Genomic DNA, 56639 nt, shown 5'->3' on the forward strand with positions numbered 1-56639 from the left:
GAACCCAGATAAGCCAATCGATCCAACATCACCTTACCCAGATGGTGAAGTTCCGTCAATTCCACATGTACCAGGTTATGTGCCAGTTGATCCTAAGACTAACGAGCCATTGAAACCGGTTGACCCAACGGATCCTAAGAAAGGGTATGTTCCACCAGTTCCAACAACGCCAGGTGAGAACACACCAATCCCTTACGTGCCTGTAACGCCTACAGAACCAGGTAAGCCAGTTACACCACCAGTAACTCCGGTTGTACCAGGTAAACCTGTAACCCCAGCTGTACCTGCCGAACCTGTAACCCCAGTTACACCGGCAACACCAGCAACACCAGGTGCAGCTCAATTGCCAAACACTGGTGAAGCATCATCTGCGGCAGCAATTCTTGGTGCAGGTATGCTAGTTGCAGCACTTGCGCTTGCAGGTAAACGTCGTCGTAATGAAGACTAATCTGTTTTCATTCGTACATGTCCTCCCACTATACAAGTAATGAATGAAAATAGAAAACGGAAAGCCTAGCTTTCCCAATAGGCTGTCCCTACGCTAGTTGTGGGCAGATAAAAAGGAAGAGAGAACATGTGTTCTCTCAGACTGAAGACAAAGTCCTTAGGATTGATTTTCTAAGGGCTTTTCTTCGTGTTTAGGAGTATAATATAATAAAAAGGACTTGTGAGGTTCTCCTATGCTACACAAAGAAAAACCTGACTATAACCGCAATCAGTACGGTTTCTATACCCTTGACTAGCTAGTGCCTGAGGATTATTTCCTGCGCCAAGTTGATAAAGTTATCGATTTTGATTTAATCTACGGATTAGTCGAAGAAACCTATTCGTCTGACAATGGTCGTCCTAGTCTTGACCCTGTTATACTGGTCAAAATCCCTCTGATTCAGTGTTTTTATGGCATTCGTTCCAAAGGAGGTATTTGTTTATTCTGTCCAAGTTGCCTGTGATAAGTATGGCTGGGCACCCGCTACCGGTGAACCCAATAGCAACTCCCAAGCCTGACTATCGTGAGGTAGTGGATTAAAACGGTCTGGAGAGGGACCGTTTTAAGTCTGACGCTAGAAACCAAGACCGTCAGAGGAAGGGATAGTGAAATCGTAGCACTACGAACAGAAACGTGATATAAAGGCGTATATAGCGGATAATGTGGCAAAGAACACCAAAGTCCAAGAAGGTAGTCGTATCAAATAGTGGCTCAGAGGTTGGTACTGAAACGTGCCATATCAAAACCAGTCCTCGCTAAACGTGGACTGGTTTCTTGCCTAGATTATTATCTAAAACGACATGCGTTAAAAGTTAGTTGAACCGCTGTTTGCCGAACGGCACGCACGGTGGTGTGAGAGGGAGTGGGAAAGAACTCGACTAGTTAAAAAAGAGTTCGTCTTCCCACCCCCGCATAGTTGATTAGGTCAGATTTGGAGTGTAGAACACGAACAAATCTGCCAATCAACCACTGCGCTGAGATGTTGACACGAACTCTGAAAAGTGGTGCTAGGCTTTTTTGCCCAGTCCCTACTCGATTACCATCCACCGCGACCTCCAGGTGCGCCCCCCATTGCGCCGGGGCCGGTTTGGACAATTTCAGTTTGTTTCTGGCCATTGACCGTGACATCTCCACCTGTAAAGGAGACGGAACCGTCAAAGTCAAAGGCTGAAGTAGGTGCAGTTATGTCAATGGTGCCACCAGAAATGATCAAATCACCATTGGAATCAAAGGCATCCGTATCGCCATTTCCGACAGCAACGGTCAAATCACCCCCGGTGACCTTGATGAAGATATCGCTGGCTGTATCGCTTGCAGCATTGATGGCATCATCAGAACCATAAACATCCAAAGTTCCACCATTGATAGTGATATTGGTTCCTTCCAAGGCCTCGGTTGACTCAGTTACTTTAATCGAACCATCTTCAATGGTCAAGGCAGATTCAGCTTTGATACCGTCGTCACCTGCTGTGACAGTGATGGTTCCGCCCGTGATAGTGGTATTTCCTTTCGTAGTATCCTCATCATTTGTCGCTTTGACACCATCGCCACCTGCCGTCACATCAATAGTACCACCTGTGATGGTCAATGAATCCTTACCGCGAATACCGTCATCCTGAGCTGTTACCGTAATATTTCCAGCCTCGATGGTCAAGTCATCGGTAGAGACAATCCCGTCTTGGAAATTCCCTTCAACGGTCAGTTTACCATTGCCAGTGATAACTAAATCCGACTCCGAATGAATAGCCCCTTCAATATCTGTATCGGAATGAGTGCTAGTGTCTGAGACAGTATTTTCGGTGCCATCTTGCAAGTTAATTTCAAGATTATCAGCAGAAAGGACATTGATAGCTGCGGTATCTGTGCTAGAAATGGTAGCTCCGGCCAAAATCAAACGCACATTTTCCTGAGTGTCAATGGTTACACCTTTTGTAGTCGAACCGCTAAGAATATAGGTTCCGCCTTCAGTGATGGTCAAGCCCTCGTCAGACAAGGTAACTTCTTGACTAGGGAGTGACGACCAATCAATGCTAGAAGTGCTTGCGGTGTTGCTCGTGCTTGAATTGGTCGTCATTACTTGGCTGCTGGTAATCGTCTTGCTGATTTGGGTCTGTCCTTGAGCAGAAGAACAAGCAGCTAACGTAGCGATAGTGAGGAGGGTAATGCCAGAGGCGAGTAGTTTTTTCGTCTTAGTTTTCATCATAATGATTTCCGTCTTTCTTTATAAATATTTCTTTTTAGGTGTCTGTTTATTGATAATAAAGTTGAGTGGTTTGGCGTTGACAATGGTTTCTGTCAAGACTTGGTCTGAAATGCTTGATTCCAAAACCAGAGAATATTCGAGGACCAGTGCCTGCTTTTTCTTTTTGTAGCTAATGGATAGGATTTCTTCCTCCTTACAAGCTGCTTTGAAGACCTTCTTGAAAAAATGTTGGTAATCAAAATCCAAGGGAACAGTTAGGAGAATGTGTCGTCTCCTGTGATCGGTTTGACCAAAATTCACAGTTTCAAAGAGGAGCATGGCGCCGCAGATGACGAGCGTCAGAAGGCTGGCCAGTCCCAGATAACCGGTTCCTGTTGCTAATCCGATGGCCATAGCCAGTAGGACTGCCAGCATTTCTTTGGAAGAGCCAGAGGCAGAGCGGAAGCGAATGAGACTAAAGGTCCCAGCGACGGCTAAGCTAGTCCCCAGACTGCCGTTGACCAAGAAGATGATAAAGGCAATCAGGGTTGGCATCAGGGTCAAAGTTATGACAAATTCCTTGCTGTAGCTGGATTTGTGCTTGTAGGTCATTGCCAGTAGATAACCCAGCACCAAGCTGATCCCCATAATTAAACTGATTTGCAGGGCGATGGAGCTGGTGGTAGATAAGATACTATCGAATAGGTGCATAGGCTATCAACTCCTTTTCTGGGCTAGTTGCGAGGCGGTAAGCCGTTCCGTATTTGGAGAAGGGTTTTCTCTCAATGGCGTGCTTTTCAAGGAGCGCGGATAGCCAATCTGGAATCGTCTCAGCTGCTTTGATTTCCATAATCATTAGGTCAGGGTCCAGCAGGACCTTTTCTTTTGCAGCTGATTTAAGAGCCGGATGTTGGTCTGAATAGGTAACGTTTTGGTCAATGGTCAAGCGGAGTTTTGGATCCTCTAGCCCCTTGAAGGACTGGCGTTCATAGCGAATGAGAATTTTCGGATAGAGATTGCCATACCGTTTCCGAAGCGATTGAATTTCTTGGCAGACAGGTTGGTCTGTCAGGCTGCTGTCGCGCAAACCTGTACGGAGGAAATATTGAATAATGCGCGGTGTTGATTCCAGTCGGTACTTGTAACCAATGCCATCGATTTTTTTCTTGATTTCCAAAAAGGCGGTGCTGTTGGCATGAGGATGAGCATCGTAGAGCCGAATCCGAACCTTTTCACGCTGATACTTTTTGGCTAAGGCATCCTGCACCATGTCAAAATCCTCATTATCAAAATAAATGCTGGTAATGGTTGAATGAGCGTAGTCATCTGCAAGGAGATGGGGCTGGGCATCGCGAAGGAAGAGTCTCCAAGTCGCTTTACTAAGGATGTATTTGGTTTCCTTGCGTTTGAATTGTTTTTGGCTGATAGTGGTTTTCATGTGAGACCTCTTTCTAATGAACTGTTGATGTTTGTCAGAAACTGTATTTACAAGTAAGGTACTTTTAGATAAGAGATAGTTTTTTTGCAAATCAAGGCTGTTTTTTGAAGGAATACTGACTGTATTTCAAAAGAAACGAACGATGAGTGGCAGAAAACTAGCCTTAGCTAAAGGTGCCGAGCTGTGAGTACAGGTTCTAATATAAAGGTCAACTATTAAATAAAACTAAAATAAATATTAAAGAAAGCTTAAAGTTCTATTTTGGGCGCAAAAAAAAATCCCCCATCACGAGGATAGGGGAAAATGGAGTAAGTAGGTTATTTTCCTGAACGGTTAATATTCCAGAAGTCTGTGACAGCACCTTTAGATGCGGATGATACGGTATGAGCGTATTTTCCGAGCACACCGCGGCTGTAGAGAGGTGGAATGACAGTTGTTTTCTTGCGTTCTTCGATTTCTTGGTCAGAAACGTGCATGGTGATTTCCTTGGTATCCTGGTCCACCGTCACCAAATCTCCTGTGCGGAGGTAGGCGATCGGGCCACCATCCTGGGCTTCAGGAGCGATGTGGCCAACAACCAGACCATAGGTACCACCAGAGAAGCGGCCATCAGTCAGAAGGGCTACCTTGTCGCCTTGGCCTTTTCCGACAATCATAGATGAAAGCGACAGCATTTCCGGCATACCAGGCCCACCTTTTGGCCCAACATAGCGGACAACGACTACATCGCCATCGACGATTTCGTCAGTCAAGACAGCTTCAATCGCCTCTTCTTCTGAATCAAAGACCTTAGCTGGACCAGTATGGTTACGGACTTTCACACCGGAAACCTTGGCAACGGCACCTTCAGGAGCAAGGTTACCTTTGAGGATGATGAGTGGGCCATCTGCACGTTTTGGATTTTCAAGTGGCATGATGACATCTTGACCTGGTGTTAAATCTGCAAAGTTTTCCAAGTTTTCAGCAACGGTTTTACCTGTACAGGTGATGCGGTCACCATGGAGGAAGCCGTTTTTGAGCAAGTATTTCATGACAGCTGGGACGCCACCGACATTGTAGAGGTCTTGGAAGACGTATTTTCCTGATGGTTTCAGGTCTGCCAAGTGAGGCACGCGTTCTTGGAAATCATTGAAATCTTCCAAGGTCAAGTCAACGTTTGCAGCGTGAGCAATGGCTAGCAAGTGAAGAGTAGCGTTGGTGGAGCCACCGAGAGCCATGGTGACTGTAATGGCGTCTTCAAAGGCTTCACGAGTCATTATGTCAGACGGCTTGATGCCCAGTTCTAGCATGCGTACAACAGCACGACCAGCTTCTTCAATGTCAGCCTTCTTCTCAGGAGATTCAGCAGGGTGAGAAGATGAGCCTGGGATAGACATACCCAAGACTTCAATGGCAGAGGCCATGGTATTGGCTGTGTACATACCACCACATCCACCAGGTCCAGGGCAGGCATTACACTCCAAGCGACGGACATCTTCTTCGGTCATATCGCCGTTGTTCCATTTTCCGATTCCTTCAAACACTGAAACCAGGTCGATGTCTTTGCCGTCCAGATTTCCTGGAGCAATGGTGCCGCCATAGGCAAAAACAGCTGGAATGTCCATGTTGGCGATGGCAATCATGGAACCAGGCATGTTCTTGTCACAGCCTCCGATTGCTACAAAGGCATCGACGTTGTGCCCTCCCATAGCTGCCTCAATTGAGTCAGCGATAATGTCGCGTGAAGTCAGTGAGAAACGCATGCCCGGAGTTCCCATGGCGATTCCGTCTGCAACGGTGATGGTACCGAATTGAACTGGCCAAGCGCCAGCATCTTTGACCCCTTCTTTGGCTAATTTTCCAAAATCATGCAAGTGAATATTACAAGGCGTATTTTCAGCCCAGGTCGAAATCACACCGACAATCGGCTTTTCAAAACTATCATCGGTCATGCCTGTGGCACGCAACATAGCACGGTTGGGCGATTTGACCATTGAATCGTAGACTGAGCTACGGTGACGAAGGGTTTTAAGTGTATCTTTATCTGTCATTTCTCTTCTCCCTATCTTTCTGGTGATTGGTTTCCTTATTATACCATAGTTATGAGGGATATGAAAAAGGATTTGACGAATAATGGGAAATTTCTGAATTTTTTGAAAACAAAAGGAAACAGCTTCCACATATTAGCGGGGAACTGCTTCACTTTATTGAAATTATACTGTTGGAGCAGCTGTTTTGATCTGCTTGATGAAGAGGCTAATCACAGCTAGAATCAGGAAGCCAGCACCGACATACCAGTAAGGTTGATCCAGGGTTGTAGACCGTCCGGACAGGTTGATGATGCCACGGAGGAGAAAACCTGCTGTAATGGTTGCAACACCTGAATTCCAGAGATTATAGGTCAGGCGAGAGAGTGTGCGATGGATGGTCATCAAGCCAAGTAGAAGACTTCCACCGATTAGGGTTACGCAGAACAGATAGTGCATATGGAAAGCTGTTTCTCCATAACTGAGGCTTTCATAGACCCGACTGAAGATGAAGAGGAAGGATGTTAGTGCTAAATAAGTGATAAATGTGCGAATAGTGCGTTTGTTTTCTGTATTAGTAGCCGATGTAGACAATGTCGCTCACCGCCCTTTCTGAGATAGTATTTCCGTTTGTTGTTGGGTTGTTAATCACTTGACCGTTGAAGTAGAGGGTTGATGAACCACCGCCGTCTAGGTTGTAGGCAGTTGTTGCTCCGTATTGTTTAATAACTTCTGCCAGTTGATAGAGGGATAGACCTTCACTTTCAGAAGTACGACCGTCTGCCACAACGATGATATAGTGGTTTTCATCAATGATACCAATGGCTGAACGAGGGTTGGAAAACATGGCCCGTCCAACTTCTGTTGATGTATCCACCACGATTTCACCATTTTCTACCAAGGTTGGCCCGAAGGCGAGCAAGTTGACAACGCCATTGTCAATTAACTCTTGAGCTGTTATTTCATTTTCATAGATAATTTCAAATGAGCCGTCAGCATAAATTGCCAAGTCACCATAAGAAGCATTGTCACGGACGGTATCACGGTAGAGGACACCATTCTTGATGACGTAACCTGTTGAGTTGGCACCGTAGTAGTCGCCGTTGACCGCCAAGATGGCATTGTTGGCTGCAGCGGTTGCAGATGTTTTGGCTGTGACGTTGGTACCATAAGTATTTTGAGCTAAGGCTGTTTTCAAGTACTCAGGTGAGCTGACTTGGATATCCGCTACATAGACAGTTGTGTTGTTGGTTGTAATGGTTTCGAGTGTGATTTGGATGTTGTCATCAGCGTAAGAGGTATCAGTTGTTGTCACATTGGTTGCGGTTGTTGCAGCGGTGCTACTTGCTGCTGTACTGGAATTTGTCGTCGCTGCAGCGGTTGTCGTTGCTGATTCTACTGTTGTAATAGCTTCAGAGAGGACAAAGGTTTTGAGCATGGAGTAGGTGAAACCACCAGTGAGTAATGTGCCGAATAGTGATGCGTATATAAAGGGTTTTTTAAGCAATTTCATGGGCAAGTGCCTTCCTTTCATTGAAAATAATATGTTTTTGAATATACCAAGAGAAGAAAAAGAGGGAAAGGCCAACTGTGATTTTCACCAAATAAAGATTCAATCCAAATAGTTGGTGGAAAATATAAATCAGAGAGGTGTCGCAGATGAAGAGGGCCAAAGCTAGGGTCAAATAACCGAGGCCAGTAGTTTGGACGCTCTGCTCGCTTTGAAAGACCAACTTTTTATTGAGGTAATAATTGGACAGAGAGCTGGTAAGACGAGCTAAGCCATTAGCAATGAGGATATGAATACCCGAGGGCAGAGCAGTCAAACTTGCGATAAGCAGGGCATAGGCACCGTAGTCTACCAGAAAGCCGCCAAGTGAGGCCAGGGCAAATTTGAAGAGGTTTTTGTAGATGAGTAAGCCATCCTTGATAGGTCGGAAATGCGAGCTAGCATTATCATCTATATAGATGGTCTGAATGGGAACCTCGGTAATGGGGAACTCTTGGCTAGCTTGAGTCAGCATATTCATTTCGTACTCATAACGTTGGCCTTCGATTTTCAGCATAAAGGGCAGGAGCTTGGAATGAAAGGCACGTAGACCAGTCTGGGTATCGCTAACCTTGACACCAGTTTGAAGGCGGAAGAGTAGACGGGTCAGCTTATTACCAAAACGACTGCGGAAAGGCACATCATTGCTAAATTGACGGACTCCCAGAACCAAGTGATTGGGCAAATTCATAGCAGCCCGGGCCACTCTATCCATATCGTTGACGGAGTGCTGGCCGTCCGCATCAGCTGTTACGATGACAGAATTGGAGTCACGTTCTTGAATATATTGAAAAGCAGTTTTCAAGGCCTGGCCTTTTCCTAAATTACGCTCGTGGTGAAGAACGGTTGCGTAGGAACTAGCTTGCTCGATGATGGCTTTCGAAGCTTCAGTGCTTCCGTCGTTAACTACAATAATCTTGCAATTGAGCCGATGCTTCAAAGCGTTCAATAGCTCCAGTAATTTCTGATCTGGCTGATAGGCGGGGATGATGACATAATACATGGGAATACCTCGTTTCGTTTTTTGCTATACACCCACTATAGAGGAGTTTTCTGAAAGAAATCTGAAAATAGCCTACATCTTGATTTGACTTAAGTTTGGTTTAAGATTTCGGCTTGAAATAAGGAAAACGAACAAATGTAGGAATTTTCAGAATATTCCTTGACATTTAAGTTCCATGTGTTATGATAGTAGATACAACATTGCAGAGAGGAGGAATACATGTGCAAGAAATCCAATTAGATCAACCGCGTTCAGGTTCCTATTTAATCTTAGATAGCTTGCATCAATTGGGTGTGGACCTGGTCTTTGGCTATCCAGGTGGGGCAGTCCTCCCCTTATATGATGCTATCTATCAATACGAGGGGATTCAGCACGTCTTGGCTCGTCACGAACAAGGAGCGGTCCACGAGGCGGAAGGTTATGCCAAATCATCAGGAAAGGTGGGCGTAGCCATCGTCACATCTGGACCAGGGGCAACTAATGCCATTACAGGGATAGCGGATGCCATGGGCGACAGCGTGCCTCTTCTGGTTTTCACAGGACAGGTTGCGACGCGCGGTATCGGTAAGGATGCCTTCCAGGAGGCCGATGTCATTGGTATGACCATGCCAATCACCAAATACAATTACCAGATTCGGGACACAGCAGATATTCCTCGAGTGATTACAGAAGCCTATCATATTGCGACCACAGGCCGTCCAGGTCCAGTAGTCATCGATGTGCCAAAGGATATCCAGGAAAGAATTGTTGAAGCCTATCACGATCCGACGGTTCATTTGCCAAGCTACCAACCAACGGTAGAGCCAAATGGCTTGCAGGTTAAGAAAATTCTCCAGCAGCTCAGTCGGGCCAAAAAGCCAGTGATTTTGGCTGGTGGTGGGGTCAACTATGCAGAAGCCCAGGAAGAATTGATTGCTTTTGCAGAGAAATACCGCTTGCCTGTTGTTTCAACCCTGCTTGGGTTAGGAGCCATGCCGATTGAACACGAATTAGCCCTAGCGATGGGTGGCATGCACGGAACTTACTCAGCCAATATGGCCATGAATGATGCAGATTATATTATCAACATCGGTGCCCGCTTTGATGATCGCCTGACGGGAAATCCGACAACCTATGCGCCTAATGCGACTATTGCGCACGTGGACATTGACCCAGCAGAGATTGGCAAGGTCATGAAGACGGCAATTCCAGTAGTCGGAGATGCCAAAGCGACCTTACAAGCCCTGTTGAAATGCGAAACCGTTGAGACAGACTATGCTGACTGGACGGAGCAGGTATTGGACAACAAGCGTCGAGCACCTTTCTGGTATGAGGAAGATGCCAACTTTATCAAGCCACAAGCAGCTATCGAGCTGATTGGTCAATTGACAAATGGCGATGCTATCATCGTGACAGATGTGGGACAACACCAGATGTGGGCGGCTCAATTCTATCCTTACAAGCACCAGCGCCAGCTGATTACTTCGGGCGGCATGGGGACTATGGGATTCGGAATTCCAGCAGCAATCGGCGCTAAACTAGCCAATCCAGACAAGGAAGTTGTAGTCTTTGTCGGTGACGGTGGTTTCCAGATGACCAACCAGGAATTGGCTATCCTCAATGGCTATGGTGTGCCCATCAAGGTTGTCTTGATTAATAACCATTCCCTGGGTATGGTTCGTCAGTGGCAAGAATCCTTCTATGAAGAACGTCGCAGTCAGTCAGTATTTGATGCAGAGCCAAACTTCCAGCTCCTAGCGGAAGCCTATGGTATCAGCCATTACAGTTTTGACAATCCGGCGACCTTGGCAGAAGATATGAAGGTCATCTTGGGAAACAAACCAATGCTGATTGAGGTCCATATCTCCAAGGCCGAACATGTGGTGCCAATGGTACCAGCCGGCAAGAGCAATGCGGAAATGTTGGGGGTGAAGTTCAATGCGTAGAATGTTAACAGCAAAATTACGAAATTCTTCAGGTGTCCTCAACCGCTTTACAGGTGTCCTATCCCGGCGCCAAATCAATATTGAATCCATTTCAGTCGGCCCGACCGAAGTTGCAGGTATTTCTCGGGTAACGGTCATCGTTGATGTTGCGACCATGGACGAAGTGGAACAAATTATCAAGCAACTCAATCGCTTGATTGATGTGGTCCGTGTCCGCGATTTGACAGACATTCCGCACTTGGAACGGGAAGTGATTCTGATTAAAATCGTTGCTCCGCCAGCTAAGCGGGCAGAAATTTTAGCCATTATCCAACCCTTCCGTGCCAGCGTTGTCGATGTGGCACCTCACTCCATTACCATTCAGATGACTGGTGACGGAGACAAGATTGACGCCCTCCTGCGTGTGATTCAGCCTTATGGCATTAAGAACATTGCTAGGACAGGGGCAACTGGTTTCAGTCGTGACTAACCTAGTCACTCACTTGTCTTTTACTTCGTCGTTAGCTCGGCTTGGCATACCTCAGTATAGCCTTCGCCTCACTGCCTAGAATTAAAAGAAAGTTGAGCAACTAGGGATGCACATGATAGACAAAATTACAGAATGTTCATTTTCTTTGAACATCCGAATTTATAAGTAAAAAAATAGAAAAGAGATTAACAAATGGCAGTAGCAATGCAATATGAAAAAGATGTAACAGTTCCAGCACTTGACGGCAAACGTATCGCCGTTATCGGTTATGGTTCACAGGGCCATGCCCATGCCCAAAACTTGCGTGACACAGGACACGATGTTATCATCGGCGTGCGTGCTGGTAAATCTTTTGATAAGGCAAAAGAAGATGGCTTTGAGACTTTTGAAGTAGCTGAAGCAGCAAAACAAGCGGATGTTATCATGATTTTGGCTCCAGACGAAATCCAAGCGGACCTTTACAATGAAGAAATTGCTCCAAACTTGGAGGCAGGAAATGCCCTTGGTTTCGCTCACGGTTTCAACGTTCATTTTGAATTTATCAAGGTTCCTGCTGATGTAGACGTCTTCATGTGTGCGCCAAAAGGTCCTGGTCACCTTGTTCGTCGTACTTTTGAAGAAGGTTTCGGTGTTCCAGCGCTTTACGCTGTCTATCAAGACGCTACTGGCAATGCCAAGCACATCGCTATGGACTGGGCTAAAGGTGTTGGTTCTGCCCGTGTTGGTCTCTTGGAAACAACCTTCAAAGAAGAAACGGAAGAAGATTTGTTCGGTGAGCAAGCCGTTCTCTGTGGTGGTTTGACTGCCCTTATGCAGGCTGGTTTTGAAGTCTTGACAGAGGCTGGCTATGCGCCAGAATTGGCTTACTTTGAAGTATTGCACGAAATGAAACTCATCGTTGACCTTGTTTACGAGGGTGGTTTCAAGAAAATGCGTCAGTCTATCTCAAATACTGCTGAATACGGTGACTACGTATCAGGTCCACGCGTGATTACTGACCAAGTTAAAGAAAACATGAAAGCTGTATTGGCAGACATCCAGTCTGGAAAATTCGCCAACGACTTTGTCAACGACTACAAGGCTGGTCGCCCACAAATGGAAGCCTTCCGTAAAGAAGCTGAAAACCTTGAAATCGAAAAAGTCGGTGCAGAACTCCGCAAAGCAATGCCATTCGTAGGCCGCAACGACGACGATGCGTTTAAGATTTATAACTAAAACAGTCCAGTGGACTGTTTTAGCCCTCGCCTAAAAACGAGAAAGCGAGGTAAGTCCAGTGGACTGTTTTAGCCCTCGCCCAAAAACGAGAAAGCGAGGTAAGTCCGGGGGAGTGAAAGAGTCTGGGGATAGACTCTTTCAGCTGGTCGCCTAGAAATGTGAGAGCGACCATACGCCCTCGCTTGACAACAAGAGAGCGAGGCAGCCTACGGATAGGCTATTCTAGCCCTTGCCCAGAAATACGAAAGCAAGGCAGTTGAGTGGACTGTTTTAGCCCTCGCCTGAAAATGAGAGCGCGAGGAAGTTGAAGGGGACTATTTTAACCCGAGCTTGACAACAAGAGAGCGAGGCAGTCTACGGATAGGCTATTCTAGCCCTTGCCCAGAAATACGAAAGCAAGGCCAGGGGAAGTTTGTCTACCGACAAACCCTATCTCCAACCTTCAACAGCTCCCCAAACTGTTGAAGTCCAATCTCGAAATCGTAGAGTTAGGTAGCTCTACTTGAATTAGAAGTCTCGGGGTTCTGGTCAAAGAATAGTAAAGAGCTGGCTTGCCAGCTCTTTTGACCATTCTGAGAAAATAAAAAATATTTGTGAATTTTGATTATAAATCCTATGTTTATTTCAGGATTTTTGGTACAATATTTATAATAGAAAGAAATAAGTGCAATATGATTTCAGCAAAGAACATTGAGCAGGCCTATTCTGTTCTCAAAAATGTGGTGGTTAAGACACCGCTAGACTATAATCGTTACCTGTCAGAGCGTTATGGAGCCGATATTTATATCAAACGGGAAAACGAGCAGCGGGTCCGTTCCTTCAAGATTCGAGGGGCTTATTACGCTATTTCCCAATTGACGGATGCGGAAAAAGAGCGAGGGGTTGTCTGTGCTTCAGCGGGCAACCATGCCCAGGGAGTAGCCTATACCTGCCAGGAAATGCAGATTCCTGCTACAATTTTCATGCCCATTACAACGCCGCAGCAGAAGATTGGTCAGGTCAAGTTCTTTGGTGGGGAATTTGTGGACATTCGCTTGGTGGGTGATACTTTTGATGAATCGGCTCAGGCTGCTCAAGACTATACCCAGGAAAGTGGAAAAACCTTCATCGATCCCTTTGATGATGATAATGTTCAGGCAGGTCAGGGGACGGTTGCCTACGAAATCTTGGACGAGGCCCAGGAACAATCGATTGATTTTGATCAGATTTTGGTTCCCGTTGGTGGTGGTGGTCTGATTGCAGGTGTTTCGGCTTATTTGAAGGAACAGGCACCAGGCATCAAGATTGTAGGTGTTGAGGCTAGCGGAGCACGTTCGATGAAGGCTGCTTTTGATAAGGGAAGACCTGTTAAGCTGGCTGAAATTGACAAGTTTGCGGACGGAATTGCTGTTCAAAAGGTCGGTGCAAGCACCTACGAAGTTGCTCGTAAACATGTAGACAAGCTGATTGGTGTTGATGAGGGTTGGATTTCAGAAACCATTTTGGACCTTTATTCTAAATTGGGAATTGTCGCTGAACCGGCTGGTGCTGCGACTATTGCTGCACTTGAGGTTGTCAAGGACCAAATCAAGGGGCAGACCATCTGTTGTATCATTTCAGGTGGTAACAACGACATCAACCGCATGCCAGAAATGGAAGAGCGAGCTCTGATTTACGAGGGAATCAAGCATTATTTCGTCGTCAATTTCCCCCAACGGCCGGGTGCCCTGCGCGAATTTGTAAACCATATTCTCGGACCGAATGATGACATTACACGGTTTGAGTATATCAAGCGGGCCAATAAGGGAACAGGTCCAGTTCTCATCGGGATTGCTTTGGGCGATAAGAATGACTATGCGGACTTTATTCAGCGCTTGGAAGATTTTGACCCACAATATATCAATTTGCACGAAAATGACTCACTCTATAAAATGTTGGTGTAAGATGTTAGCTTAGGAGGTTATTATGGCACCTATATTGTTTATGTTTACTCTCTTATTCGTCCTGCTTCTGGCCTTGATTTTGATTATTTCTGGCCTCTATGTGGTCAAGCAGCAGACGGTGGCTATTGTCGAGCGGTTTGGTAAGTACCAAAAAACGTCTACCTCAGGGATTAACTTTAAAATTCCTTTCGGTGTGGATGTCATTGCAGCTCGTATTCAGCTTCGGATGTTGCAAAGTGAAATCGTGGTTGAGACAAAGACCCAGGATAACGTATTTGTGACCATGAATGTGGCGACCCAATACCGGGTCAATGAAAATAACGTCACAGATGCCTACTACAAGCTCATGCACCCAGAGGCTCAAATCAAGTCCTATATTGAGGATGCCCTGCGCTCATCTGTGCCTAAATTGACTCTGGATGAATTGTTTGAGAAAAAAGATGAGATCGCCCTGGAAGTGCAGAAGCAGGTGGCAGAAGAGATGTCCACCTACGGCTACGTCATTGTCAAGACCCTGATTACCAAGGTTGAGCCAGATGCAGAGGTTAAGCAATCCATGAACGAAATCAACGCAGCCCAGCGGAAACGGGTTGCGGCCCAAGAATTGGCAGAGGCAGACAAGATAAAAATTGTCACTGCTGCAGAGGCAGAAGCTGAAAAAGACCGCCTGCACGGTGTGGGTATTGCCCAACAGCGTAAGGCTATTGTTGACGGTTTGGCAGATTCTATACGTGAATTGAAAGATTCCAACGTCAGCATGTCAGAAGAGCAGATTATGTCTATCTTGTTGACCAACCAATACTTGGATACCTTAAATAATTTTGCACAAGGAGGTAATAATACAATCTTCTTACCGGGCAATCCGGAGGGTGTTGAAGACATTCGCACTCAAATATTGTCAGCTCTTTCTGTCAAATAATTGGTAAAAACCGAATACTTTACTTGACAAAATGAGCATAGCTGTATTATACTTAATTGCACGAATAAAAAGGAAAGGGGTTTCTCATGACTAGTTACGAAAAAGTTGCCGCAGTTGTAAACTGGGTACGTGAAAAGAAAATCACTGGTTACCGTATCAGTAAAGAGACCAACGCTCGTGAAATGTCAGTTATCGCTCTTGCACAAGGACGTGCAAAAATCGACAACATCTCATTCGCGACAGCTTTGGGCTTGATTGATTTTTACGACAAAAACCACAAAAAATTTGAAAACTAATCTAGGTAAACTTACCTAGAAAAACAAGAAAGAGAGGTCTATGCCTCTCTTTTCTATTTGGAAAACAGTAAAAAAGTGCAAAAAATCACTACCTGTACTATACTGTAATTGAAATTTTTAAAGTTTAGGTGCTAGAACTGTTGCCTCAGTCCTAGCGCCTTTTCTTTTTGATTTTAGTTGAGTATAACACCGCAATCGGGGGAATAGAGTAGGATGGAAAAAGGGGGCCAACAAGATGTGTCCTGAAGGCAGTGACTCCCAGGCTTCATACTGTGGTAACAGGGGCCAGGTTTGCTTTGAAGTGTATTGGAGCCCAAAAAAATACCAGCTAGAGCTGGTATCAAGGCTTAACCGAGGAAACGTTTTAAGAATTCTTTGGTCCGTTCTTCCTGGGGATTTTCAAAGATTTGCTGTGGACTACCTTCTTCGGCAATGACACCCTTATCCATAAAGATGACACGGTCTGAAACATCACGGGCAAATTCCATTTCATGCGTAACGATAATCATAGTCAAGCCAGATTTTGCCAAATCCTGCATGGTTTTGAGCACCTCGCCGACCATTTCAGGGTCAAGAGCAGAGGTTGGCTCGTCAAAGAGAATGACTTCTGGGTCTACGGAAAGTGCACGAGCAATGGCTACCCGTTGCTTTTGTCCACCAGAGAGCTGGCTTGGTTTAGCGGCCCAGTATTGCTCGGTCATGCCGACCTTGTTGAGGTTGGCTTTGGCAATTTTCTCTGCTTCAGCGCGGTCACGTTTGAGAACGGTCGTTTGGGCCACGATAGCATTTTCCAAAACATTGAGGTTGTTGAAGAGATTAAAGGATTGGAAAACCATGCCTAATTTCTCACGGTAGGTGGTCAGGTCATAGCCCTTGGCCAAAACGTCTTGACCGTGGTAGAGGATGGTGCCTTCCGTCGGTGTTTCCAAAAGGTTGATAGAACGGAGGAAGGTTGATTTTCCAGAACCGGAAGAGCCGATAATGGAGATAACCTCGCCTTTTTCAACGGTTACTGAAATGTCCTTGAGGACTTGGTTTTGACCGTAGGATTTTTTCAGATTCTTGATTTCCAGGATGGTATTAGACATGTGGAACCTCCTCGATTTGCATTTGGTTGGCACCTGTCGTGTAATTGTCCATATCGAAACGTTTTTCGACAGAACGCAGGATGCGGGTTACAGTGAAGGTCAAGATGAAGTAGATAATGGCAATCACAGTGAAGGTTTGGAAATATTGGTAAGTCTGGGTCGCGACAGTATTTCCTGAGAAATAAAGCTCAACCACAGAGATAACGTTGAGGACAGATGTATCCTTGATATTGATGACAAATTCGTTACCAGTTGCTGGAAGAATGTTGCGGATAACCTGTGGCAAGACAATCTTACGCATGGTTTGATTGTGGGTAAATCCAAGCGCAGTTGCTGCTTCAAATTGCCCCTTGTCAACAGCGAAGATACCACCGCGGACAATTTCACTCATGTAGGCACCAGTGTTGATAGAAACGATGAAAATAGCTGCCAGAGTGCGGTCTAGGTTAAGCCCAAAGGCCTGGGCGGTACCGTAGTAGATAACCATAGATTGTACAATCATTGGGGTACCACGGAATACCTCGATGTAGATATTAATCAGCCAACCGAGAACTTTTTGTCCCATAGCAGCGACCTTGTTTTCAGCTTTTGGAGCAGTGCGGAAGACACCAATCAAAAGACCAATCAGCGTACCGATGATGGTACCCAAGATGGAAATCAAGAGGGTCATACCAGTTCCGCGTAGGAGTTGTTGCCAGTTGTTGACGATGATATTCCAGACCTGTGTAAAGAAGCTTGGTTGCGCGTCGGTTGCTTCTTCGACCGGCTGATTTTCAATCATATTGTCCATCAATGCAACTTGGTCGTCTTCAGAAATGGTCGCAAGGACTTGGTTGACCTGTGCAAGTCGTGCATCATCCTTACGCATACCGACTGCAATGGTCACGTCCTCGGCATTGGTTTCAAAACCTTCTGAAAGCTCGACCATCTTGAAAGCCTTATTAGCAGCCTCAGCGGTACGGCCTTCCGGACGCTCAGACACGTAGGCATCAATAATACCAGCCTCCAGGGCCTGACGAATTTGCGAGAAATCCCCCATGGCTGTCTGCTTGTTTGCGCCTTCGATCTGGTCAATCAGGTCGTAGAGGTAGACACCTTGTTGCGCAGTGATTTTTGCACCTGCAAAGTCAGCCAGTTTGCTGGCTGTTGCATATTGACTATCTGCACGAACTACCAATGTCGGAATGGAAGTGTAGTAGCTGTCAGAAAAGGCGATTTCTTTCTTGCGCTCTTCTGTTGGGCTCATCCCGGCGATGATCATGTCAATCTTACCAGAAGTCAATGCTGGAACCAGACCTTCCCACTTGGTTTTGACCACCAAGAGTTCCTTGTCCATGGATTCTGCAATTTTTTTGGCGATTTGCACGTCGTATCCGTTAGCGTATTGGTTGGTCCCTTCGATAGGGGCAGCACCATTACTGTCGTCTTCCTGGGTCCAGTTGAAAGGTGCATAGGCAGCTTCCATCCCGACACGCAGGTATTCATCTGCACGAACGCCTGTAGTGACTGAAAAAACAGCCAGTAGGGTCAGCAGGAAAATACTGAGTTTATGTTTCATAATATCTCCTTATAAAATGTATTGTACCATTGTATAAAAAATTCTGAAAAATTTCAATACGATTGCTTTTTTATTCACAATTATTGTATAAATGTTCTTTGAGCGATAGCATCAAACTATATTTGGCTCTTTATTTCTCTCATCTTTCGTGATTTGGCTCTTTATTTCTCTCATCTTTCGTGGTATAATGTCTAAAGTATCTAGAGCATGATTGGTTTTAAAGAATTAAAAGTATCTTTTATAAAAAAGTCCCTGGTGAGCAAGTTATCTCTTTCCTATGGTATCGCTCGCTGGTCAATGCAGGTTCTTAAAAGGAGTATCCTATGTTTATCGAATTATTGAAAGCCATTTTCTTAGGCATTGTTGAAGGAATTACGGAATGGTTGCCAGTTTCCTCTACTGGTCATTTGATTTTGGTCCAGGAATTTATTCAGTTCAACCAGTCGGATAGCTTTGTGGAGATGTTCAACATTGTTATCCAGTTGGGGGCGATTTTGGCCGTTATGACCATCTATTTCCATCGCCTTAATCCTTTCCAGCCTGGCAAAAGCAAGCGTGAGATTCAGTTGACCTGGCAGCTATGGGCCAAGGTTGTCATTGCTTGTATTCCATCCATCTTGGTGGCCCTGCCCTTTGATAGCTGGTTTGAGGCCCACTTCAACTTTATGGTGCCCATCGCCATTGCCTTGATTGTCTATGGTATTGCCTTTATCTGGATTGAAGAGCGCAATAAGAGAGTCCAGCCTACAGTGACGGACTTGGCGTCCATGCCTTATAAGACGGCTCTGTTTATCGGTCTCTTCCAGGTTTTGGCCATTATTCCAGGGACTAGCCGTTCTGGGGCGACAATTTTGGGGGCCATTATTCTTGGGACCAGTCGTTCGGTGGCAGCTGACTTTACCTTCTTCTTAGCCATTCCTACCATGTTTGGCTATAGCGGGCTCAAGGCGGTCAAGTATTTTATCGACGGCAATACGCTGGATTTTGAACAGGTCTTGATTCTCTTGGTCGCATCGGTAACGGCCTATCTTGTTTCTGTCGTTGTCATCCGGATGCTGACAGATTATGTGAAGAAACATGATTTTACAGTGTTTGGTTACTATCGGATTATCCTGGGGGCCATTCTATTGGTTTATTCTTTCTTGAAGTTTATTTCCTAAAAGCAGGCTGTCCTGCTTTTCTTTTGTTTTTCCGACGGCAATTTAGTATAATGGTGAGAGATTTGTATGAGAATGTGGCCTATTTGTTGGAAAATCTAGGCAGATGTATGAGGTAAGTATGAAAGTGAAACAAATTAGTGATTCGACCTTGAAAATCACTATTCTATTAGATGATTTGGAAGAAAGAGGCATGGAGATTGCGGATTTTCTTATGCCCCATGAGAAGACGGAGGAATTCTTTTATTCTGTTTTAGATGAATTGGAGTTGCCCCTGACATTTCGAGAAAGTGGCATGCTCAGTTTTCGCGTAACGCCCAAGCCTGACAAGGTCGATATTTTTGTAACCAAGTCAGAGATTGATAAGCACATCAACTTTGAGGACTTGGCTGACTTTGATAATCTCGATGAGGTCAGTCAGATGACGCCGGCGGATTTTCTTCAGTCTTTGGAGAAAACCCTGAAAGATAAGAGCGCCTATGACAAGGATGCGGTACAGCGTCTGGCAGATATAGAGGCTGAAGAAGAGGCAGAGCCCTATATCTACTACGTTCTGCACTTTGATCATTTGCACGAAGTGGTTCAATTCGCCCAGGCCATCGATGTGGATTTTGAAGAATCAGAGCTCTACAAGATGAACGATGACTACTTTATGACTGTCCTCTTGGATGTGAGTGACCGTTCCGCAGATTATCCAGATTACCTCCTGTCTAGAATGTTGGAGTACACGGACGACTCTACCGTGACCCGTCCTGTTCTGCAGGAACATGGCCAAGTCTTGTTGCCTCTAGCCGCTGTTGAGGAATTGAAGAAGGTAAGTCTTGCATGATGCCTTTTGCTTTGAAATATGTCCTCATCCTGATTGGAACCTTGATTACCTCGGTCATTCTGACGCCTCTGATCCGTTTTCTGGCTTTTAAAATTGGGGCGGTGGACCATCCAAATGCCCGCAGAATTAATAAGGTATCCATGCCAACGGCTGGTGGCCTAGCTATTTTTATCACCTTTTCGGCTGCGGTTCTCTTTTTTCTACCGCAAATCGTTACCTATGTGAGCCATAAGGGAACCTATTTTGACTACGTTCTTCCCTTGGTTCTGGCGAGTGGTATGGTGGTGGTGACAGGCTTGGTGGATGATATCAAGGAGCTCAGTCCTTTGCCCAAATTCCTTGGGATAACAGCTGCGGCCCTAGTCATTTGGTTCTTCACGGATTTCCATTTTGATGCCTTTAAACTGCCTTTTGGTGGCCCCTATATTGAGTTTCCGACCTGGTTGTCCTTTTTCCTCACCATGCTCTGGATTGTAGCCATTACCAATGCGGTTAATTTGATTGACGGCTTGGACGGGCTGGTTTCAGGGGTATCGATTATTTCGCTGACCACCATGGGCCTGGTTTCCTATTTCTTCCTGGTGGAGAGCGAGATTTATTTGACCTTGACCTTATTTGTCTTGGTTGTTGCGATTGTTGGGTTTCTGCCCTATAATTACAATCCGGCCATTATTTATCTTGGTGATACGGGAGCCCTCTTTATTGGCTTCATGATTGGTGTTTTGTCCCTCCAAGGTCTGAAAAATTCGACCGCTGTAGCTGTTGTGACGCCTATGATTATTCTTGGAGTACCGATTACAGATACGGTTGTGGCCATTATTCGTCGAACCCTGTCGGGCAAGAAAATTTATGAAGCAGACCGGATGCATCTCCACCATCGCCTCCTGTCCCTGGGTTTGACCCATCGGGGAACAGTCTTGGTTATCTATGGGATTTCCTTTTTATTCTCATTGATTTCCCTCTTGTTCAATGTGTCCAGTCGTGTCGGCGGTGTATTGTTGATCTTATCTGCAGGATTTGGCCTGGTTCTCTTTTGTGAACTCATCGGTATTTTCGGTGAAAATCGAACGCCCCTCCTCAATCTTCTGCGCTTTATTGGCAACAGTGGTTATCGACAGGAACGGGTGGCTGACTGGAAAGAAAAACGAATTATTCGGAGAAATCAGAAGAAAGATTAAGTCTAGAAACATGGAAAGAGCCGATTGGCTCTTTTTTTGATATACTATGATAGATACTGTTTATTAAAATTTCCAGACAATGAGATTTTATGTGCGTCAAGGGGGGAGCTGCCTGGGCAGTTTTTCCCAGCATGTATAAGGGACAGGACAGAAAAATAAAGGAGCATACCATGTCAGTATTAGAAATCAAAGACCTTCATGTGGAAATTGAAGGCAAGGAAATCCTCAAGGGTGTCAATTTGACCCTCAAAACAGGTGAAATTGCAGCCATCATGGGACCAAACGGTACCGGTAAATCAACCCTTTCAGCAGCCATCATGGGCAATCCAAGCTACGAAGTGACGCAAGGGGAAGTCCTCTTTGACGGTGTCAATATCTTGGAATTGGAAGTGGATGAGCGCGCTCGTATGGGTCTTTTCTTGGCCATGCAGTACCCATCTGAAATTCCGGGTATTACCAATGCAGAATTCCTCCGTGCAGCTATGAATGCTGGCAAGGAAGACGAGGACAAAATCAACGTCCGCGACTTCATCACCAAGTTGGACGAGAAAATGGAACTCCTCAATATGAAAGAGGAAATGGCTGAGCGTTACCTCAACGAAGGTTTCTCTGGTGGTGAGAAAAAACGCAACGAAATCCTGCAATTGCTCATGTTGGAGCCAACTTTTGCCCTTCTGGACGAAATTGACTCAGGTTTGGACATTGACGCCCTCAAGGTCGTATCAAAAGGCATCAACGCTATGCGTGGCGAAGGTTTTGGTGCCATGATTATCACCCACTACCAACGCCTGCTTAACTACATCACGCCTGATGTGGTCCATGTCATGATGGAAGGTCGTGTCGTCCTGTCAGGCGGCCCTGAATTGGCGCAACGCTTGGAAAAAGAAGGCTATGTTAAGGTAGCTGCTGAGCTTGGCATCGACTACAAAGAAGATGACATTTAAGTCTTTGGAGGAACCTATGACCAAAGAATTGATACAAGAATTTTCACTCCAACAGGCCGAGCCAATATGGTTGACAGACCTACGTTTGGCGGCTTTTGGGAAAATAGCAGAGCTGGACTTGCCAGTTATCGAGCGGGTAAAATTTCACCGTTGGAATTTGGGTGACGGCAGTTTAGCCATCAACGATGCAGTAGGAAACGTACCGGATTTCACAGCTCTAGGTGACAATCCTATGCTGGTGCAAGTCGGTAGCCAGACGCTTTTGGAACAATTACCAGCAGACCTTGTCGAAAAAGGAGTAGTCTTTACAGACTTCACTTCGGCTTTGGAAGTCATTCCGGATGTCATCGAGGAATACTTGGGCTCAGCAGTAGCCTACGACGAGCACAAATTGGCTGCCTACAATACAGCCTATTTCAACTCGACAGCCGTTCTTTACATTCCGGATAATGTTGAAATTGACCAGCCTGTCGAAGGTATTTTCTACCAAGACGCGACAAGTGGCGTGGCTTTTAACAAGCGCGTACTGATTATCGCAGGCAAGAACACCAAGCTCAATTATTTAGAACGATTTGAGAGCCTTGGCGACGACGCGGTGAAAACCTCTGCCAACATTGTGGTCGAAGTGATTGCCCAGGCAGGAAGCCAGATTAAGTTCTCAGCCATTGACCGCTTGGGGCAGCACCTGGATACCTATTTGACTCGCCGTGCGACCATTGGCAACGATGCCAGCGTGGACTGGGCCATTGGTCTCCTTAACAAAGGAAATGTCGTCGCTGACTTGGATGCAGACCTCAAGGGAAATGGTAGCCATGCTAATCTCAAGGTGGTCGGCCTGTCAGCTGGCCGTCAGGTTCAGGGTGTCGATACCCGCGTGACTAACTACGGCAATAATTCGGTCGGTCATATCCTGCAACACGGGGTTATTTTGGAAAGTGGTACTCTTACCTTTAACGGCATTGGACACATTATTCGTGGTGCCAAGGGAGCGGATGCCCAGCAGGAAAGCCGCGTCCTTATGCTGTCTGACAAGGCGCGTTCCGACGCTAACCCAATCCTTCTCATTGATGAGAATGAAGTCACGGCCGGTCACGCAGCTTCTATCGGTCAGGTGGACCCAGAGGATATGTATTATCTCATGAGTCGTGGTTTGGATCGCGCGACAGCCGAGCGTCTGGTCATCCGTGGGTTCTTGGGAGCTGTTATCACAGAAATCCCAGTCAAGGAAGTCCGCGACCAGATGATTGATGTGATTGAAGATAGCTTGTCAAAACGCTAAGATGAAACAAGGAAAGATTCAAGTTACATTAGAACCCCTTGCCAAGTCGGATTGGGATACGTTTATCCTGGCAAATCAAGTATCGTTTAACTTCGGAGCTTTGGAAGAATTAGGAGAACGCCATACCTTCTTCGAGGAGGAAGGCCAGGTCATAGCGCGTGAAACGGTTCTCATGTCTTTGGAACATGGACAAGCCTACTGGATAGTACTGGAAAATCAGCGAGTAGGCGGCCTTGTTCTCATCTTAGATGGTGAACAGGGAGAACTAGAAACCCTGTTTACTTCACCAGAAGTCCATGGCCGAGGCATTGGATTTGCGACCTGGCAAGTGGTGGAAGCGACCTTTCCACAGGTCAAGGTTTGGCAAACCATCACACCTTACTATGACCAACGCAATATCCATTTCTATGTCAATCGATGCGGTTTTCGCATTGTTGAATACTTCAATGCCTTCCATAAAGTAATGTTTTTGGAAGGGAAAGAGGAACAGGATATGCTGGAACAATTTCCACAGGGAGTTTTCCGCTTTGAAAAAAGGATAAAGAAGTGAGGGATAGTCATGTTAGAAGAGTGTAAATCAGATTTTCCCATCTTAGACCAAATTGTTAATGATGAGCCGCTGGTTTATCTGGATAATGCCGCAACGACGCAAAAGCCGCAGCAGGTATTGGATGTCTTGGCAGACTATTACCAGAAGGACAATGCCAATGTCCACCGTGGAGTGCATACCTTGTCTGAGCGCTCAACGGCCCGTTATGAGGCGGCACGCCAGACGGTAGCTGATTTTATCCGTGCTAAGTCTAGCAAGGAAATCCTCTTTACCCGAGGAACGACGACGGGGCTCAATTGGGTGGCTCAGTTTGCTAGAGATCTTCTCCAAGCAGACGACGAGGTCATCATTTCGGTTCAGGAGCACCATTCCAATATCATTCCTTGGCAGCAGGCCTGCCAGAAAACAGGGGCAAAGCTCCGCTATGTTACCTTGAAAAATGGCGAGCTCGACATGGACGTCCTGAAGGAAGTCCTGTCTGAAAAGACCAAGTTTGTCTCTCTAGCCCATATTTCCAATGTTTTGGGCTCAGTTGCGCCCATTAAGGAAATAGCAGAGCTGGTGCACGCGGTCGGTGCCTACTTGGTAGTGGACGGTGCCCAATCAACTCCGCATATGGCTATTGATGTGCAAGATTTGGACGTAGATTTCTTTGCCTTCTCAGGGCACAAGATGTTAGGACCAACCGGTATTGGCATCCTCTATGGCAAACAAGAACTGCTAGAACAAATGTCTCCTGTCGAATTCGGGGGTGAAATGATTGAATTTGTCTATGAACAATACGCAACTTGGAAGGAACTGCCTTGGAAATTCGAAGCGGGGACACCTAATATTGCGGGTGCTATCGGACTTGCAGCTGCCATTGATTACTTAAATGACATTGGTATGGAGCATGTCCAGCAGCACGAGGAAGAATTGATTGCTTATATCTGGCCAAAATTGCAGGCCATTCCCGGCTTGACCATTTATGGCAGTCAGGATCTATCCAAGCGGACAGGGGTTATTGCCTTTAACTTGGACAACTTGCATCCACACGATGTGGCAACCGCTCTGGACTATGAAGGAGTTGCTGTGCGGGCTGGCCACCATTGTGCCCAACCGCTTCTCAGGTATTTGCAGGTACCAGCCACCGTTCGAGCAAGTTTTTACATCTACAATACCAAGGCTGACTGCGACAAGTTGGTCGAGGCAATTATCAAGACAAAGGAGTTTTTCAATGGCCCTATCTAGATTAGACTCTCTTTATATGGCAGTTGTGTCTGAGCACTCCAAGTCGCCTCGTCACCGCGGAAGTTTGGACGGAGTGGAAAAGTTGGAACTCCACAACCCAACCTGTGGCGATGTGATTGAACTATCAGTCAAGATTGAAAAAGATGTGATTACCGATATTGCTTTTGACGGAGTTGGCTGTACCATTTCAACCGCATCAGCTTCTATGATGACTGAAGCAGTGCTTGGCAAAGAAATCAGTCAGATTCAAGAACTAGCAGAAATTTTCTCACAAATGGTCCAAGGCCAAGAAGATGAACGTCAGAAGGAACTAGGAGACGCCTCCCTCCTCGCGGGTGTTGCCAAATTCCCCCAACGTATCAAGTGTGCCACATTACCGTGGAATGCCATTAAGAAAGCACTGGAACGAAGTGAAGGTGCGGACTGAGCACCATCGAATAAACAAAAAATGAAAATCATACAGAAAGGATTGTTCAGTTTCTGATTGGAATTGAACAGGCCCAGCAAGCTTTGAGGAAAGCGTAATAGCATTCTCATACTTTTTGGGCTTAGTATCTTATATTATGTCAGAAGAAAGAATTGAACCAACCCCGATTGATCTTGGGGAATACAAATTCGGTTTCCATGATGAAAATGTGGAACTGGTGGCATCGACTGGTAAGGGCTTGAGCGAAGAAGTCATTCGTCAAATGTCCCGTATCAAAGGCGAGCCTGAATGGATGTTGGAATTCCGTTTGAAATCCTACGAAACCTTCAAGAAAATGCCTATGCAGACTTGGGGAGCCGACTTGTCTGAACTGGATTTTGATGATATTGTTTATTATCAAAAGCCGTCGGATAAGCCAGCACGTAGCTGGGATGATGTACCGGACAAAATCAAGGAAACCTTTGAACGCATCGGTATCCCAGAAGCTGAGCGTGCTTACCTGGCAGGTGCTTCTGCCCAGTACGAATCAGAAGTGGTTTATCACAACATGAAGGAAGAGTACGACAAGCACGGTATTATCTTTACAGATACTGACACGGCTCTCAAGGAACACCCAGAACTCTTCAAAAAATACTTTGGAAAACTTGTTCCGCCGTCAGACAATAAACTCGCTGCCCTCAACTCAGCGGTTTGGTCAGGTGGCACCTTCATCTATGTACCAAAAGGTGTCAAGCTGGATATTCCACTCCAAACCTACTTCCGTATCAACAATGAAGGAACAGGGCAGTTCGAACGCACTCTCATCATCGTGGACGAAGGAGCAAGTGTCCACTACGTAGAAGGCTGTACAGCTCCGACCTACTCAACAGCGAGTCTCCATGCAGCGATTGTAGAAATCATTGCCCACGAAGGTGCCTACATGCGTTACACGACCATTCAAAACTGGTCTGACAACGTTTATAACTTGGTAACCAAGCGTGCTCGTGCTGAGAAAAATGCCACAGTTGAGTGGATTGACGGAAACCTTGGTGCCAAAACGACCATGAAATACCCTGCGGTTTACCTAGAAGGTGAAGGGGCACGTGGAACCATGTTGTCCATTGCCTTTGCCAATAAAGGTCAAGTCCAGGACACCGGTGCTAAGATGATTCACAACGCCCCACGCACCTCATCTTCTATCGTGTCTAAATCCATTGCCCGTGGTGGTGGAGAAGTCAACTACCGCGGTCAAGTGACTTTTGCTAAAAACTCAGCCAAGTCAATCAGCCACATCGAGTGTGACACCATTATCATGGATGATATTTCCAAGTCAGACACCATTCCATTTAATGAAATCCACAACTCACAAGTGGCCCTCGAACACGAAGCCAAAGTCTCAAAAATCTCAGAAGAACAACTCTACTACCTCATGAGCCGAGGCCTATCCGAATCCGAAGCCACAGAGATGATTGTCATGGGCTTTGTCGAACCATTCACAAAAGAACTCCCAATGGAATACGCAGTCGAACTCAACAGACTGATTGCCTATGAGATGGAGGGGTCGGTTGGTTAGATTTTTGGCAATTTAGCAAACATGAGTTTGCTAAAAGCCAAAAAATCTCCAACCGACGTTGGAAATAGAGAGCGACGGCAGTCGCTCTTCTTTATAATCTTATAACAATTCCATTCCTTCCACGCTCGTCGTTTTCTGTAAGAAAACGATATGTAGCTAGGAGTTTCGTAGAAACTCTCTCCAACTGAAGTTGGAGATAAGGACTTGCGGTAGCGAGTCCACATTATAATAAAGTATACAACACATCCAAAGTAGCTTTAGGGCTACTTTTTGCATTGGTCCTCCCACCAAGGATTCTTAAAATAGGGAATCCTATCTAGCAACCATTAAAATTCAAAAAGCGAACAAGTTAGTATTCTGATAGTCAGAAAATCTAATCTTGATCGCTTTTTATTCTTTATATGATTGAGACAGGCTCTTTTTCAGCCGAGGTTTGCCAATAATTATAAATTTATAATCTCTTCTTCTGGAATTCCGTAGTCTTCTAGCATCTGCAACATCTTCTCGAAGCCCAGTTGAAAATGTTCCAAGACATGTCCGTCGGAGCCCAGAGAATAGCGGTGGCAACCTAGTTCTTTGACCAATTGAAGAGCGTAACGGTACAGTTCTTCGTGGTGATAGAGGTAGATGCTCTTGGCATTGAGTTCAAAGGCTAAATCATGCGCTATCATTTTCTTGAAAATGCGGATGAGCTGAGGCTCAAAAGTCTCTAGTTCTTGAACAGTCACATCAAAGAGGCGGAAACCGTAGTCAAAATGCGCCAAGACGTCAGCTGGAACCCGTCCGACGGCATATTCCAAGCGGTCCAAATAATCGGTCATGACCGCCATCTTGTCCATATCTGCCACTTCTTCGTCTAGATAATCGTTAACTCCGTTGTGATGGACGGATAATAATTTGAGGTCGAAGTCTTTGTCTGCTAAGTAGGCTAGAATATCGGTTTCCCGCGGTTGGAAATAGCCGATTTCAATGCCTTTCTTGATGCGCTTACCATAGTCTTCATTAAGCACAGCAATTTCTTGGGAATAGGCCTCATAATCAGGAATATCATCCTGCTTGCTATAGGGATTGGACAAATCAAAATGCTCCGTCGTCACGATTTCGCCGCTGTAACGCTCAAGATAATCTTGAAATCGCGCCTTGGAATCGTAGGAGTGGTGGGTATGCAGGTGGTTGTCTCTCATGGTGATTCTCCTTTCTTTCTATTGTAACAAAATCGCTTTTGAGCGACAAGTTCGGAAATCAAGGGGAATGGAATAAAAAAATCTGATAATTCTTGCAATTTATCAAAAATTTGGTAAAATAGTACAAAATATAAAGCGATGAGAGAAACAATCCCAGACCATTCTTCAGAGAGTATCTAGTTGCTGAAAGGATACATCGGTTTGGGCACACATTCTTGAGTGCAATTGCCAACGGTGTTGAACCTAGTAGTGATTGACGTCTGTCTACGTTACGGACTGAAGTCTTTGACTTCCTGAGGGATATACGGCGACGTATGTCTGAATGAAGGTGGAACCACGTGTAAGCGTCCTGAAACAAGGATCTTGCGCGTGTTTTTTTTATCGTTTGAGAGGTAATGACATGGAAATAAAAGGGCTTAGAAAGATTACGCCTTATGTGGCTGGAGCGCAACCACAGGTGGCCAATATGATTAAACTCAATACCAACGAGAATGCCTATGGACCAAGTCCAGCGGTAGTTGCGGCTTTGGCCGCTTTTGATGCGACAAACCTACGTCGCTATTCGAGTCTGGATCAGGCGGAACTACGTCAGGCCTTGGCGGAGCAACACGGTTTGGAGGCGGACCAATTTGTCATTGGCAATGGTTCGGATGACATCTTGTCTATGGCTTTTCTGTCCTTCTTTCAAACGGAGCAACCGATTTTGTTTCCAGATTTGACCTACGGCTTTTACAAGGTCTGGGCTGATTTGTATCAGGTGCCTTTTAAAGAGATACCGCTGGCGGAGGATTTTAGCTGGCGAGTGGCAGATTATCAGAGAGAATGTGGGGGAGTGATTTTGACCAATCCCAACGCTCCGACGGGATGCTTCCAGTCTCTGGGCGATATTGAGGAGGTTCTGAAGGCTAATCCGCAGGTCGTTGTTATCGTTGATGAGGCTTATGTCAATTTCGGCGGGCAGACAGCTATTCCGCTTTTGGACAAATACCCCAATCTCTTCATTACGCGGACCTTCTCCAAGGATGCATCACTAGCGGGTTTGCGTGTCGGATACGGCATAGGTTCCAAGGAGCTGATAGGTGTTATTCAAGCGGTGCGCAATGCCATCAATCCTTACAATGTGGATGCCATTTCGGAAGCTTTGGCTTTGGCTGCGGTCAAGGATTGGGCCTATTACGAAGAAACCTGCCGGAAGATTATGGCAACGCGCGATTGGTTTGCGGAAGAATTGACCAGACTTGGCTTTGACGTTTTGCCGTCAGCAACCAATTTCCTCCTAGTGCGACCATCTCGTGTTAGTGCGGGAGAACTGTTCAAGCACTTTGAAGAGGAGCAGATTTATGTCCGGTATTTTCCAAACCAAGAACGCATAAAAGATAGACTACGCATCTCCATCGGCACACAAGAGGAGATGGAGCAGGTCTTAGCAAGGATAAAGGAAGGGTGCCTATGAACAATCGAACATTGCCACAAGGACTGCACGACAAGCTTTTCAAACGCGCCCGTGCTACTTATGAAATTGAGCGGACGGTCAGTGACCTTTTGATAGAGCGCGGTTTTCATCGGATTGAAACGCCGACCTTGGAGCATTTTGAAGTCTTTTCAGATACTGTCGATACCAATAATTATCACCTTTTTGATAAGAGAGGCCATCTTCTGAGTTTGCGTCCGGATATTACCAGCCAAGTGGCTCGTGTCATTGCCTCAACTCGGGTGCAGACGCCTATTAAATTTTCTTATTCGGGCAAGGTCTTTCGCAGTCAAGAAGCCATGCGGGGCTTGGAAAATGAACGCACTCAAGCCGGAATTGAAATCATTGGCTATCCTGTACAGGAGGCCTATGCTGAAGCCATTTCTAGTGCCAAACAAGCCTTGGGACGTTCGGGGTTGAAAGACTACAAATTTGAGTTTTCGCATGCAGCCATCCTCAAGACGATTTTTCAGCAATTGGAACTAACTTCTGAGGTAGCAAATGATTTGTCCCTCCATATTCGGGATAAAAACATTACCAAGCTCCATGAATTTATCAAGCAGCATCCGAGTGAATTTGATGGTTTCATCAGTCGTTTGCCTTACTTGTTTGGAGAGGTAGAGGCGGTCTTGGCAGAAGCCCGGCAGGTGTCGCAGAATGCGCAATTATTGCAGGCTTTTGACCAATTAGAAGCATTTATCGCCATGGCAGAAATTGATTTGGGGCCTGTCACAGTGGATTTGGCCCAACTTCCGACGGTTCCATACTATACAGGCATGATGTTCAAGGTTTTTGACCAGCAATTGCCAGACGCCTTTTTATCGGGTGGGCGGTATGACAAGCTCTTTGAGCGGTTTGGAGCCAAGGAGCTGACAGCTATCGGTTGGGCCTTGGAAATTGATGCCATTTACCAAGCCATTCGACAGGATTTAGACTATCAAGGAGGGAAGTAAATGGGTGATCAGATTACCATTGCCTTGACCAAGGGGCGGATTGAGAAGGAAACCTTGGCTCTTCTGGAAAAGGCGGGTTTTGATATGTCTTTCATGGCCGATAAGGGGCGGAATTTGATTTTTGAAAGCCCTGATGGGCAGTTTCGCTTTTTACTGGTCAAGGCTCCGGATGTAACGACCTATGTTCGCCACGGAGTGGCAGATATGGGCGTTGTCGGCAAGGATGTCTTGATTGAGCATCCTGCAGGATTTTTGGAAATGCTGGATTTGAACTTTGGCTTGTGTAAATTCTCGGTTGCCTCTGTTCCAACTTACAATCCCAGTGATCACAAGCGGAAGCGGATTGCGACCAAGTATCCAACAGTTGCCCTGGAACATTTTAAGCAAAAGGGCGAGGATGTCGAGATTATTTCTATTCAAGGTAGTGTGGAAATTGCTCCTGTTCTGGGACTGGCCGATGCCATCGTCGATATTGTGGAGACAGGAAATACCTTGGTAGCCAATGGTTTAGTGGTCTTTGAAGATATTTGTCGGATTTCCTCGCGTTTGATTGTCAATAAAGCCAGCATCAAGAATAAGCCTCAAGTGCTATCATTTATCAAGAAATTAGAAGACATTGTCGGCAATGAGGAGGTACCTTTTAGATGAAACGCTTAAGTGGAACAAGTCAAGACATTGCGGCCTTGCTCTATCAAGAACAAGTGGCGCTGAATGCAGAAACGGTCTCCGTAGAAGAGACCGTCAAGAAAATCATGGCACGGGTCGCTCGTGAAGGAGATGCAGCTCTGAAAGCCTACAATCTCCAGTTTGACGGGATCGAGCTCGATGACTTAGAAGTCAGTCAAGCGCAAATAGATGCAGCTTTTGAGCAGATTGAACCAGACACTCTCTCAGCCTTAGAAGGTGCCAAAGCCAATATCGCTTCCTACCACCAACAACAGGTGGAAGTGGGTTTTGAGGACCAACCGTCTGAAGGCGTCCTTCGTGGGCAACTCATTCGTCCCCTAGAGCGAGTGGGCGTCTATGTTCCGGGAGGAACAGCCGCCTATCCTTCTTCGGTCTTGATGAATGTCATCCCTGCAAAAATTGCTGGTGTGGAGGAAATCATCATGATTACCCCGCCACAAGAGACCTACAATCCAGCGATTTTGGTGGCGGCAAGATTGGCTGGAGTAGATAAGATTTATCAGGTTGGCGGAGCCCACGGGATTGCCGCGCTAGCTTATGGAACGCAGTCCATTCCCAAGGTGGATAAAATTACCGGTCCGGGCAATATTTATGTCGCAACGGCCAAGAAATTGGTCTATGGCTTGGTTGGAATTGATATGATTGCAGGTCCATCTGAGATTGGTATTATCGCAGACGAGACGGCAAATCCTGTTTTTGTAGCGGCGGATTTGTTGTCACAGGCGGAGCACGATCGCTTGGCGCGTGCGATTTTGGTGACCAATTCGGAAGTCTTGGCTGAACAAGTCGAGCTAGAAATCGATCGGCAGCTGCAGACCTTGCCTCGTGAGGAAATTGCGCGGACGTCCATTGAGCAGAACGGACGCATTATCGTGACAGATACGGTAGAAGCCATGTTTGACTTGATGAATTTGGTGGCGCCTGAACATTTGGAAATTGCTATGGAAGATGCCTATGATTATCTTCCCTTGGTCAAACATGCGGGGTCCATTTTCTTGGGTCATTATACCAGTGAGCCGATTGGGGATTATTATGCAGGGACCAATCATGTTCTGCCAACTTCAGGCACCAGCCGTTTCTATTCAGCGTTGGGTGTCCATGATTTTATCAAACGAATACAATACACACAATATAGTAAGAAAGCCGTGCAAGAGGCTGGTCAGGCGATTACAAATTTAGCCTATTCAGAAGGATTGGCTGCTCATGCACGGGCCATTGAGGTGAGAAATGAAGAAAGTTAAGGGATTATTGGTCATGGATGTGGACAGCACCCTGATCATGGAAGAAGGCATTGACCTGCTGGGCGAAGAAGCTGGTCTCGGTCAGCGAGTTGCGGACATTACCGAGCGTGCCATGCGAGGGGAATTGGATTTTGAAGAAGCCTTGCGTGAACGCGTTGACTTGCTGGCGGGCTTGCCCGAAACGGTTTTGGACCGCATTTTAGGGCGCATTCATTTCACATCGGGAGCAGAAGAATTGGTGGCAGAACTCCACAAGCGTGGCTATAAGGTAGCCGTTGTGTCGGGTGGTTTTCATCAGACGGTCAATGTGTTGGCGGAACGGCTCAATTTGGACTATGTTAAGGCCAATACGCTAGAAATTGTCAACGGAGTTTTGACAGGACGCGTGACCGGCGACATTGTGACCAAGGATATCAAGGAAACCATGCTCAGAACCTGGGCGGCGGAAAATGGTCTCGACATGCAAGATACGATTGCAGTGGGCGATGGTGCCAACGATCTGCCTATGATTCAGGCAGCTGGTATCGGCATCGCCTTCTGTGCCAAACCCATTGTGCAGGAACAGGCTCCTTATCAAATCAATGAGAAAAATTTGTATCAGGTCATTGAGATTTTGGATAGTGTGAAGAAATAAGAGACAGTATTCACACGTCAGGTACCGATCTGCGAATACAGCTTCTAATTTAGTAAAGAAAGAAGAACATCATGAGAACAGCAAGCATTGAACGCAATACCTTTGAAACAAAAATTAAGTTGACGGTTAATTTGGATGTGCAGGATCCGGTTGAGATTGTGACGGGTGTGGGCTTTTTTGACCACATGTTGACCCTTTTTGCCCGCCACAGCCGCATGTCTCTAGTTGTCCATGTAGACGGCGATACGTGGGTGGACAGTCATCATACGGTTGAGGATGTCGGGATTGTTCTTGGACAAGCTATCAGGGAAGCTCTGGGCGACAAGGTCGGTATCAATCGTTACGGGACTTCTTTTGTGCCTATGGATGAGACGCTGGGAATGTCTAGTCTGGACTTGTCTGGACGCTCTTATTTGGTCTTTGATGCGACTTTTGACAATCCAAAATTAGGCGATTTTGATACGGAATTGGTAGAGGAATTCTTCCAAGCCTTGGCTTTCAACCTGCAGATGAACCTGCATTTGAAGATTTTGCACGGGAAAAATAGTCACCATAAGGCTGAAAGTCTCTTCAAGGCAACAGGTCGAGCTCTTCGCGAAGCCATTACCATCAACCCTGACATTAAGGGTGTCAATTCAACAAAAGGACTCTTGTAATATGATACGAGTGATTGATTATGATGCAGGAAACACAGCTAATGTCCTGCGGGCCTTGGAAAAAATCGGTGTAGCTGCGGAATTGACAGCGGATCCTGAGAAGATTTTGTCGGCTACAGGCTTGATTTTACCGGGAGTCGGTGCCTTTCCGTCGGCTATGGCTGAATTAGAAAAACGCCAACTGCTCCCAGCTATTCAGACAGCTGTGGCGGCTGGCAAGCCTTTTTTGGGCATTTGTTTAGGCATGCAGTTGCTCTTAGACCAAGGTTTGGAACACCAACCGACCAAGGGTTTGGGTCTCATTCCCGGTGTTTGTCGTCCTATTCCAGCTAAAGACGGCTATCCTGTGCCCCATATGGGCTGGAATCAGTTGGAAGTCAAGCAGAAAAATCCACTGACAGATGGACTTGATGATCAGTCGGTTTACTTTGTTCACAGTTATTTTACCGATGTAGCGCCTGAATATATCGACGCAACAGCGGATTATAGCAGGGAAATTCCAGCCATGATTTCAAAAGGAAATGTCTTTGGGGCGCAGTTTCACCCTGAAAAATCAGGTCAGGTTGGGCTTGGCATTTTGACAAAGTTTGCGGCATTATGTCAGAAATAGTGAGGGAAGATATGCAGATTTATCCAGCGATTGATATTCGAAATGGGAAGGCAGTGCGTCTCTTTAAAGGAGACTTTAATCAGGAGACCGTTGTTAACCCAGATGTATTAGACCAAGCCAAAACATTTGCGGCTGCGGGGATTGGCTTTATTCATGTGGTGGATTTGGACGGTGCTTTAGAGGGACGAGCGACCAATAGGGATTTGATTGCCAGTTTGAAAAGCGAGACCGGTCTCCGCATTCAAGTTGGGGGCGGCATTCGCACCTTGGACCAGATTGCGGATTATCTGGATGCCGGCATTGACCGTGTCATTATTGGGTCTATGGCTGTTAAAAACCCAGATTTTGTCAAGCAAGCCTTGGAGCGTTTTGGAAGTCAGGCCATTGTCGTAGGCATCGATGCCAAAAATGGCTTTGTCGCAACAGAAGGCTGGCTAGAAACCAGTCAAGTAGACTATCTGAGTTTGGCCAAGGAGATGGAAAAAATTGGGGTGCGCCTCTTTATTTACACCGATGTGGACCGCGACGGTACCTTGACAGGTCCTAATTTTGACCATTACAGAAAATTGAAGGCGACCTTGACAGAGGCAGATGTCATTGCTTCTGGTGGTATCCATTCCATGAGCGACTTAGTGGAGCTGGCGCAAATCGGGGTGGCCGGTACCATTGTCGGCAAGGCTTATTACAGCGGCAAGGTCAGCTTGGACGAATTGCAGCAATTTGGAGGTTGAACATGTTAGCAAAACGCATTATCCCCTGTCTGGACGTCAAGAACGGTCGGGTAGTCAAGGGGGTCAATTTTGTCAACTTGACGGATGTGGGAGACCCTGTGGACACAGCAAAAGCCTACTACGAGGCAGGCTGCGATGAATTGGTTTTTCTTGATATTACTGCGACGCATGAAGAACGCGAAACGACTGTGGACATGGTGCGGCGCGTGGCAGACCAAGTCTTTATTCCTTTTACCGTTGGCGGTGGCATTCGTTCAGTCGATGATATGAATAAGATGCTCAAGGCAGGGGCTGACAAGGTATCGGTCAATTCATCGGCGGTGGCCAATCCATCCTTGATCAAAGAATGTGCTGAAAAATTCGGCAGCCAATGTGTTGTGGTCGCTATTGATGCGCGAAAGGAGGTAGATGGAACTTGGCATGTCTACGTGGCTGGCGGTCGCAAGGATACCGGTCTAGATTTATTAGATTGGGCAAAGAAGGTCGTCGAGCTCGGAGCTGGCGAAATCCTTTTGACCAGCATGGACAAAGACGGGACTAAGTCAGGCTTTGATGTGGACATGCTCAATGCTGTGGCGAGCGTGGTGACGGTTCCCATCATTGCATCGGGTGGCGCTGGTAATACGAACCATATCCTTGAGGTATTTGAACAGACACCGGCGACTGGAGCACTGGCAGCATCCATTTTTCATTATGGCCAAGTCGGCATTGCTGAAACCAAATCAGCTATGCGCCAGAATGGAATTGAGGTGCGATTAAATGATTAGTATTGATTTTGCCAAGCAAGACGGATTGGTGCCTGTGATTGTCACTGACCATGAGACAGGTCTGGTCTTGATGCTGGCTTATATGAATGAAGAATCCTATCAAAAGACCTTGGAAACCAAGCAGATGCATTACTGGAGCCGGTCGCGTCAGGAATTGTGGCACAAGGGTGCAACCAGTGGGCATTTTCAGACGGTTAAATCCATCAAAACAGATTGTGACCGCGACACCCTGCTCATTTCCGTCGAGCAAGTAGGGGCTGCCTGCCATACGGGTGCCTATAGTTGCTTTTTTGAAAACATACTCTAAGAAAGGAGCAGATATGCTAGAAACCTTGTACCATGAAGCCCTGAACCGTAAGCGTAATCCAAAAGAAGGGTCCTATACTAACTACTTGTACGGCAAAGGCTTGGATAAAATTCTCAAGAAAGTTGGGGAAGAGGCGACAGAAGTTGTGATTGCCGCCAAAAACGCCGACAAGGAAGAAATTGCCAATGAAACAGCTGATTTGCTCTATCATATGGCTGTTCTGCTGGTGGAAACTGGTGTGAGCTTGGAAGAAATCGAAGCTGTTTTGCAAGCTCGTCAAGGAAAAGTCAGTAAGACCAGCGACCGCCGAGAAATTAGTGACTACTAAAAAAGCTCATCACGAGCTTTTTAGTTTGTGAAAAAATCCGAAAAAAGTATCTACCCCAACAAATCTCCCAATTCTTCCACCGTTTGGACAATGTGGCTGGCACCAGCAGTTGTCAATTCCTCTCGGTCACCATAGCCATACAGGACACCGATACTGTCGAGCTGGTGTTGCTTGGCACCGATGACATCATGTTTACGGTCACCAATCATTACAGCTTTGCCATTGATTTTTTCCAGTTGGTCCAGCGCATAGGTAATAATCTGCCCCTTCTTGGTGCGCGTGTCATCCAAACTTGCGCCTGCAATGACTGTAAAATAGCGGTCCAATTCAAAATGAGCCAATATTTGTTTGGCAAAGATTTCTGGTTTTGAAGTGGCGATGAGGAGTGTTTTCCCTTGCTCTTGCAATTTGCCCAACAATTCCGGAATACCGGGATAGGGATGGTTTTCAAACATTCCCTTGCTGGTAAAATATTCCCGAAAATAATCGACTGCCTGCTGGGTTTCTGCCGCATTCAGTCCATAAAACTGGGCAAATGATTCGTAGAGAGGTGGTCCGATAAAGCGAGACAAGTGACTGGAATTGTCATCAGCAATGCCCATTTTTTCCAAGGCATAGGCAGCCGAATGGATAATGCCGGGACCAGAATCGGTCAATGTTCCGTCTAAGTCGAAGAGAAGCGTTTGGTACATAGGAACCCCCATTTTTATTGGTCCATAAGACAAGTGTTATCCCTGTATATAGTCAGACAATTCCTGATCCTTCAGACCTGCATTTAAGGCAATCAAGAGCTTGATTCTGGCTTTTTGAGCATTCAGCTCCTTGACAAAGAGGATACCTTCTTGCTCTAGTTGGATACCGCCTCCCTGGTAGGCGTAGACAGGCTCGGCAATACCGTTAAAGCAACGAGAAACCAGCACAATCGGAATTCCTGCTGCCAGCAAGCGGTGGATTGCTGGCAAGATAGATGGAGGCAGATTTCCAGCTCCCAGGGCCTCAATCACAAGACCGGAAAGTTTACCAGGGTCTAGAGAATCAAGGAGAATGGTCTCCATATCTGCATAAGCTTTGATGATAGGAATGGTTCCTGCAATTTCTGATAAATCAAAGCGAACACGTGGCTCAGCAGTTTTGAAAAAGAGGATTTCCCGTTTGGTTACAAGCCCCAGAGGACCGTGGGTCGGAGTCTGGAAAGTAGAAACATTTGTCGTATGGGTCTTGGTCACATATTTTGCGGCATGGATTTCATCGTTCATGACCAGCAAAACCCCCTTATCTGCCGCCTTTTCATCTGAGGCGACACGCAGGGCTGTCAGATAATTATAGACACCATCACTACCCAAATCATTGGAGGAGCGCATGGCCCCTGTGATAACAATCGGCTTTTGAGGAATGGCCATGGTATCCAAGAAATAGGCTGTCTCTTCCAAGGTATCGGTGCCATGAGTGATGACAAAGCCGTCAAATTCATCCGCCTGTCGCTTGATTTCTTGGTAGAGCGCCATCATGTGTTCCAATCGAATATGGGGACTTGGCAGGTTCAAAAAATCAACAGACACTACCTGAATAGTGTCCAAGGGAGTAGAAAGACTGGCCATAGGATTGTGGGAACTAGAAGAGACGCTCCCCTGATTGTCGGTCTGCATAGAAATGGTTCCTCCAGTGTGGAGGGCCAGAATTTTTTTCATAAGTTTTCAGTTTCTTTCAAATCTGTGATATACTAATTGTAACATAATTCCAGGGAAGTAGGTGAGCTAGATGGCGGTAAAGGCAGTGTTTTTTGATATTGACGGAACCCTTCTGACCGATAATCGAACAGTCAGCAAATCCACCATCCAGGCCATCAATGCCCTCAAGAAAAATGGCATTTTCGTGGGCTTGGCAACAGGCAGAGACCCCAACTTTGTCCTGAAATACATGGCCGGCCTATCGCTGGATCTGGCCATCACCTACAATGGCCAATATATTTTTTCAAGAGACCAAGTCCACTTTGCCCAAGCCTTGGATAGGGGAACATTGGAGACCTTTCTTGAGTTGGTGGAGAGCAATCAGTGGGACTACTCACTTGGGCTGGGGACAGGAGTTGTAGGCAGTGGTATTATGAACGTAGGCACTGGTCACCTGGTCTACAGATTGACACGCATGATACCGATCTCCTGGGCTAGTGGCATCAACTTCCTGATTAACCGCCTGGTTCGCAAATTCCGTCCTAAGGACACAGACAAGATTCGTTCCTATCTGGATCAACCGGTTTATCAAGTCTTATTGTTGGCTACTGAGTCAGTGACCCAGCGCCTGGCCCTTCAATTCCCAACTCTTGGTTTTACCAGGTCCAGTGCCTATGCGGCAGATGTCATCAGCAAGGGCAATTCCAAACTGCAAGGCATCCAAAAATTGGGAGAAATCTATGGCTTTAATACGGAAGAAGTGATGGTTTTTGGGGATTCAAACAATGATTTGGAAATGTTAGCCGGTGTTCAGTATGCCATTGCCATGGGAAATGCTACCCAACAGGCCAAAGGGACGGCGACCTATGTGACAGATACCAATAATAAGGATGGTATTTATAAGGCCTTGGTGCACTTTGGTCTCGTGGAGGAGAAGAATGTTGACTAGTAAGGATGCCAATGTTAATGCTGTTCGTGACTTTCACAAGGCTATGGATGGCACACTTCAGGAAATTCCCCAGGCATTTGATGGGAATACGGCCTTTTACAGGGCTAGTTTCAAGTTGGAGGAGCTGGTCGAATTTTTACAGGCAGCCTCATCGGACCAGGCAGATTTTGACCGTAAGGTCCAGGGCCTGCACCAGCAACTCGACAAGGCAGTGGCAAAAGTTACCAGTAAAGGCAGTCCAGGTCTCTCCTTGGTTGGTCAGGTCGATGCCCTGATGGACTTGCTCTATTTTACTTACGGTTCCTTTGTTTTGGTAGGAGTTGACCCCAAACCCATTTTCGATATTGTCCACCAGGCTAATATGGGTAAGCTTTTTCCGGATGGTAAGGCCCATTACGACCCTGTTTCCCACAAAATATTGAAGCCAGAGGGCTGGGAGGAGCGTTTTGCACCAGAAGGGAAAATTCAAGACGAACTAGACAGACAAAAAGGCAGAAAATCCTAATGCGATTCTCTGCCTTTCAATTTATCTAGATGTTTATAGACTTTTTTCTGGATTGCGCACAATCAAGATGTCAATGTCTGTGTGGCGCATGATGTATTCAGAAGAAGAGCCGATGAGCAGTCGCTCGAAGGTGTTGAGACCAGTCGCTCCCAGTAGCATCAAATCGGCACCAGCCTCTTGTGGAATGTTTGTGGAGAGTAAGGTCTTGGGATTGCCAAACTCAACGATAGTGGCAATGTCTGTCAAGCCTGCATCGGTAGCCCACTTTTTATAATTTCCTAAAAGAGTTTCGGCCTCTTTTTCAAGAGATTCGTAGATGGATGCGTCAAAAGCTACGACATTATGTAGGGCTCTGGTGTCGATGACATGGGCAATGGTCATTTTTGCCTGATTGCGCTTAGCAACTTGAATGGCTTTTTGCAAAGCAACTTCGGCATTTGTTGAACCATCAACAGCAACTAAAATAGATTGATAGGTTTGTGACATGATCCTTACCTCCTTTTAGACAATTTTTGTAAGGGAATATTATACATTTATATTATAAGGTATTTTGCAAAAAATGTAAAGTATTTATTGATAGATGGAGAAAAATAATATAAGCAACCGTAATGATAGTCAGATTGCAGTGTCCAGAGACAGATAGAGTGTTCATGTCATTCTAGTAGTATCATTTCCCTACATTTCCTGCGATTTATAACATTTAGTGATAGATTTACTATGAAAATGATTGCTAAAATGACCAAATTCCATTATGATAGTAGTATTCATAGACTCAAGAAAGTTGAGGAGGTATAGTTATGAGACAATTTGAAAAGTCAACAAAGCTCGAACATGTTGCATACGATATCCGTGGTCCAGTCTTGGAGGAAGCTATGCGCATGCGGGCAAATGGTGAGAAGATTCTCCGCTTGAACACAGGAAATCCAGCTGAATTTGGTTTTACGGCGCCAGATGAGGTTATTCACGACTTGATTCACAATGCCCGTAAATCAGAAGGCTATTCCGACAGTAAGGGGATTTTTTCTGCCCGTAAGGCCATCATGCAGTATTGCCAGGTCAAGAAGTTTCCAAATGTTGACATCGATGACATTTACATCGGAAATGGAGTTAGTGAACTGATTACCATGTCTATGCAGGGCTTGCTAGACAATGGAGACCAGGTCCTGGTGCCAATGCCCGACTATCCACTTTGGACAGCGGCAGTTAGCCTGGCAGGTGGCGATGCGGTCCATTATCTCTGTGACGAGGGGGCAGATTGGTATCCAGATTTGGATGATATTCGTTCAAAAATCACCAGCCGCACCAAGGCGATTGTCCTGATTAACCCCAATAACCCAACAGGTGCTCTTTATCCTAAAGAATTATTGTTGGAGATTGTAGAGATTGCCCGCCAGCATGAGCTCATCATTTTCTCGGATGAAATCTATGACCGCATGGTTTTTGACGGCGCAGTCCATATCCCAATTGCTTCATTGGCCCCAGATGTTTTTGTCGTGACTATGAATGGTCTGTCCAAATCCCATCGTATCTGTGGCTTCCGTGTGGGCTGGATGGTCCTATCAGGTCCTAAAAAGCATGTGAAAGGCTATATCGAGGGGCTCAATATGTTGTCCAACATGCGGCTCTGTTCCAATGTCCTGGCTCAGCAAGTTGTCCAAACTTCGCTTGGAGGCTACCAATCAGTCGATGAATTGTTGATACCTGGTGGCCGACTTTATGAGCAGAGAGAATTCATCACCAAGGCTATCCAAGATATTCCAGGGCTTTCAGCTATCAAGCCTAAGGCAGGCCTCTATATCTTCCCGAAAATTGATCGTGAAATGTACCGGATTGATGATGACGAGCAGTTTGTGTTGGACTTCCTCAAGCAAGAAAAGGTTCTCTTGGTCCATGGTCGTGGATTTAACTGGAAGGATCCAGACCACTTCCGTATTGTCTACCTTCCACGTGTAGACGAGCTAGCAGAAATCCAAGAAAAAATGACCCGCTTCTTGGCCCAATATCGTAGATAAAAAATAAGCTCAAACCGTTTAGGTGAGAGCTTATTTTTGTGGGATGATGTGAGAGGGATTAGGTAGAATCCTTGCGGCGACTAAAATAAATTTGATTTATACACTACCTGTTTCATTTGTATGTCCAGTATGGAACTGAAAAAATTCTTATTTACCCTCAAAAAATGCTGTGTAAAGTGCCTGTAGGGCCTGCTCTTTTTGTTCCGTTTTGACAACAAACATGACAGAAACTTCGCTGGCACCTTGTGAAATCATGGCCAGGTTGACATTCTGGTTAGATAGGGCAGTCGTTGCCGTGGCTGTTACACCGACATGGCTCTTCATGTTCTCACCAACGATCATGATGGTGGATAGGCCACGCTCGATTTCAGCCTTATCAACCTCCAGCTGCGTTTTGAGCTGGCGAAGGATTTCAGCTTCCTTGATAGGGGTCAATTCGCGGCCACGGAGTACGATGGACAGGTCGTCGATACCAGTCGGCATGTGCTCGAAACGAATATTCAAGTCTTCTAAAATTTGTAGGACCTTGCGACCAAAACCAACTTCACGGTTCATCAGGTACTTGGAAATGTTGATACTTGTGAAATCATCATCTGCTGCAATTCCGACAACAGGCAGGGTCTGGTCAGTATGCTCCAGGACGATTTGGGTGCCTGGGTGGCTAGGGTTATTCGTGTTTTTGATAACCAAAGGAATACGTCCACGGTAGGCAGGTAGGAGGGCTTCGTCATGAAGGACGGAGAAACCTGCATAGGCCAATTCACGCATCTCACGGTAAGTTAATTCCTTGATAGAATGTGGATTTTTGATGATACCAGGATGGGCAGCAAAAATGCCGTCAACATCGGTAAAGTTCTCGTAGAGGTCGGCTTTGACACCGGCCGCTACGATAGAGCCTGTAATGTCCGAACCACCACGGGAGAAGGTACAGATTTGATTGTCGATGGTCACACCGAAAAAGCCAGGGATAATCAAGACCTCATCCGCATCGCGCAATTCTTCAATCTTATCATAGCTAGACGGTAGGATACGGGCATTTCCAGGTTCTGAGCTGACAATGATACCAGCTTTCTTAGGGTGGACATAGCGGGCAGGCAGTCCTTTTTGGGTAAAATATTCTGCAATCAGCTTGGCATTGTTGTCCTCGCCGGCCGCTAGGAATGCGTCGTAAAGAAATTCATTATTTTCAATCGGCAGGGTCGCCAGGGCCTTGATGCTGTCAGCAATCTTCGCCATACTTTTAGCTGTAAAACCAAGCTCGTCAACCATAGCCTGGTAACGATTGATAATCCATTCTTGGCTGGCTGTCACATCCTTACCACTTGTATATTCCTTGTAATATTTAATCAGAGCGTCTGTCACTTTCGTATCTTCGGCATTGCGTTTACCTGGTGCTGATACGACAACAAAACGGCGCTCAGGGTCCGATTGAACGATGCTAAATACTTTTTCTAATTGGCTGGCAGACGCGAGCGAGCTACCTCCAAATTTGGTTACTTTCATAAGAATCTCCTCAGATATTTTTTACTATTATAGCAGAAGCTGGGGGCTTTGTCAGTATTTTCTGGGAAATTTTCAGAATTTATTGAAAATTACATTCATGAAACTTTCTGGGAATTGTGGTAAACTAGTGGAAAGAGGAGAAAGCATGGTAAAAGCAATTATTTTTGATATGGATGGAGTCCTGTTTGATACAGAGACCTTTTATTTCCAGAGACGCATCGATTTTTTAGCGACCAAGGGACTGTCGGTCGATCACCTGGACCCAAGTATTTTTGTGGGTGGCAGGGCCAGTCAAATGTGGCGTCGGATTTTGGCGAATGACTTTGACAAGTGGGATGTGCCTGCCTTGGAAAAGGAGTACCGTATATATAAGGAAAACCGGCCGACACCCTATGGTCAGCGGCTTTTTCCTGATGTCAAACAAGTCTTGCAGGCTTTGACAGACAAGAGCGTACCTCTGGTATTGGCCTCCAATACGGACAGGGAAGAAATCGAACGTGCCTTGGAAGAAGCTGGAATTAGACCTTATTTTAAACAGGTCTTTTCAGCCATGGAATGCGGAGCGCCCAAGCCAGCTCCGGATGTCTACAATCTCGCAGCCCAGGCGACTGGGGTGGACAAATCAGAGATTGTGGTCTTTGAAGACAGCGCAAAAGGCATCGCGGCAGCAAAAGCAGCAGGCTTGACGGTCTGGGCCATCCGAGAACAGCATTATGGCATTGACCAGAGTCAAGCAGATCGCTTGGTGGACAATTTGAGCCAAGGATTGAGAGAATTGGACAAGATGTAAGAGGGTTGGCGAGAGCCAGCCTTTTTCCGATGTCACACTTCTTTTCTGGTAAGGACGTGACAAAATGATTTTCTGTGCTAGAATGGATAACAAGAAAGATGTGGTTTGCTTTTCAAACTATTTCATCTTCAAATGAAGTGGAGCAGGCGATGACCTATCAAACAATTACCTATGATGTTCGGGACGGAATAGCACTTCTGACCCTCAATCGTCCAGATGTGGCCAATGGCTTTAACATTCCCATGTGTGAGGAAATTTTGGCAGCGATTGACGCAGTTGATCGAGATGCTACTGTGAAAATCCTACAAATTCAGGCCCAGGGCTCTGTTTTCTCGGTCGGTGGCGACTTGGTCGAGATGAAGCGGGCAGTGGATGAGGATGATATTCCTTCTCTTGTAAAAATAGCAGAGCTGGTCAATGACATCTCATTCGCTATCAAGAAATTGCCCAAGATTGTCATCATGGTGACCGATGGAGCTGTCGCTGGTGCGGCGGCCAACATGTCAGTAGCAGCAGATTTCGTGATTGCCTCTACTAAAACAAAATTTATCCAGGCCTTTGTCGGAGTGGGTCTGGCACCTGATGCCGGCGGGCTCTTTCTCCTCAGTCGTGCCATTGGTGCCAATCGGGCTAGCCAATTAGCCATGACAGGCCAAGGCTTGTCTGCTGATAAGGCCCTGGACTACGGTATCGTTTACAAATTGTCCGAACCTGAAAAGCTGGAAAAAACAGTCGCTCAGGTCATCAAAAAACTGTTACGAGGCTCTGTTAACTCTTACGCCGCCATCAAGCAGCTGGTCTGGGAAAGCCAGTTCAAGGACTGGGAAACCTATCGCAAGTTAGAATTGCAGGTGCAGGAGGAATTGGCCTTCAAGGAAGATTTCAAGGAAGGTGTCCGAGCCCATGCCGAACGCCGAAGACCAGTATTTACCGGTCAATGAGCTAAAATTTATTACCGAATACGTCTATTTGTTTTCTTTTAGTACTAGGCAACGAGCCGAAGGCATAACTGAAGTTAGGCGAGGGGAGCTCAAATAATATTGATTGTTTGAGGTTCGAAATTCAGAAACGAAGTTTCCTCGGTCGTCGAAACAATAAAAGAAAAACAAAATGACGAAAAATATTTGACAATCAAAGTTTTTTGCTCTATACTTTGACTATCAAAGTTAAGGAGGCCTGTTTTGGAAGATCCAAAAATCAATGAATATCTAACGGCAATTTTTAACAATGTCCTGGTCATTCAGGAAAACAGCCTTCGTAAGAGTCGTTTCAATGACATTTCCATTAAGGAAATGCACACCATCGATGAGATTGGTGACAAAAAGGGAGCGACACCGAGCGATATCGCTCGGGCTTTGATGGTCACGCTTGGAACGGTGACAACCAGTCTCAACAACTTGGAGCGCAAGGGCTATATCGAACGTGTCCGCTCTACTAAGGATAGACGAGTTGTTCATCTCTTTCTGACCAAGAAAGGTCGGCTGGTCTATCGTTTGCACCAACGGTTCCACAATGAAATGGTCAAGCAGATTACAGACGGGATGGACGAGGCAGAATATCAAGTGATGAAAAAAGGGCTCTACAAACTCTATAATTTCTTGGAGGATCTGAAATGAGAACCTTCACTAAAATCAGTCAGGTTGCCCACTATGTTCCGAAGCAGATCGTGAGCAATGATGATTTAGCACAGATTATGGACACCAGTGATGATTGGATTTCCTCACGGACAGGTATTTGTCAAAGACGCATTTCTCTGGATGAGGACACCAGTGACTTGGCCAGTCGGGTTGCCCAAGACCTGCTAGACAAGTCAGGTGTAACTGCTGATGAGATAGACTTTATCATCGTCGCAACCATTACACCGGATTCGGCTATGCCGTCAACGGCAGCTCGGGTTCAGGCGGCAGTCGGTGCTAAGAAGGCATTTGCCTATGACCTAGTCGCAGCTTGTTCGGGCTTCGTTTTCGCCCTATCCACCGCAGACAAACTGATTTCCTCTGGGATTTACCAAAAGGGAATTGTGATTGGAGCAGAGGTCTTGTCCAAGACGGTTGACTGGACAGATCGTGGAACGGCAGTCTTGTTTGGAGATGGTGCTGGTGGGGTTTTGCTTGAAGCTAGTCCTGAGCAGCATTTTCTAGCGGAAATCAACCGAACAGATGGCAGTCGTGGCCTTAGTTTAACTTCTGGTCAGACAGGTCTGCATTCTCCCTTTTCGAAAGAGGGAGGCAACCAGCCTTATTTGCAGATGGACGGCAGAGCGATTTTCGAGTTTGCTGTTCGCGATGTGACCAAGACCATCGCAGAGTTGCTCAGTCAGCAAGGTCTGTTAGCAGACCGGATTGATTTCTACTTGCTTCACCAAGCCAATAGTCGAATCTTGGATAAGATGGCTAGAAAGATGGGTGTGGCATCGGAAAAGTTCCCAGCCAATATGATGCACTATGGCAATACCAGTGCGGCCAGCATTCCTATTCTCCTTTCGGAGTGTGTGGAGGCAGGTAGTCTGCGGTTGGACAGTGGCCAGACAGTCATTCTGGCAGGCTTTGGTGGCGGGCTGACTTGGGGTACGCTACTACTGAAACTTTAGTTAATTCCTTGCCTCTGGCAAGATTAAAATATTTTTTTATAAAAAGGAGCACTATCATGGCAGTATTTGAAAAAGTACAAGAAATCATCGTTGAAGAATTGGGTAAGGACGCTGAAGAAGTAACCCTTACAACAACATTTGAAGATTTGGACGCAGATTCATTGGATCTTTTCCAAGTTATCTCTGAAATCGAAGATGCGTTTGACATCCAAATCGATACAGAAGAAGGATTGACAACAGTAGCTGATTTGGTTGCGTACGTTGAAGAAAAAACAAAATAAATGTTGTTAGAAAGATGCGATAAGCATTTTTCTTAGAGTCAATACTTTGATAATCAAAACATTGAAGTGTCAAACTAATTTTCAAGTGAGGGCTTTGCCCTCTCTTGTTTAGCTAATTGTTTGATGTTCAAATGATTAGCTAAGCAAATAAAGATTGAGGGAACTATGAAAACAAAGATTACAGAATTATTGAACATTGATTATCCGATTTTCCAAGGTGGTATGGCCTGGGTGGCTGACGGTGACTTGGCTGGTGCGGTTTCAAATGCTGGTGGTTTAGGCATCATTGGTGGGGGTAATGCTCCCAAGGAAGTTGTCAAGGCAAATATTGATAAAGTCAAGTCCATCACAGACAAGCCTTTCGGTGTCAATATCATGCTCCTATCGCCGTTTGCAGATGACATTGTTGACCTAGTTATCGAAGAAGGTGTCAAGGTGGTGACAACGGGTGCGGGCAACCCTGGAAAATACATGGAACGCTTGCACGCAGCTGGTATTACGGTTATTCCAGTGGTTCCAAGTGTCGCTTTGGCTAAACGCATGGAAAAATTAGGAGTGGATGCCGTCATCGCTGAAGGGATGGAAGCAGGTGGTCACATCGGTAAATTGACAACCATGACCTTGGTTCGTCAGGTTGTGGATGCCGTATCCATTCCTGTGATTGCTGCAGGTGGTATTGCAGATGGTGCAGGTGCTGCAGCTGCCTTCATGTTGGGAGCAGAAGCAATTCAGGTGGGAACACGTTTTGTTGTTGCCAAGGAGTCAAATGCTCATCCAGCCTACAAGGAAAAGGTTCTCAAGGCTAAGGATATTGACACAACAGTATCGGCATCCGTTGTAGGTCACTCGGTGCGTGCGATTAAGAACAAGCTTTCGACAGCCTATGCGGCTGCGGAAAAAGACTTCCTTGCTGGGAAAATTTCTGCAGAATCCATTGAGGAACTGGGTGCAGGTGCCCTTCGCAATGCCGTTGTAGATGGTGATGTGGTCAATGGCTCGGTCATGGCAGGTCAGATTGCTGGCTTGGTGACCAAGGAAGAAACCTGTGAAGAAATTTTGAAAGATCTATATTTTGGAGCTGCTAAGGTAATTCGTGAGGAAGCGAATCGCTGGGCTTCCGTTGGAGAATAAGATGACGAAAACAGCCTTTCTATTTGCAGGTCAAGGAGCTCAGACACTTGGTATGGCCCGTGACCTCTATGATACCTATCCCATTGTCAAGGAAACTTACGACCAGGCTAGTCAGATTCTGGGCTATGATGTGCGGGACTTGATTGACCATCAGGAAGATAAGCTCAACCAGACCCGCTATACCCAACCTGCGATTTTGACAACCTCCCTTGCCATTTATCGTTTATTGGCAGAAAAAGGGATTAAACCTGACATGGTGGCTGGTTTGTCCTTGGGAGAATATGCCGCTTTGGTTGCTTCTGGTGCTCTGGCCTTTGAAGATGCCATTGCCTTGATTGCCAAAAGAGGGGAGTTTATGGAAACGGCCGCACCAGCAGGGACTGGTAAGATGGTCGCTGTCCTCAATGCAGATGTCAGCTTGATCGAAGAAGTATGTTCGTCAGTTACCTCTGGGATTGTTTCCCCAGCCAACTATAATACACCGGCCCAAATCGTCATCGGAGGCGAGGTGGCTGCTGTGGATGAGGCAGTGGAAGCCTTGAAGGCGGCGGGTGTCAAACGCATGATTCCCCTCAACGTGTCGGGGCCTTTCCATACAGCTCTCTTGCGTCCAGCTTCGGAGCAATTGGCGCTGGCTCTGGAAGAGGTGGAGTTTGCAGACTTCCAAGTAGAGTTAGTTGGCAATACGGAAGCCAAGGTCATGAGAAAAGAGGACATCAAGTCCCTCTTGACCCGTCAGGTTATGGAGCCTGTCCGTTTTTACGAGTCCATTGCAACCATGCAGGCGGCTGGAGTGACCAAGTTTATCGAAATCGGTCCAGGTAAGGTCTTAGCAGGCTTTATCAAGAAAATTGATAAGACAGCCGAGGTGGTGACAGTAGAAGATGTGGCAAGTCTAGAAGGCTTGTTGACTAGCCAATAAGGAGAAAACATGGAACTTACCAATAAAAATGTGTTTGTGACAGGTTCAAGTCGTGGAATCGGCTTGGCCATTGCCCATAAGTTTGCTAGCCTTGGTGCCAATGTGGTGCTAAATGGTCGTGGTCAGCTGGGGCAGGACTTGCTGGATAGCTTTTCAAGCTACGGTGTTAAAGTTGTGCCGATTTCAGGTGATATTTCCAGTTCGGCAGATGCCAAACGGATGGTAGCTGAGGCAGTTGAGGCTCTCGGAAGTGTTGATATCTTGGTCAACAATGCAGGGATTACAAAAGACGGTATGGCATTGCGAATGACGGAAGAGGATTTCGAGAGCGTTTTGAGTATCAATCTAACAGGGACCTTTAATATGACCCAGGCTGTTTTGAAACCGATGACCAAGGCACGTGAAGGGGCTATTATCAACCTTTCTAGTGTGGTCGGTTTGACAGGGAATGCTGGTCAGGCCAACTATGCTGCTTCTAAGGCAGGTGTTATCGGCTTTACAAAATCCATTGCCCGTGAAGCCGCTAGTCGCAATGTCCGTGTCAATGCCATCGCACCAGGCTTTATCCAGTCCGATATGACAGATGTCCTGTCTGATAAGATTAAAGAAGCTATGTTGGGACAAATTCCTATGAAACGCTTTGGACTGACGGAAGAAGTAGCGGATGTAGCTGTGTTCTTGGCCAAGCAAGAGTATCTGACAGGTCAGGTCATCGCCATTGACGGCGGTTTGACCATGCAATAAGAGAGGTTTGAAAATGACAAAATTAAATCGTGTAGTAGTGACAGGCTACGGTCTGACATCTCCAATTGGAAATACGCCAGAAGAATTCTGGGATAGCTTGGTCAATGGCAAGATTGGAATCGGAAAGATTACCAAGTTTGACACTAGCCAGTATACTGTCCATAATGCAGCGGAAATCAAGGATTTTCCTTTTGACAAATACTTTGTTAAAAAAGATACCAACCGCTACGACAACTACTCCCTCTATGCTCTTTATGCGGCTCAAGAGGCAGTAGCTAATGCCAATCTTGATACAGAAGCGGTTGACAGCGACCGTTTCGGTGTTATCTTGTCAACTGGTATCGGTGGGATTTTGGAAATCGAAGAGCAGGTTGCTCGTATGAACGAAAAAGGCCCAAAACGGATTCGTCCTATGGCACTTCCGAAGGCTTTGCCAAACATGGCGGCTGGAAATATTGCTATGCAGGTCGGTGCTAATGGTGTCTGCAAGTGTGTCATCACAGCCTGTGCTTCGTCAAACGATGCCTTGGGTGAAGCCTTCCGTGAAATCAAGTTTGGCTTCCAAGATGTTATGTTGGCAGGTGGTTCAGAAGCGGCTATTACACCTTTTGCAATCGGTGGATTCCAGGCTTTGACAGCTATGTCGACGACTGAGGATCCAAGTCGTGCCTCCATTCCTTTTGACAAGGATCGCAATGGTTTTGTAATGGGAGAAGGGGCTGCGGTCTTGGTCTTGGAAAGTTTGGAACACGCAGAAGCACGTGGGGCAACCATCTTGGCTGAAATCGTCGGCTATGGAAATACCTGCGATGCCCACCACATGACCTCTCCACACCCAGAAGGTTTGGGTGCTATTAAGGCTATGAAGTTGGCCATTTCAGAAGCAGGTTTGGAGCCAGCTGATATTGACTACATCAATGCCCATGGAACTTCGACACCGGCTAATGAAAAAGGAGAAAGCCAAGCTATCGTATCTGTCTTCGGCAAGAACACGCCAGTTTCTTCTACCAAGTCCTTCACTGGTCACTTGTTGGGTGCAGCGGGTGCCGTTGAGGCGGCAGCTGTCATTGAGGCGATGCGTCATTCTCATGCGCCTAAGACAGCGGGTACGACGGAGTTGTCTGATTACATCGAGGCAGATGTCATCTACGGTCAAGGTCGTGACATGGAAATCCGCCATGCCATTTCAAATACATTTGGCTTTGGTGGGCATAATTCAGTCATTGCTTTCAAACGTTGGGAGGCCTAAGTGAATATTACAGAAATTAAGGACCTGATGAGTCAGTTTGACCAGTCAAGTTTGCGAGAATTTTCATATAGCAATGCTGGGGAAACCTTGCATTTCAGTAAAAACCAGCAGGCGACAGTGGCTCCAAGTCCAATCGTAGAAGCTCCGCTTGCTCCAGTAGCTCCTGCAAGCCCAGCCCCTGTGCCAGCAGTTGAAACCAGTGAGCCAGCTCCAGTAGAAGCCAGCTCAGCCCTTGCGGCAGAGGGGGCGGTAGTGGAAAGTCCACTTGTTGGTGTGGCCTATTTGTCACCAGCCCCAGACAAGCCAGCCTTTGTAGCAGTTGGTGATACGGTCAAAAAGGGGCAGACCCTCATGATTATCGAAGCCATGAAGGTCATGAATGAAGTGCCTGCTGATCGTGATGGTGTGGTCACAGAGATTTTGGTGGCCAACCAGGATGTTGTAGAATTTGGACAAGGATTGGTACGCATCAAATGATTGATATTTTGAAAATTAAAGAGGCTCTTCCTCATCGCTACCCTATGCTCCTGGTCGATCGTGTCCTTGAAGTATCAGAAGATGAGATTGTCGCCCTTAAAAATGTGACCATTAACGAGCCCTTCTTCAACGGGCATTTTCCAGACTATCCTGTTATGCCAGGAGTTCTCATCATGGAGGCTTTGGCTCAAACCGCAGGTGTCTTGGAGTTATCCAAGGAAGAAAACAAGGGCAAGCTGGTCTTTTATGCCGGCATGGATAAGGTTAAATTTAAGAAGCAAGTTGTACCTGGTGACCAGTTGATCATGACAGCTAAATTTGTCAAACGCCGTGGAACCATTGCGGTTGTTGAAGCAAAGGCAGAGGTGGACGGAAAACTGGCTGCGTCGGGGGTATTAACCTTTGCCATTGGGAAATAGTATCTAAAGGAGATAGGATTCATCATGTTTGAGAAGATTTTGATTGCCAATCGTGGTGAGATTGCGGTGCGGATCATTCGTGCGGCCAGAGAGCTAGGAATTGTGACGGTGGCTGTCTATTCAGAAGCGGACAAGGAAGCTCTCCATACCATGTTGGCAGATGAGGCTGTCTGTATCGGCCCGGCCCGTTCGACAGACTCCTATCTCAATATGCAGGCGGTCATCTCGGCGGCTGTTGTGACAGGTGCCCAGGCCATTCATCCTGGCTTTGGATTTTTGAGTGAAAACTCTAAATTCGCCACCCTATGTGAAGAGGTTGGTATCAAATTTATCGGCCCTTCTGGGACAGTTATGGATACCATGGGCGATAAAATCAATGCACGGGCAGAGATGATTAAGGCCCAAGTACCTGTCATTCCTGGGTCAGACGGAGAAGTTTTGACCAGCCAAGAAGCTCTTGAGATCGCTGAGAAGATTGGCTACCCTGTTATGCTCAAGGCATCGGCAGGTGGTGGTGGCAAGGGGATTCGTAAGGTTGAAAAAGCCGAAGACCTAGTACCAGCCTTCGAATCAGCTTCCAGCGAAGCCAAGGCAGCTTTTGGCAACGGAGCTATGTATATGGAGCGTGTTGTCTATCCAGCCCGGCATATCGAGGTGCAGATTTTAGCGGACCAACACGGCCATGTTATTCATCTGGGAGAACGGGATTGTTCTCTTCAGCGTAACAATCAAAAGGTCTTGGAAGAAGCTCCCTCCATCGCCATTGGTCAGACCATGCGGGACCGTATCGGTCAAGCAGCAGTTCGTGCAGCCCAATCAGTCGGCTATGAAAATGCAGGAACCATTGAGTTTCTCTTGGATGAAGCCAAGGGCGAATTTTACTTCATGGAAATGAACACACGGGTGCAGGTAGAACATCCTGTAACTGAGTTTGTCACCGGTGTGGATATTGTCAAGGAGCAGATCAAGATTGCGGCTGGTCAGGAACTCAGTGTCTGCCAAGAAGATGTGAAGATTACAGGTCATGCTATTGAATGCCGCATCAATGCTGAAAATCCAGCCTTTAACTTTGCTCCAAGTCCAGGTAAGATTTCCAATCTCTACTTGCCAAGCGGAGGAGTCGGTCTGCGTGTGGATTCAGCAGTTTATCCAGGCTACACCATTCCACCTTACTATGACTCTATGATTGCCAAGGTCATCGTGCATGGAGAAAATCGTTTTGAAGCCCTGATGAAGATGCAGCGAGCCCTCTACGAATTGGAAATTGACGGAGTGGAGACCAATACCGACTTCCAGCTGGACTTGATTTCCGACAAGCGAGTGGTGGCAGGTGACTACGATACTGCCTACCTCATGGAAGAATTTTTACCTCGCTACCAAGAAGAATTAAAACAGTAAAATAGGAGAATGCTATGGCTTTGTTTCGCAAAAAGGACAAATATATCCGCATCAATCCCAATCGTTCGCGGATAGAGTCGGCACCTCAAACAAAGCCAGAGGTGCCAGACGAACTCTTTTCCAAATGTCCAGCTTGTAAGGAAATTCTCTACAAGAAAGATTTGGGACCTGAAAAAACTTGCCAACACTGTTCCTACAACTTTCGCATTACAGCTCAGGAACGCTTGGATTTGACAGTTGATGAGGGTTCTTTTGAAGAATTATTTTCAGGAATTGAAACGACAAATCCCTTGGATTTCCCAAATTATTTGGAAAAATTAGAAGCAACTCGTCAAAAGACTGGCTTGGATGAGGCAGTTTTGACAGGCAAGGCGATGATTGGTGGGCAACCAGTAGCTTTGGGAATTATGGATTCGCACTTTATCATGGCTTCTATGGGAACGGTGGTCGGTGAGAAAATTACCCGCCTCTTTGAACTGGCTACTGAAGAGAAATTGCCAGTCATCCTTTTTACCGCATCTGGCGGTGCTCGGATGCAGGAAGGCATTATGAGCCTGATGCAAATGGCTAAGATTTCGGCAGCTGTGAAACGCCATTCCAATGCTGGCCTCTTTTACCTGACGGTCTTGACAGACCCGACAACAGGAGGTGTGACGGCTAGTTTTGCTATGGAAGGCGATATTATCCTGGCTGAGCCACAGACTTTGGTTGGCTTTGCAGGCCGACGGGTGATTGAATCAACTGTCCGAGAAAATCTGCCAGATGATTTCCAGAAGGCTGAATTTTTACAAGAACACGGCTTTGTCGATGCCATTGTCAAACGCCAGGACTTGCCAACGACCATTAGTCGCTTGTTGAGAATGCATGGAGGTGTCAGATGACCAGTGATGTAGCACGTATGATCCGTTTGGCACGAGATCAGGCTCGCTTGACGACCTTGGATTATGCCACCCAGCTCTTTGATGACTTTATCGAATTGCATGGGGATCGGAATTTCCGCGATGACGGAGCTGTTGTAGGTGGCATTGGCTTTTTAGCTGGTCAGCCGGTGACAGTCATCGGTATCCAGAAAGGGAAGAACCTTCAGGACAACCTCAAACGAAACTTCGGTCAGCCCCACCCAGAAGGCTACCGCAAGGCCCTTCGCCTCATGAAGCAGGCGGAGAAGTTTGGTCGTCCCGTTGTCACCTTCATCAATACCGCTGGAGCCTATCCAGGCGTCGGTGCCGAGGAGCGTGGACAGGGCGAGGCTATTGCCCGTAACCTCATGGAGATGAGCGATCTCAAGGTGCCCATTATCGCCATTATCATCGGCGAGGGAGGCTCTGGTGGAGCACTTGCCCTAGCAGTCGCAGACCAGGTCTGGATGCTGGAAAACTCCATGTACGCCGTCCTCAGCCCTGAAGGTTTCGCCTCTATCCTCTGGAAAGACGGTAGTCGTGCCATGGAAGCGGCAGAACTGATGAAGATCACTTCCTATGAGTTGGAGAAACTCCAAGTGGTCGATCGGGTTATTTTGGAAAATGGCAGAGCGACCAAGGAAGTCTTGTCTGACATCAAGGACAATCTGGTCAGTCAGTTGGCTCAACTACAAGCTTTACCACTTGAACAACTACTCGAAAACCGCTATCAACGCTTTAGAAAATACTAGGAAGACCTAGTATTTTTTTGTGACATTTGATACAATGGATAAAATAGTTTCCAGGAGGTTTTCCATGTTAGTAAAAGCAGATTTATCAAACGCAGAAGAATTGCTACCTATTCAGTACCGAGCCTTTGCAGCCTTGTATGAAACCTATCATGACCAGTACAACCCTGCCATTGAAACCATGGACTACTTCCAATCACGCTTTGCACGACCAAATTGCAACTATTATAAGATTGTGGAAGAAGGTCATACAGTCGGATTGGTACGAACAACAGTCGCTGAAGATGCAGACCAGGGCTGGCTAGGCTTGATTGGCATTGATCCAGACCACAGAGGAAAAGGCTATGGGCACAAGGCTCTGTTAGAATTAGAAAGCCTCTATCCGACAGTTAGACGCTGGGTGTTGTGCACGGTCTTACAGGAACCCAGATTAGTTGCTTTCTACGAAAAACTCGGTTACAAGGCTATCAAAACCGAACCTGAACAAGAAGGCATGGATATGGTCTATATGGAGAAGTGGAAAGGAGATTCAGATGCTTGAACAGTGTCGCAGATACCTGGATTATCAAGGGGTTCATTATTGCAAGCCTGAAAAAGCAGGAGCTTTGGCAGGCGATATGATAGCCTTAAGAAATGTAGCACAGGCAGCACGCAAGGAGTTTCAGACATTAAGTTTAGTCTTAGCTGAGCACGTCAGTCCCTTTGTGCCTGAGAGGGTCAGTCAATGGATGAATCAAGCCCAAATTTGCAGACCACATTTTTGGACCTATTACCGTTTGCCCTCTGCCAGTCTAACGGACTCAGCTCTAGCTATTCGTCTGTATGGTAAGGGAGTTGAGGCAGGGATTTCAGTAGAAGTCAGTTTTATTGAGCGAAAGAAAGTGGAGACCTCTCTGCTTCAGCAAAATCGCGTTCTGAACTGCTCGATTGCGGCACCGCTTTATTATTGGGTGCAAGAGGGACAGGTATTTTATCGCCTGGATGGAACGGAGGAGAATAGACAGAGCCTATTACAAGCCGTTGAAGCAGGACGGATTCGTAAAGTATTGGTCAAGTATGATGTACCGTTTAGAACCGTTGCCTCCGAGGAGGAACTGCTGGAACGCTTGATTCAGGTTTTTTCTCTACTAGAACCCTACTTGAAGATGACACACCCCGCTGGATAATCAGTGGGGTGATGGCAACAAACATCGTAAGGGTATTTGTTTTTTTAGTGTATATTGACAAATTCATTGAATTTTTGTAAAATTGCATTACAACAACAAAACAGATTGATTGACATTGCGTGAAATCCTATAATAGATTGAAGGCACTCTATATGATGGAGCGGAAGAGGAGAAGAGTATGGAGAAACTGAGTCAAGGTTTGGAATGGATTGGTCGGAAGATTTGGGTTTTGCTGCGAGTTTTTATATTTTTGGTATTTTGTGTGATTCCAGATATGATTTTGGAAGAGTCCAAGTCACAAACTGCCTTGGTAATGGCTGGACTGGTGACACTGGGTCTTCTGGTCTTCTTCTGGTGGCGGGCTGAGAAAAATAATCTACCTATCTGGGACAAAAACGTTCTTTCTTGGGACGGTC

General features: G+C 46.3%; 59 protein-coding genes and 2 pseudogenes (1 of these 61 running past the window's edge). 47 read left to right on the forward strand and 14 right to left on the reverse strand.

Going from position 1 to position 56639, the window contains the following annotated elements; genetic code table 11:
* A partial coding sequence (locus tag ACHBID_RS03555; RefSeq protein ID WP_394731642.1) for an LPXTG cell wall anchor domain-containing protein occupies window positions 1-448 on the forward strand: 448 nt, incomplete at its 5' end.
* Window positions 449-680: 232 nt separating this feature from the next.
* Window positions 681-911, forward strand: a pseudogene (locus ACHBID_RS03560) (IS5/IS1182 family transposase); the annotation flags it as partial.
* Between the two features lie 612 nt (window positions 912-1523).
* Here ACHBID_RS03560 and ACHBID_RS03565 read toward each other — a convergent pair.
* The 7 genes from ACHBID_RS03565 to ACHBID_RS03595 all read right to left on the reverse strand — a co-directional run bounded on the left by ACHBID_RS03565 (window position 1524) and on the right by ACHBID_RS03595 (window position 8665).
* Complete coding sequence (locus tag ACHBID_RS03565; protein ID WP_394731675.1) at window positions 1524-2687, reverse strand: carbohydrate-binding domain-containing protein; 1164 nt, start codon at window positions 2685-2687, stop codon at window positions 1524-1526.
* 21 nt (window positions 2688-2708) lie between these two features.
* Window positions 2709-3380: a DUF4956 domain-containing protein gene (locus ACHBID_RS03570; protein ID WP_394731643.1), complete on the reverse strand. Its 672-nt coding sequence runs from the start codon at window positions 3378-3380 to the stop codon at window positions 2709-2711.
* Window positions 3364-4107, reverse strand: coding sequence for a polyphosphate polymerase domain-containing protein (locus ACHBID_RS03575; protein ID WP_394731644.1), 744 nt, complete (start codon window positions 4105-4107; stop codon window positions 3364-3366). Before ACHBID_RS03575 ends, ACHBID_RS03570 begins: the two co-directional genes overlap by 17 nt.
* A gap of 317 nt (window positions 4108-4424) precedes the next feature.
* The gene (ilvD, locus tag ACHBID_RS03580) at window positions 4425-6137 is read right to left on the reverse strand and encodes a dihydroxy-acid dehydratase (RefSeq protein ID WP_394731645.1); all 1713 of its coding nucleotides are present in this window, start codon (window positions 6135-6137) and stop codon (window positions 4425-4427) included.
* Window positions 6138-6299: 162 nt separating this feature from the next.
* Complete coding sequence (locus ACHBID_RS03585; RefSeq protein ID WP_394731646.1) at window positions 6300-6707, reverse strand: hypothetical protein; 408 nt, start codon at window positions 6705-6707, stop codon at window positions 6300-6302.
* Entirely contained in the window at window positions 6688-7626 is a 939-nt protein-coding gene (locus tag ACHBID_RS03590; protein ID WP_394731647.1) for a phosphodiester glycosidase family protein, read from the reverse strand. Before ACHBID_RS03590 ends, ACHBID_RS03585 begins: the two co-directional genes overlap by 20 nt.
* The gene (locus ACHBID_RS03595; RefSeq protein WP_105111533.1) at window positions 7613-8665 is read right to left on the reverse strand and encodes a bifunctional glycosyltransferase family 2/GtrA family protein; all 1053 of its coding nucleotides are present in this window, start codon (window positions 8663-8665) and stop codon (window positions 7613-7615) included. The genes ACHBID_RS03590 and ACHBID_RS03595 overlap by 14 nt, the downstream gene beginning before the upstream one ends.
* A gap of 182 nt (window positions 8666-8847) precedes the next feature.
* Here ACHBID_RS03595 and ACHBID_RS03600 point away from each other — a divergent pair, with 182 nt between their 5' ends.
* The 6 genes from ACHBID_RS03600 to ACHBID_RS03625 all read left to right on the forward strand — a co-directional run bounded on the left by ACHBID_RS03600 (window position 8848) and on the right by ACHBID_RS03625 (window position 15411).
* On the forward strand, window positions 8848-10590 hold the full coding sequence (locus ACHBID_RS03600) for an acetolactate synthase large subunit (RefSeq protein WP_394731648.1): 1743 nt from the start codon (window positions 8848-8850) through the stop codon (window positions 10588-10590).
* Entirely contained in the window at window positions 10583-11059 is a 477-nt protein-coding gene (ilvN, locus tag ACHBID_RS03605; RefSeq protein WP_105111535.1) for an acetolactate synthase small subunit, read from the forward strand. Before ACHBID_RS03600 ends, ilvN begins: the two co-directional genes overlap by 8 nt.
* A 192-nt stretch (window positions 11060-11251) precedes the next feature.
* The gene (gene ilvC / locus ACHBID_RS03610; RefSeq protein WP_105111536.1) at window positions 11252-12274 is read left to right on the forward strand and encodes a ketol-acid reductoisomerase; all 1023 of its coding nucleotides are present in this window, start codon (window positions 11252-11254) and stop codon (window positions 12272-12274) included.
* Window positions 12275-12945: 671 nt separating this feature from the next.
* Window positions 12946-14196: a threonine ammonia-lyase IlvA gene (gene ilvA / locus ACHBID_RS03615; RefSeq protein WP_105111537.1), complete on the forward strand. Its 1251-nt coding sequence runs from the start codon at window positions 12946-12948 to the stop codon at window positions 14194-14196.
* Window positions 14197-14236: 40 nt separating this feature from the next.
* On the forward strand, window positions 14237-15115 hold the full coding sequence (locus ACHBID_RS03620) for an SPFH domain-containing protein (RefSeq protein ID WP_394719450.1): 879 nt from the start codon (window positions 14237-14239) through the stop codon (window positions 15113-15115).
* Window positions 15116-15201: 86 nt separating this feature from the next.
* The gene (locus tag ACHBID_RS03625) at window positions 15202-15411 is read left to right on the forward strand and encodes a hypothetical protein (RefSeq protein WP_024391394.1); all 210 of its coding nucleotides are present in this window, start codon (window positions 15202-15204) and stop codon (window positions 15409-15411) included.
* Window positions 15412-15758: 347 nt separating this feature from the next.
* On the opposite strand, the gene ACHBID_RS03630 is transcribed toward ACHBID_RS03625, so the two are convergent.
* Window positions 15759-16499 (reverse strand): amino acid ABC transporter ATP-binding protein, encoded by a 741-nt coding sequence (locus ACHBID_RS03630; protein WP_394731649.1) that lies wholly within the window; start codon window positions 16497-16499, stop codon window positions 15759-15761.
* A complete protein-coding gene (locus ACHBID_RS03635) occupies window positions 16492-18057 on the reverse strand; it encodes an ABC transporter substrate-binding protein/permease (protein WP_394731650.1) in 1566 nt (521 codons plus the stop codon). The genes ACHBID_RS03630 and ACHBID_RS03635 overlap by 8 nt, the downstream gene beginning before the upstream one ends.
* Window positions 18058-18380: 323 nt before the next feature.
* Here ACHBID_RS03635 and ACHBID_RS03640 point away from each other — a divergent pair, with 323 nt between their 5' ends.
* From ACHBID_RS03640 to sufB, 9 genes are all read left to right on the forward strand, one after another.
* The gene (locus ACHBID_RS03640) at window positions 18381-19217 is read left to right on the forward strand and encodes an undecaprenyl-diphosphate phosphatase (RefSeq protein WP_105111541.1); all 837 of its coding nucleotides are present in this window, start codon (window positions 18381-18383) and stop codon (window positions 19215-19217) included.
* A 118-nt stretch (window positions 19218-19335) separates the two neighbouring features.
* Window positions 19336-20043, forward strand: a complete 708-nt coding sequence (gene mecA, locus ACHBID_RS03645) for an adaptor protein MecA (RefSeq protein WP_172068288.1) — start codon at window positions 19336-19338, stop codon at window positions 20041-20043.
* The gene (locus ACHBID_RS03650; protein WP_105122912.1) at window positions 20040-21221 is read left to right on the forward strand and encodes a glycosyltransferase family 4 protein; all 1182 of its coding nucleotides are present in this window, start codon (window positions 20040-20042) and stop codon (window positions 21219-21221) included. The genes mecA and ACHBID_RS03650 overlap by 4 nt, the downstream gene beginning before the upstream one ends.
* Window positions 21222-21391: 170 nt before the next feature.
* A complete protein-coding gene (gene sufC / locus ACHBID_RS03655) occupies window positions 21392-22165 on the forward strand; it encodes a Fe-S cluster assembly ATPase SufC (protein WP_105111544.1) in 774 nt (257 codons plus the stop codon).
* Between the two features lie 16 nt (window positions 22166-22181).
* A complete protein-coding gene (gene sufD / locus ACHBID_RS03660; protein ID WP_394731651.1) occupies window positions 22182-23444 on the forward strand; it encodes a Fe-S cluster assembly protein SufD in 1263 nt (420 codons plus the stop codon).
* A gap of 1 nt (window position 23445) precedes the next feature.
* Complete coding sequence (locus tag ACHBID_RS03665) at window positions 23446-23994, forward strand: GNAT family N-acetyltransferase (protein ID WP_172096318.1); 549 nt, start codon at window positions 23446-23448, stop codon at window positions 23992-23994.
* A 9-nt stretch (window positions 23995-24003) separates the two neighbouring features.
* A complete protein-coding gene (locus ACHBID_RS03670) occupies window positions 24004-25224 on the forward strand; it encodes a cysteine desulfurase (RefSeq protein WP_394731652.1) in 1221 nt (406 codons plus the stop codon).
* Window positions 25211-25651, forward strand: a complete 441-nt coding sequence (sufU, locus tag ACHBID_RS03675) for a Fe-S cluster assembly sulfur transfer protein SufU (protein WP_394731654.1) — start codon at window positions 25211-25213, stop codon at window positions 25649-25651. Before ACHBID_RS03670 ends, sufU begins: the two co-directional genes overlap by 14 nt.
* A 136-nt stretch (window positions 25652-25787) precedes the next feature.
* Window positions 25788-27203 carry a Fe-S cluster assembly protein SufB gene (gene sufB, locus ACHBID_RS03680; protein ID WP_394719364.1) on the forward strand — a complete coding sequence of 472 codons (1416 nt, stop codon included), beginning with the start codon at window positions 25788-25790 and terminating at the stop codon, window positions 27201-27203.
* A 443-nt stretch (window positions 27204-27646) separates the two neighbouring features.
* Here the strand turns inward: sufB and ACHBID_RS03685 are convergent, their stop codons facing one another.
* Complete coding sequence (locus ACHBID_RS03685) at window positions 27647-28387, reverse strand: PHP domain-containing protein (RefSeq protein ID WP_172022413.1); 741 nt, start codon at window positions 28385-28387, stop codon at window positions 27647-27649.
* A gap of 400 nt (window positions 28388-28787) precedes the next feature.
* Between ACHBID_RS03685 and hisC the strand changes: the two genes are divergently transcribed.
* The 11 genes from hisC to hisE all read left to right on the forward strand — a co-directional run bounded on the left by hisC (window position 28788) and on the right by hisE (window position 36772).
* Window positions 28788-29840: a histidinol-phosphate transaminase gene (gene hisC / locus ACHBID_RS03690; protein ID WP_394731655.1), complete on the forward strand. Its 1053-nt coding sequence runs from the start codon at window positions 28788-28790 to the stop codon at window positions 29838-29840.
* Window positions 29837-30811, forward strand: coding sequence for an ATP phosphoribosyltransferase regulatory subunit (locus ACHBID_RS03695; RefSeq protein WP_394731656.1), 975 nt, complete (start codon window positions 29837-29839; stop codon window positions 30809-30811). Before hisC ends, ACHBID_RS03695 begins: the two co-directional genes overlap by 4 nt.
* Window positions 30812-31459, forward strand: coding sequence for an ATP phosphoribosyltransferase (gene hisG / locus ACHBID_RS03700; protein ID WP_105122918.1), 648 nt, complete (start codon window positions 30812-30814; stop codon window positions 31457-31459).
* Window positions 31456-32739, forward strand: a complete 1284-nt coding sequence (gene hisD, locus ACHBID_RS03705) for a histidinol dehydrogenase (RefSeq protein ID WP_394731657.1) — start codon at window positions 31456-31458, stop codon at window positions 32737-32739. The genes hisG and hisD overlap by 4 nt, the downstream gene beginning before the upstream one ends.
* Entirely contained in the window at window positions 32726-33373 is a 648-nt protein-coding gene (gene serB, locus ACHBID_RS03710; protein ID WP_105160829.1) for a phosphoserine phosphatase SerB, read from the forward strand. The genes hisD and serB overlap by 14 nt, the downstream gene beginning before the upstream one ends.
* Window positions 33374-33444: 71 nt before the next feature.
* Window positions 33445-34029, forward strand: coding sequence for an imidazoleglycerol-phosphate dehydratase HisB (gene hisB, locus ACHBID_RS03715; protein WP_105111554.1), 585 nt, complete (start codon window positions 33445-33447; stop codon window positions 34027-34029).
* A gap of 1 nt (window position 34030) precedes the next feature.
* Window positions 34031-34639, forward strand: a complete 609-nt coding sequence (gene hisH / locus ACHBID_RS03720) for an imidazole glycerol phosphate synthase subunit HisH (protein WP_105160827.1) — start codon at window positions 34031-34033, stop codon at window positions 34637-34639.
* A gap of 11 nt (window positions 34640-34650) precedes the next feature.
* Window positions 34651-35370: a 1-(5-phosphoribosyl)-5-[(5-phosphoribosylamino)methylideneamino]imidazole-4-carboxamide isomerase gene (hisA, locus tag ACHBID_RS03725; protein WP_394731658.1), complete on the forward strand. Its 720-nt coding sequence runs from the start codon at window positions 34651-34653 to the stop codon at window positions 35368-35370.
* A 2-nt stretch (window positions 35371-35372) separates the two neighbouring features.
* Entirely contained in the window at window positions 35373-36137 is a 765-nt protein-coding gene (hisF, locus tag ACHBID_RS03730) for an imidazole glycerol phosphate synthase subunit HisF (RefSeq protein WP_394731659.1), read from the forward strand.
* The gene (hisI, locus tag ACHBID_RS03735; RefSeq protein ID WP_105111558.1) at window positions 36130-36444 is read left to right on the forward strand and encodes a phosphoribosyl-AMP cyclohydrolase; all 315 of its coding nucleotides are present in this window, start codon (window positions 36130-36132) and stop codon (window positions 36442-36444) included. The genes hisF and hisI overlap by 8 nt, the downstream gene beginning before the upstream one ends.
* Window positions 36445-36457: 13 nt before the next feature.
* On the forward strand, window positions 36458-36772 hold the full coding sequence (gene hisE, locus ACHBID_RS03740; RefSeq protein ID WP_105122925.1) for a phosphoribosyl-ATP diphosphatase: 315 nt from the start codon (window positions 36458-36460) through the stop codon (window positions 36770-36772).
* Between the two features lie 50 nt (window positions 36773-36822).
* On the opposite strand, the gene ACHBID_RS03745 is transcribed toward hisE, so the two are convergent.
* Window positions 36823-37464, reverse strand: a complete 642-nt coding sequence (locus tag ACHBID_RS03745; protein ID WP_105160823.1) for an HAD family hydrolase — start codon at window positions 37462-37464, stop codon at window positions 36823-36825.
* Window positions 37465-37500: 36 nt separating this feature from the next.
* Window positions 37501-38460 (reverse strand): asparaginase, encoded by a 960-nt coding sequence (locus ACHBID_RS03750; RefSeq protein WP_105122927.1) that lies wholly within the window; start codon window positions 38458-38460, stop codon window positions 37501-37503.
* Between the two features lie 70 nt (window positions 38461-38530).
* Here ACHBID_RS03750 and ACHBID_RS03755 point away from each other — a divergent pair.
* Window positions 38531-39893: pseudogene (locus ACHBID_RS03755) on the forward strand (Cof-type HAD-IIB family hydrolase).
* Window positions 39894-39926: 33 nt separating this feature from the next.
* Here the strand turns inward: ACHBID_RS03755 and ACHBID_RS03760 are convergent.
* A complete protein-coding gene (locus tag ACHBID_RS03760) occupies window positions 39927-40379 on the reverse strand; it encodes a universal stress protein (RefSeq protein ID WP_257104870.1) in 453 nt (150 codons plus the stop codon).
* Between the two features lie 311 nt (window positions 40380-40690).
* Here ACHBID_RS03760 and ACHBID_RS03765 point away from each other — a divergent pair, with 311 nt between their 5' ends.
* Window positions 40691-41905, forward strand: coding sequence for a pyridoxal phosphate-dependent aminotransferase (locus tag ACHBID_RS03765; RefSeq protein WP_105122930.1), 1215 nt, complete (start codon window positions 40691-40693; stop codon window positions 41903-41905).
* A 147-nt stretch (window positions 41906-42052) separates the two neighbouring features.
* Here the strand turns inward: ACHBID_RS03765 and ACHBID_RS03770 are convergent, their stop codons facing one another.
* A complete protein-coding gene (locus ACHBID_RS03770; protein ID WP_105111566.1) occupies window positions 42053-43408 on the reverse strand; it encodes an aspartate kinase in 1356 nt (451 codons plus the stop codon).
* Between the two features lie 145 nt (window positions 43409-43553).
* Between ACHBID_RS03770 and ACHBID_RS03775 the strand changes: the two genes are divergently transcribed.
* From ACHBID_RS03775 to ACHBID_RS03855, 17 genes are all read left to right on the forward strand, one after another.
* Window positions 43554-44198 (forward strand): HAD family hydrolase, encoded by a 645-nt coding sequence (locus tag ACHBID_RS03775; RefSeq protein WP_394731660.1) that lies wholly within the window; start codon window positions 43554-43556, stop codon window positions 44196-44198.
* A gap of 149 nt (window positions 44199-44347) precedes the next feature.
* Window positions 44348-45139 carry an enoyl-CoA hydratase gene (locus ACHBID_RS03780; RefSeq protein WP_394731661.1) on the forward strand — a complete coding sequence of 264 codons (792 nt, stop codon included), beginning with the start codon at window positions 44348-44350 and terminating at the stop codon, window positions 45137-45139.
* A gap of 240 nt (window positions 45140-45379) precedes the next feature.
* Window positions 45380-45814: a MarR family transcriptional regulator gene (locus tag ACHBID_RS03785; protein ID WP_105160817.1), complete on the forward strand. Its 435-nt coding sequence runs from the start codon at window positions 45380-45382 to the stop codon at window positions 45812-45814.
* On the forward strand, window positions 45811-46788 hold the full coding sequence (locus ACHBID_RS03790) for a beta-ketoacyl-ACP synthase III (RefSeq protein ID WP_394731662.1): 978 nt from the start codon (window positions 45811-45813) through the stop codon (window positions 46786-46788). Before ACHBID_RS03785 ends, ACHBID_RS03790 begins: the two co-directional genes overlap by 4 nt.
* A gap of 56 nt (window positions 46789-46844) precedes the next feature.
* Entirely contained in the window at window positions 46845-47069 is a 225-nt protein-coding gene (locus tag ACHBID_RS03795) for an acyl carrier protein (RefSeq protein WP_105111570.1), read from the forward strand.
* Between the two features lie 165 nt (window positions 47070-47234).
* Complete coding sequence (fabK, locus tag ACHBID_RS03800; protein ID WP_172053297.1) at window positions 47235-48200, forward strand: enoyl-[acyl-carrier-protein] reductase FabK; 966 nt, start codon at window positions 47235-47237, stop codon at window positions 48198-48200.
* 1 nt (window position 48201) lies between these two features.
* Complete coding sequence (gene fabD, locus ACHBID_RS03805) at window positions 48202-49122, forward strand: ACP S-malonyltransferase (protein WP_172062348.1); 921 nt, start codon at window positions 48202-48204, stop codon at window positions 49120-49122.
* A gap of 9 nt (window positions 49123-49131) precedes the next feature.
* Window positions 49132-49866: a 3-oxoacyl-[acyl-carrier-protein] reductase gene (gene fabG / locus ACHBID_RS03810; protein ID WP_394731663.1), complete on the forward strand. Its 735-nt coding sequence runs from the start codon at window positions 49132-49134 to the stop codon at window positions 49864-49866.
* A 13-nt stretch (window positions 49867-49879) separates the two neighbouring features.
* On the forward strand, window positions 49880-51115 hold the full coding sequence (gene fabF, locus ACHBID_RS03815; protein ID WP_105111574.1) for a beta-ketoacyl-ACP synthase II: 1236 nt from the start codon (window positions 49880-49882) through the stop codon (window positions 51113-51115).
* Window positions 51116-51592 carry an acetyl-CoA carboxylase biotin carboxyl carrier protein gene (gene accB, locus ACHBID_RS03820; RefSeq protein ID WP_105122938.1) on the forward strand — a complete coding sequence of 159 codons (477 nt, stop codon included), beginning with the start codon at window positions 51116-51118 and terminating at the stop codon, window positions 51590-51592. It abuts the gene before it with no gap.
* A complete protein-coding gene (fabZ, locus tag ACHBID_RS03825; RefSeq protein WP_024378919.1) occupies window positions 51589-52011 on the forward strand; it encodes a 3-hydroxyacyl-ACP dehydratase FabZ in 423 nt (140 codons plus the stop codon). The genes accB and fabZ overlap by 4 nt, the downstream gene beginning before the upstream one ends.
* Before the next feature lie 24 nt (window positions 52012-52035).
* Window positions 52036-53409, forward strand: a complete 1374-nt coding sequence (locus ACHBID_RS03830) for an acetyl-CoA carboxylase biotin carboxylase subunit (RefSeq protein WP_394731664.1) — start codon at window positions 52036-52038, stop codon at window positions 53407-53409.
* Between the two features lie 14 nt (window positions 53410-53423).
* On the forward strand, window positions 53424-54290 hold the full coding sequence (gene accD / locus ACHBID_RS03835; protein ID WP_394731665.1) for an acetyl-CoA carboxylase, carboxyltransferase subunit beta: 867 nt from the start codon (window positions 53424-53426) through the stop codon (window positions 54288-54290).
* Window positions 54287-55060, forward strand: coding sequence for an acetyl-CoA carboxylase carboxyl transferase subunit alpha (locus tag ACHBID_RS03840; protein WP_394731666.1), 774 nt, complete (start codon window positions 54287-54289; stop codon window positions 55058-55060). The genes accD and ACHBID_RS03840 overlap by 4 nt, the downstream gene beginning before the upstream one ends.
* A gap of 64 nt (window positions 55061-55124) precedes the next feature.
* On the forward strand, window positions 55125-55598 hold the full coding sequence (locus ACHBID_RS03845) for a GNAT family N-acetyltransferase (protein WP_394731667.1): 474 nt from the start codon (window positions 55125-55127) through the stop codon (window positions 55596-55598).
* Complete coding sequence (locus ACHBID_RS03850) at window positions 55591-56223, forward strand: hypothetical protein (protein ID WP_394731668.1); 633 nt, start codon at window positions 55591-55593, stop codon at window positions 56221-56223. Before ACHBID_RS03845 ends, ACHBID_RS03850 begins: the two co-directional genes overlap by 8 nt.
* 178 nt (window positions 56224-56401) lie before the next feature.
* A protein-coding gene (locus ACHBID_RS03855; RefSeq protein ID WP_238140746.1) for a CPBP family intramembrane glutamic endopeptidase crosses the window boundary here: on the forward strand, window positions 56402-56639 show its 5' portion. 428 nt of this gene lie beyond the right edge of the window; 238 of the gene's 666 nt are visible here — the first part of the coding sequence; the start codon lies at window positions 56402-56404; its stop codon lies beyond the right edge, outside the window.

Origin of the sequence: Streptococcus sp. A25, from assembly GCF_043674095.1 — a bacterium.
GTDB lineage: Bacteria > Bacillota > Bacilli > Lactobacillales > Streptococcaceae > Streptococcus > Streptococcus suis_V.

What these genes read in the sequence shown, in the direction of transcription:
- ACHBID_RS03670 (WP_394731652.1), top strand. Translation starts at nt 24,004, where the DNA reads ATGTTAGAAGAGTGTAAATCAGATTTTCCCATCTTAGACCAAATTGTT.
- fabZ (WP_024378919.1), top strand. Translation starts at nt 51,589, where the DNA reads ATGATTGATATTTTGAAAATTAAAGAGGCTCTTCCTCATCGCTACCCT.
- hisB (WP_105111554.1), top strand. Translation starts at nt 33,445, where the DNA reads ATGAGAACAGCAAGCATTGAACGCAATACCTTTGAAACAAAAATTAAG.
- mecA (WP_172068288.1), top strand. Translation starts at nt 19,336, where the DNA reads ATGAAAGTGAAACAAATTAGTGATTCGACCTTGAAAATCACTATTCTA.
- ACHBID_RS03595 (WP_105111533.1), bottom strand. Translation starts at nt 8,665, where the DNA reads ATGTATTATGTCATCATCCCCGCCTATCAGCCAGATCAGAAATTACTG.
- ACHBID_RS03620 (WP_394719450.1), top strand. Translation starts at nt 14,237, where the DNA reads ATGTTTACTCTCTTATTCGTCCTGCTTCTGGCCTTGATTTTGATTATT.
- fabK (WP_172053297.1), top strand. Translation starts at nt 47,235, where the DNA reads ATGAAAACAAAGATTACAGAATTATTGAACATTGATTATCCGATTTTC.
- hisF (WP_394731659.1), top strand. Translation starts at nt 35,373, where the DNA reads ATGTTAGCAAAACGCATTATCCCCTGTCTGGACGTCAAGAACGGTCGG.
- fabD (WP_172062348.1), top strand. Translation starts at nt 48,202, where the DNA reads ATGACGAAAACAGCCTTTCTATTTGCAGGTCAAGGAGCTCAGACACTT.
- ACHBID_RS03790 (WP_394731662.1), top strand. Translation starts at nt 45,811, where the DNA reads ATGAGAACCTTCACTAAAATCAGTCAGGTTGCCCACTATGTTCCGAAG.
- sufB (WP_394719364.1), top strand. Translation starts at nt 25,788, where the DNA reads ATGTCAGAAGAAAGAATTGAACCAACCCCGATTGATCTTGGGGAATAC.
- ilvA (WP_105111537.1), top strand. Translation starts at nt 12,946, where the DNA reads ATGATTTCAGCAAAGAACATTGAGCAGGCCTATTCTGTTCTCAAAAAT.
- sufU (WP_394731654.1), top strand. Translation starts at nt 25,211, where the DNA reads ATGGCCCTATCTAGATTAGACTCTCTTTATATGGCAGTTGTGTCTGAG.
- ilvC (WP_105111536.1), top strand. Translation starts at nt 11,252, where the DNA reads ATGGCAGTAGCAATGCAATATGAAAAAGATGTAACAGTTCCAGCACTT.
- ACHBID_RS03695 (WP_394731656.1), top strand. Translation starts at nt 29,837, where the DNA reads ATGAACAATCGAACATTGCCACAAGGACTGCACGACAAGCTTTTCAAA.
- ACHBID_RS03590 (WP_394731647.1), bottom strand. Translation starts at nt 7,626, where the DNA reads ATGAAATTGCTTAAAAAACCCTTTATATACGCATCACTATTCGGCACA.
- ACHBID_RS03840 (WP_394731666.1), top strand. Translation starts at nt 54,287, where the DNA reads ATGACCAGTGATGTAGCACGTATGATCCGTTTGGCACGAGATCAGGCT.
- ACHBID_RS03750 (WP_105122927.1), bottom strand. Translation starts at nt 38,460, where the DNA reads ATGAAAAAAATTCTGGCCCTCCACACTGGAGGAACCATTTCTATGCAG.
- hisH (WP_105160827.1), top strand. Translation starts at nt 34,031, where the DNA reads ATGATACGAGTGATTGATTATGATGCAGGAAACACAGCTAATGTCCTG.
- fabF (WP_105111574.1), top strand. Translation starts at nt 49,880, where the DNA reads ATGACAAAATTAAATCGTGTAGTAGTGACAGGCTACGGTCTGACATCT.
- ACHBID_RS03760 (WP_257104870.1), bottom strand. Translation starts at nt 40,379, where the DNA reads ATGTCACAAACCTATCAATCTATTTTAGTTGCTGTTGATGGTTCAACA.
- hisD (WP_394731657.1), top strand. Translation starts at nt 31,456, where the DNA reads ATGAAACGCTTAAGTGGAACAAGTCAAGACATTGCGGCCTTGCTCTAT.
- ACHBID_RS03630 (WP_394731649.1), bottom strand. Translation starts at nt 16,499, where the DNA reads ATGTCTAATACCATCCTGGAAATCAAGAATCTGAAAAAATCCTACGGT.
- ACHBID_RS03845 (WP_394731667.1), top strand. Translation starts at nt 55,125, where the DNA reads ATGTTAGTAAAAGCAGATTTATCAAACGCAGAAGAATTGCTACCTATT.
- ACHBID_RS03600 (WP_394731648.1), top strand. Translation starts at nt 8,848, where the DNA reads ATGATAGTAGATACAACATTGCAGAGAGGAGGAATACATGTGCAAGAA.
- hisC (WP_394731655.1), top strand. Translation starts at nt 28,788, where the DNA reads ATGGAAATAAAAGGGCTTAGAAAGATTACGCCTTATGTGGCTGGAGCG.
- ACHBID_RS03685 (WP_172022413.1), bottom strand. Translation starts at nt 28,387, where the DNA reads ATGAGAGACAACCACCTGCATACCCACCACTCCTACGATTCCAAGGCG.
- ACHBID_RS03665 (WP_172096318.1), top strand. Translation starts at nt 23,446, where the DNA reads ATGAAACAAGGAAAGATTCAAGTTACATTAGAACCCCTTGCCAAGTCG.
- ilvN (WP_105111535.1), top strand. Translation starts at nt 10,583, where the DNA reads ATGCGTAGAATGTTAACAGCAAAATTACGAAATTCTTCAGGTGTCCTC.
- ACHBID_RS03625 (WP_024391394.1), top strand. Translation starts at nt 15,202, where the DNA reads ATGACTAGTTACGAAAAAGTTGCCGCAGTTGTAAACTGGGTACGTGAA.
- hisE (WP_105122925.1), top strand. Translation starts at nt 36,458, where the DNA reads ATGCTAGAAACCTTGTACCATGAAGCCCTGAACCGTAAGCGTAATCCA.
- ACHBID_RS03830 (WP_394731664.1), top strand. Translation starts at nt 52,036, where the DNA reads ATGTTTGAGAAGATTTTGATTGCCAATCGTGGTGAGATTGCGGTGCGG.
- ACHBID_RS03850 (WP_394731668.1), top strand. Translation starts at nt 55,591, where the DNA reads ATGCTTGAACAGTGTCGCAGATACCTGGATTATCAAGGGGTTCATTAT.
- ACHBID_RS03780 (WP_394731661.1), top strand. Translation starts at nt 44,348, where the DNA reads ATGACCTATCAAACAATTACCTATGATGTTCGGGACGGAATAGCACTT.
- sufC (WP_105111544.1), top strand. Translation starts at nt 21,392, where the DNA reads ATGTCAGTATTAGAAATCAAAGACCTTCATGTGGAAATTGAAGGCAAG.
- ACHBID_RS03650 (WP_105122912.1), top strand. Translation starts at nt 20,040, where the DNA reads ATGATGCCTTTTGCTTTGAAATATGTCCTCATCCTGATTGGAACCTTG.
- ACHBID_RS03745 (WP_105160823.1), bottom strand. Translation starts at nt 37,464, where the DNA reads ATGTACCAAACGCTTCTCTTCGACTTAGACGGAACATTGACCGATTCT.
- ACHBID_RS03640 (WP_105111541.1), top strand. Translation starts at nt 18,381, where the DNA reads ATGTTTATCGAATTATTGAAAGCCATTTTCTTAGGCATTGTTGAAGGA.
- ACHBID_RS03795 (WP_105111570.1), top strand. Translation starts at nt 46,845, where the DNA reads ATGGCAGTATTTGAAAAAGTACAAGAAATCATCGTTGAAGAATTGGGT.
- serB (WP_105160829.1), top strand. Translation starts at nt 32,726, where the DNA reads ATGAAGAAAGTTAAGGGATTATTGGTCATGGATGTGGACAGCACCCTG.
- ACHBID_RS03770 (WP_105111566.1), bottom strand. Translation starts at nt 43,408, where the DNA reads ATGAAAGTAACCAAATTTGGAGGTAGCTCGCTCGCGTCTGCCAGCCAA.
- hisG (WP_105122918.1), top strand. Translation starts at nt 30,812, where the DNA reads ATGGGTGATCAGATTACCATTGCCTTGACCAAGGGGCGGATTGAGAAG.
- ACHBID_RS03570 (WP_394731643.1), bottom strand. Translation starts at nt 3,380, where the DNA reads ATGCACCTATTCGATAGTATCTTATCTACCACCAGCTCCATCGCCCTG.
- fabG (WP_394731663.1), top strand. Translation starts at nt 49,132, where the DNA reads ATGGAACTTACCAATAAAAATGTGTTTGTGACAGGTTCAAGTCGTGGA.
- ilvD (WP_394731645.1), bottom strand. Translation starts at nt 6,137, where the DNA reads ATGACAGATAAAGATACACTTAAAACCCTTCGTCACCGTAGCTCAGTC.
- hisI (WP_105111558.1), top strand. Translation starts at nt 36,130, where the DNA reads ATGATTAGTATTGATTTTGCCAAGCAAGACGGATTGGTGCCTGTGATT.
- ACHBID_RS03575 (WP_394731644.1), bottom strand. Translation starts at nt 4,107, where the DNA reads ATGAAAACCACTATCAGCCAAAAACAATTCAAACGCAAGGAAACCAAA.
- accD (WP_394731665.1), top strand. Translation starts at nt 53,424, where the DNA reads ATGGCTTTGTTTCGCAAAAAGGACAAATATATCCGCATCAATCCCAAT.
- sufD (WP_394731651.1), top strand. Translation starts at nt 22,182, where the DNA reads ATGACCAAAGAATTGATACAAGAATTTTCACTCCAACAGGCCGAGCCA.
- ACHBID_RS03775 (WP_394731660.1), top strand. Translation starts at nt 43,554, where the DNA reads ATGGTAAAAGCAATTATTTTTGATATGGATGGAGTCCTGTTTGATACA.
- hisA (WP_394731658.1), top strand. Translation starts at nt 34,651, where the DNA reads ATGCAGATTTATCCAGCGATTGATATTCGAAATGGGAAGGCAGTGCGT.
- ACHBID_RS03765 (WP_105122930.1), top strand. Translation starts at nt 40,691, where the DNA reads ATGAGACAATTTGAAAAGTCAACAAAGCTCGAACATGTTGCATACGAT.
- ACHBID_RS03565 (WP_394731675.1), bottom strand. Translation starts at nt 2,687, where the DNA reads ATGAAAACTAAGACGAAAAAACTACTCGCCTCTGGCATTACCCTCCTC.
- ACHBID_RS03635 (WP_394731650.1), bottom strand. Translation starts at nt 18,057, where the DNA reads ATGAAACATAAACTCAGTATTTTCCTGCTGACCCTACTGGCTGTTTTT.